The sequence below is a fragment of the Corynebacterium sp. Z-1 genome, from assembly GCF_031844665.1.
GTDB lineage: Bacteria > Actinomycetota > Actinomycetes > Mycobacteriales > Mycobacteriaceae > Corynebacterium > Corynebacterium sanguinis.
On record NZ_CP134621.1, the window covers coordinates 2,384,152 to 2,439,494 of the forward strand.

Consider the following 55,343-nt stretch of genomic DNA (forward strand, 5'->3'; position numbering starts at 1 on the left):
ATCACGTCACTGCTGCTCGCCTACTGGCAGTGGACGCGCTACCAATCCGGCACCGGAACCTTCCAGAACCTGGGCTACGCCCTGCAGTGGCCGTTCTTCGGCGCGTTTTTTGTCTACGCCTACCGCGTGGGCCTGCGCATGGAAAACGAGAAGATTGACGCCGTGAACGAAGGCCGCAGCCTCGACGAGCTGTACCAGGCGGACCTGGCCCGCTACGGCGACGACGAACAAACGGAGATTGACCACACCTTCCTGCCGCCCCGCCCGGAACTCGACGTCGAAGAGTTCAACGCCTTAAACCAGCCCCGCCGCGGGCAGTACACCAACGAAGAAAGCTAGGACATGACGCACACCCCCGATGCCACTCCCAAGGTTCACCCCGAGCGCCAGCGCCGCGTGAAAACCGCGCTGCAGCTGTTCTCCGCCACCGCGTGGATTACCGGTGTGCTCCTGCTCCTGCTGGTGGTGCGCATGGTGATGCAGTACCTGCTCAACTTAGACGTCAGCGCGCTGGACTGGGTCGCGCGCGTGCACGGGCTGGCCTTCATCGCGTTCCTCATGGCCTCGCTCAACCTAGGCACAAAAGCGCGGTGGTCCGCCGCTGAATGGCTGACCACCGCGTTGTCTGGCGTTGTGCCGTTGATGTCGTTCTTCGTGGAGGCGAAGCGCCGCCGTGAGGTGCAGCGCACCTTCCAGCTCACGGGCTAGTTCTTTACTTGGTTTCTACCTGGTCGCTGCACGGGTGAGCACAATCGTGCCGAAGCCCTCTGCCTGGCCATTGTCCGGGTTCAGCGTCAGGGTGTCGCCGTTGAGCTGGGCGTTGTAGTTCAGGTCGCGGCCCGTCTTCGGGTCGACGAACTGGAACTCGTCGCCGTCGCGCTCGCACTCGGCGTCGTTGGTCTCGCCGGTTGCCTCGGTCACGGTCCACTCGCAGTCACCACCGTTGACGGTGATCTGCGCCTGGGTCTCGCCCTTGGTGGCATCCGCCGGGGTGGCCGTGCCCGACCATGCCCCGTCGTAGTCGCTGGAAGAGCCGCAGGCGGCGAGAAGCGCGCCGGAGGCGAGGATGGTAGCTGCTGCAGCAATGCTCTTGTTTTTCATCATTCTCTTACTGTAGCGCTAACCAGGTCCGCGATGTGCGGGGTTAAGGCCCGAAGCGCGCGGGAGCGGTGCGAGCGTGCGTTCTTCTCCGCGGCGCTGAGCTGCGCCGCGGAGCGGCCGTCGGCGTCGTTCGGCTGGAAAATCGGGTCGTAGCCGAAGCCGTTGTCACCCCGGGGCTCGCGCAGCAGCTGGCCCTCCCAGCGCCCCTCGGCGGTGAACTCGTCCCCCGCCGGCCCGACCAGCGCGCAGCAGGACACGAACGCGGCGTCGCGCAGCGCGATGTCCGTCATCTGGGCCAAAAGGAGCGCGTTGTTGGCAGCGTCGTCACCGTGCGTGCCCGACCAGCGCGCAGAGAGCACGCCGGGCATGCCCTTGAGCGCGGTGACGGCTAGGCCGGAATCATCCGCCACGCAGGCCAGCCCCGTCGCGGCCGCTCCCGCGCGGGCCTTGATCAGGGCGTTGTCCTCGAACGTCAGCCCGTCTTCGACGGGCTCCGGGTAGGCGTCGACGTCGCGCATTGAGACCAGCTCCACGCCCGCAATCCCGAGCTCGGCGAGGACTGCCTCGAGCTCCGCGAGCTTCTTCTGGTTTCCGGAGGCGACGAGAACCTTTACCACCCGAGCGCCGCCTTCTGCGCCTCGATGAGCTCACGGCAGCCCTTCTCCGCGACGGTGAGCATCGCGTCGAGCTCCGCGCGCCCGAATAGGCCGTGCTCGCCGGTGCCCTGGATTTCTACGAAGTTTCCGCTGTCGTTCATCACCACGTTCAGGTCCACCTCGGCGCGCGAGTCCTCCTCGTACGGCAAGTCGAGGGCCACGTGGCCGTCGACAAGCCCGGCGGAGACAGCAGCGACCGGCGCGAGCAGCGGCTCGCCGGGGACCAGACCGCGCTCGCTTAGAAACGCTATCGCGTCAGCGAGGGCGACGTACGCACCGGTGATCGAGGCGGTGCGGGTGCCGCCGTCAGCCTGGAGGACATCGCAGTCGAGCTGGATGGTGTTCTCGCCGAGCTGCGCCAGGTCCACCGCGGCGCGCAAGGAGCGACCAACGAGCCGGGAGATCTCGTGCGTGCGGCCCTTGACCTTGCCCTTCATCGACTCGCGTGGCATGCGCTCGTGCGTCGCCGACGGCAGCATCGCGTACTCCGCGGTGAGCCAGCCCTCGCCCGAGTCCTTCTTGAAGCGCGGCACGCCGACCTCCACCGAGGCGGTGCACATCACGCGGGTTGCGCCGAACTCCACGAGCACGCTGCCCGCGGGGTTGGTGGTAAATCCGCGCGTGATGCGCACGGGCCGCATCTCGTCGAACGCGCGGCCATCTAAACGGGTGAAATCAGTCTTCGGGTCAGTCATGACCGCCAGGGTACTAGAGGTCGAACACATCTCCCGCAGCGCCGAGGAGGATCTCGCCGTCGAACTCACCGCGCGCGGCCTCCAATGTGGCCTGCTTGTCGGCCCACGGCTGGATGTGGACCAGGACCAGGGTCTTCACCCCGGCGCGGCGCGCGATCTCCCCCGCCTGGGCGCCCGAGAGGTGCATTCCCCCGGGCTTGCCCTCAGCAGACGGGCCCCAGGCGGCCTCACAGAGGAAGATGTCGGCATCGCGGGCGGCGTCGACAAGCGTGGGCGTCATGCCGGAATCGCCGGAAAACGCCAGGACCTTGCCCGTGGAGCGTTCGGCGACGCGCAGCGCGTGCGACTCGAGCGCGGTGTGCTCCACCGGCACTGGGGTGACGGTGATGTCGTCAATCTCCACCGCTTTGTTCGCTACCCAGGTGGACACGTCGAAGGTGTCGGTGATGTCATCGACCTCGTCAGGGCCGTCGGCTCCCATCCGCCCGATGTGCAGCTTCGTGTACGACGGCCCGAACATCATGTGGCGCTGGCGCGCCGGCGCCGTCGGGTGAAAGCGACGCCAGATCGCCAGCGAAGCGGTGTCCGAGCAGTGATCGGCGTGAAGGTGGCTAAACAACACATGCACGTCGGCCGGGTCGTGGACCTCCTGCAGGGCCGCGAGCGCCCCTGGACCACAATCCATCAAAATGCCGGAGCGGCCCGGCACCGTGATGAGGTAGGAAGATCCTGGGTTGCCCGGCGCGGCGAGACTGCCGGAACACCCGAGAATGGTCAATTTCATGGGAACACCATGCCACGAAACCGCTGCGGAATCTAACCGAACGCGCGGCGCGTCAGTCGCGGCCAACCGCGCGGATCTGCGGCCCGAGGAAACGCTCGGCGAGCCGGTTGAACGTCTCTGGGTCCCCGGTCGACTCGAACACACGCGTCGGCGCGGGCGCATCGGGGCCTTCGGGGGCGAGCAGGTCGCGCTCCGTGAGCACGCGCAGGACATCCTTGGCCGTCTCCTCAGCTGAGGACACCAACGTGACGTTGTCACCCATGGCAAGCTGAATAATGCCCGAGAGCAGCGGATAGTGGGTGCAGCCGAGCACAAGAGTGTCCACCCCGGCTGCCTGCAGAGGTTCGAGGTAGCCCTGCGCCACGCCGAGAATCTGCCGGCCTGAGGTCACGCCGCGCTCGACGAACTCAACGAACGCGGGGCACGCTGCCGCGGTCACCTCGAGTCCGGGTTGCAGGGAGAACAAATCTTGATACGCGCCGGAGTTAATTGTTCCTATGGTTCCGATCACACCAACGCGGTGGTTGCGCGTGGTGGCGATCGCACGGCGCACAGCGGGGCGGATGACCTCGACCACCGGGACGTCGTAACGCTCGCGCGCATCGTGCAAGAACGCCGCCGAGGCCGTGTTGCACGCGATCACCAACATCTTCACGCCCCGCTCGACAAGCTCGTCGGCGATGTTCTGCGCGTGGATACGCACGTCGGCAATCGGCTGCGGGCCGTAGGGGCCGTTAGCGGAGTCGCCGATGTAAATGAGCGACTCGTTGTGCAGCTGGTCCATCATCGCGCGCGCGACTGTCAGCCCGCCGAGCCCGGAGTCGAAAACTCCGATTGGTCGAGTATCAGGCACGGCGCTGCCCCTTGGCCGCGCGGCGCTGCTCGCGCTTAGCCTGCAGCTCGGGCGGGTCATCGGAGGTGATCAACATGCCCGCAACGATTCCACCGATCGCACCGAAGAGGTGGCCCTGCCAGCTCACGCCCTGGCTGCCTGGCACAACGCCCCAGATCAGGCCGGAGTAGAGGAACCCGAGCAGCACACCCAGGGAGATCTGCTGGATCGAGCGGTTGAAAAAGCCGCGCACCACTAGGTACGCGAGCCAACCGTAGACCAGCCCGGAGGCACCGATATGGTTCGTGCCGATCCCACCGGTAAACCACGTACCCAGTCCGCCGATGACGCATGCGATGAGTGTGACCTCCCAAAACACCCGCGAGCCCGAATATCCGATGAGGAAGCAGAAAACCGCGCCCGGGATTGAATTCGAGACAATGTGGCTGAGCCCGGCGTGAAGCAATGGTGAGGTAAAAATGTGCGGCAGAGCCGCCGGGTCAAGTGGATGGATGCCGAAGTAGTTCAGGTTCCCGCCGAAAATCACCGTGTTGACAATGAACACGGTCCAGATCACCGCGAGGTAGCCGAAGGCGTAGGCGAAGCCGGTGGCGCGCTTCTGCTTCGGGCTCTTGGCGTACTGCCGCTGCGAGGGCGCGAGCGGGCCTCCCATGGGCTGGTATCCGGGGGCGCCGAAACCGCCGCTGGGCTGCGAGGCGCTCGGCGGGTTGAAAGGATAGTTCTGAGTCATCGCCCCACAGCTTAGTGCTGCTTAGCCGTCGGTGGTGACAATATCGCACCACGCTGGGATGTCGTAAGCCCCCGTCGCGTGGGCGACCGCGTCGACGATCGCAGCCTGGACCGCGTCCGCGGCGGCGGCAGTCAGAGCAGCGAGCTTATCGACGCCCACCTCCAACGCCCCGACCCCCGCGGGCACGGACACGGCGAACAAGGTGTCCCCGTCCAGCGGGGAGTGCGCGGGGCGCACGGCGCGGGCCAGCCCGTCGTGGCCCGCGATGGCGAGGCGCTGCAGCTGCGCCGGGCGAAGCGGGGCGTTGGTGGCGATCACCCCGATGGTGGTGTTGAGCTTCGGGCCTGGGCGCTCCAGCGCGTTGAAGGTGTCGAGCTCGACGGCGGGCTGCGTGGGGTCGCCGTAGAGCAGCCCCGTGGCGGGGTCGATGACCGAGCCCATGGGGTTGGCCACCACAGCGGCCGCGACGAGCGCGCCCTCTACCTCAATCGACGCGATGCCGAAGCCGCCGCGCAGAACACCCGCCGTCGCCCCGCAGCCGGCGCCGACGCTGCCGGTGGTGGCCGGGGCGGCGTCGTCAAGCGCCGCCGCGACGGCAGCCGCGCCGTCGGCGGCTCGTGGGCGGTGGGCGCTGTCGCCGACGACGAGGTCGAAGATCACGGCAGCGGGGACGATAGGCACCCTCGGGCCGTCCACTCCCTCGCCGAACACCTCGAAGCCGATGCCGCGGGCCTCGAGCTCGCCCATCGCGCCGTCGGCGGCGGCGAGCCCGAAGGCGGAGCCCCCGGCGAGCACGATCGCGTGGACACGCTCGACCGTGTTGTGGGGTGCCAGCAGGTCCGTCTCGCGCGTGCCCGGTCCCCCGCCGCGCACGTCAACGGCTCCGATCATGCCTTGCGGATCCCGCGAGACCAGCGCCGTGACGCCGGTGTCGCCGAGCGAGACGTGGCCGATGCCGACGCCGAGCGCAGTGAATATTTCCGTGTGCAAGTGACCCACGAGCCTAGTGTAAGCGGGCTCACCTCCCCCGGCGCGCCGTTCAGGCCGAACCGAGCTCGTTGACAATCTCCGCGGCGCTCGCCTCGCTGCACTGAGCGAAACCGGTGCCGGCCCACAGGTTGAGGTACTCCGCGTCGCCCGCGTCGTTCGCCTCGCCGCGCAACGGGGAGGTCAGGTAGTGGATCTCCGGGTACATCGCCGGGGCCAGCTCGGTGAAGCGATCGGTAAAGGCGTTGCGGATTGCCCGCGCCGGCCTGCCGGAAAACGCCCTGGTCACGACCGTGTCGCGGACCGTGAGCTCGAGCAGCGCGCGCCGGTGGGTCGCTTTGGTGCCCGCCTCCTCGGCGGTGAGGAAGCGCGTGCCGACGACCACCGCGGTGGCGTGGGCGTCGAGAAGCGTGGCGACGTCCTCGCGCGTGCCGACGCCGCCCGCCGCGAAGATCGGGCGACTCGTTCGCGCCGCGGCGATCTCGGTGAGCTCTTCTGCGCTGAACGCCACGCCGCGCTCCTCGGTGCTCAGCACCGTCGCGCGGTGCCCGCCGGCGCCGCTGCCCTGCACGAGGACGATGTCCGCGCCGAGCTCCACGATGTGGTCGATCTCCTCGGGAGTCGTCGCGTTGAGCACGACGAGTTTGCCCGCACGCGAGACCGCGGCGATGTCGGCGGCGCTGGGGTAGCCGAACGTGAACGAGATCAGCGCGGCGCGCGAGGCGAGCGCCACCTCGAGCTTGGGCGCGTAGTGGTCGTCGGACCAGCGCGGCTGCTCGGGCAGGTCCGCGCTAAACGGGAGATGCTCGGCGAGGTGCTCCCGGTAGTCCCGGTACGCCTCGCGCTCGTCGGCGTGGGGCGCCGACGGGACGAAGAGGTTGATGCCGTAGGGCCGTGATGTTGCCTGCTCGATCTGCTCCACTTGCCGCGCGAGGTCATCGGGTCTCAGATACCCGGCGGCGAGAAACCCCAGTCCCCCGGCCTCCGACACAGCCGCGGCGAGCTGCGGCGTCGAGGGGCCTCCCGCCATTGGGGCGAGCACAATCGGCTTACTCAACATGATCACGTCTTTGCCTCCTTGCTGTGCGCTGAGTCGAGCGGTTAAGCGCTGCTGCGACGGTGATGCACTCCATGGTAGGCACGGCCCGCGACCACGGGCATATGCTTTTTCTCTATGGATGCGAACTCGATTGCCGTACACGACGCGCACCTGAACAACCTGCGACACGTTGACGTGTCGCTCCCACGCAACACGGTTGTCGCGGTAACGGGAGTGTCGGGCTCTGGTAAGTCCTCGCTGGCATTCGGCACGATTCACGCCGAGGCGCAGCGACGCTACCTGGAGTCGGTCGCCCCGTTTGCCCGGCGCCTGATTGCGGGCGCGGTGGACCCGAAGGTGGGAAACATCGAGGGCCTGCCACCGACGGTGGCGCTTGAGCAGTCGAAGACTTCGGGCGGGGCGCGCTCGACCGTCGGCACCTTTTCCACGCTGTCAAACTCGGTGCGCCTGTTGTACTCGCGCTGCGGCGACTACGCGGAAGGGGTGCGCGAGAGAAACGGCGGGAGGTTGGACTCCGACGCGTTTTCGCCGAACACCACGGCCGGGATGTGCCCGAAGTGCCAGGGCACCGGTGTTGTCCACCGCCCGGTGGAGGACACGATGGTCCCGGACCCGTCGAAAAGCATTAACGAGGGCGCGATTGAGGCATGGCCCGGGGCGTGGGCGGGAAAGAACTTCCTCGCCATCCTCGACGCGCTCGACTTCGACCTCGACTCCCCGTGGCGCGAGCTTGAGCAAAAGGACCGCGACTGGATCCTGTTCACCGACGAGCGCCCGGTGGTGACCATCTACCCGGTGCGCGGCGCGGATCAGGTGCAGAAGACCTACAAGGGCACGTGGAAGTCGGTTGCGAACTACCTGACCGACACCCTGCACGAGACGGATTCCGACGCGCTGCGCCGCCGCGTGCTCAGCTACATGGAGCACAGCGTCTGCGACATGTGCAACGGCCGGCGCCTCACCCCCGACGCCCTTTTAGTCACTTACGCTTCTTTGCCCATCGACGCCCTCACCGCGCTGCCGATGGACGAGCTGCTGCGCATCCTCGACGAGCGCTTCGACCCGGAGCCGAAGGAGCGCGAGGACGCCCGCGACGAGGCGGAGCAGCGGCTTTTGGCCCAGCTCGTGCCCACGCTGCGCACGGCGGTGGAGCTCGGCATCGGGCACTTGAGCCTCGACCGGCCCGCGCCAACGTTGTCGGCGGGCGAGTTGCAGCGACTGCGCTTGGCGTCGCAGCTGCGCAGTGGCCTGTTCGGCGTGGCCTACGTGCTTGACGAGCCCTCGGCGGGCCTGCACCCGGAGGAACGCACCGCGGTGTCGGACCTGGTGGAGAAGTTCGTCTCGCTGGGTAACTCCGTTCTGCTCGTGGAGCATGACATGAACCTGGTCGCGGGCGCGGACTGGGTCGTCGACGTCGGACCCTTTGCCGGCGAGGGCGGCGGCGAGGTGCTCTACAGCGGCAGCGTCGACGGCCTACGCGCCTGGGGCGAAAAGCCGGACTGCCCCTCGGCGACCGCGCGTGCGCTGGCCGCGCCCGCCCCGCAGCTCAACGACACCTCGCGCACCCCGACCGGCGAGCTGGTTGTCTCCGACATCCACGCCCGCTCGATCCAGGGCGTCGACTTCCGCCTCGGGCTCGGCACGTTCACCGCAGTGACGGGCGTGTCCGGGTCGGGCAAGTCGACGCTAATCACCCAGGCGCTGCCCACCGCGCTGCAGGAGATCAGCGTGGCCACTAAGGGCAGCGCCGCGGCGCAGGAATCGGCCGAGGACGTCGACGACCCCGCCGCCATCAGGATCAGATCAGTGACCGGCGCCGAAAACGTCGACCGCATGGTGCGTATCACGCAAAAGCCCATTGGACGCACGCCGCGCTCGACGCTGGCCACCTACACCGGACTGTTCGACCGGGTGCGCAAGCTCTTCGCCGGCACCGACGAGGCGAAGCGGCGCGGGTGGGGTGTGACCCAGTTCTCCTACAACATGAAGCCGGGGCGCTGCCCCACCTGCAACGGCGCCGGAACCATCGAGGTGGAGCTGGTGTTTCTGCCCGGCAGCTACACCGCGTGCCCGGATTGCTCCGGCGCGCGCTACAACGACGAAACCCTCGAGGTGACTTGGAACGGCTACACCATCGCGGACGTGCTGGGGCTGACCGTCAACGACGCCTTGGACGTGTTTGCCGAGGAGGCCACCATCCGCCACGCCGTGGAGTCCCTGCGGGCGGTCGGGCTGGGCTACCTGCGCCTCGGGCAGGGCGCGCCCGAGCTCTCCGGCGGCGAGGCGCAGCGCATCAAGTTGGCAACCGAGCTGCAGCGCGCCCGGCAAAGCTCGAAGCAGCACACGCTCTACGTCCTCGACGAGCCAACGACCGGTCTGCACCCCCATGACGTCGATAAGCTTGTCACAGAGCTCAACAGGCTTGTCGACGCCGGCAACACCGTCGTCGTCGCGGAGCACAACCTCAGCGTGATCGCCCAAGCTGACCGCGTCGTGGAGATGGGGCCCGGCGCGGGTGCCAAGGGCGGCGAGATCTGCGCCGACGGCACGCCTGCGGACATCGCCCAGCGCGACGACATCGCGACGGGGCGGGTGCTGGCAGCCCTTTAGGGCCTAGTCCATCATCGCCTGCAGCAGCGAGTCCTGGCAGAACGCCAGCCACTCGAGCAGCATCTCGCGGTCCTGGGCGTTCGCCTCGCCGCCGCGGTCGTCCTCGGAGACGTAGAGGCGCATGTCGTTGAGCGCGGCGAGGAAGGCGTGCGCCTCGGCCTCGTCGATAGTGACCTCGACCCCGCCCGTCGGCCCGAGCGCCGAGTTGATCACCTGCAGATTCATCAGCTTCGCCTTGATGATGTCGTTTTCGTGCAGGCTGCGCAGCAGTCCGTTGTCGCCGTCGAACTCCTCGTCGCCCTCCATCTCAAAGTCGGGCAGAAGGCGTCGCATCCGCGGGTCCGCGGGCGCCTCGGAGTGGCCGGCGGACAGGCCCATCATTTCCGAGAACTCGTCTTTCGGCGCGGACTGGGCGCGCGCGATTAGCGCCTCCGACACGGTTGCCGTGAGATCGCCGATGACCTCGCGCTCCAGCGGGTCGAACCGGGTGGTGAACTTCACGCCCGAGCGCATGAGACCTTTCTTGCGCTTCCAGTGCTCCATGTAAAAGTGCGCTCCCCTCTTTTACCCGGCCTGCTGCATGGTGGCCCACAGCCCGGCGGTGTGTAGCTTCTTCACATCGCCCTCGACTTTGTCCTTCTCGCCCGAGGAGACAACGGCTTTGCCCTCGGTGTGGACCTGCATCATCAGCTCGTTGGCGCGCTTGCGGTCGTAGCCCAGCACGGTTTGGAACACGTAGCTGACGTAGCTCATGAGGTTGACGGGGTCATCCCACACAATGCACATCCACGGCAGGTTCTCGCTGACAACCACGTCCACGTCGAGTTGCTCGTCGAGCTCCGGCGTCGCCATGGGAGAACCCATTGCGTGCAACTGAGACGAACCTGAACACATCATGCGCACAACTTTACCCGCAACCCGGCGCGCACGCGCAGCCGGCGAGTACGCTGTGGACGCATGAACAACCTTCAGGCTCAGTCGCACGAATCGACGGCGTTTCTGACCGACATGTACGAATTGACTATGCTCGATGCCGCGTTCAAGGACGGCACCGCGCACCGCCGGTGCACCTTCGAGGTGTTTGCTCGCAAGCTTTCCGACGGCCGTCGTTACGGCGTCCTCGCCGGCATCGCCCGGGTGCTCGACGCGATCTGCCAGTTCCGGTTCACCCCGGAGCAGCTCGCCTCGGCTGACTTCCTTTCCGAGGAGGCGAAGGAGTACCTGCGCAATTACCGCTTCTCGGGCCAGGTCGACGGCTACCGCGAGGGCGAGATCTACTTCCCGTATTCGCCGCTGCTGACGGTGCGCGGAACGTTTGCCGAGTGCGTGATCCTGGAGACGGTGATCCTGTCGATCCTCAACTCGGATTCCGCCGTAGCCTCCGCCGCCTCGCGCATGGTTACCGCTGCGGAGGGCCGCCCGCTGATTGAGATGGGGTCGCGCCGCACCAACGAGCGCGCCGCCATCTCGGCCGCACGTGCCGCCTACATCGCGGGCTTTTCGTCGACCTCAAACTTGGAAGCCGCGATGCGCTACGGCATCCCCAAGGCCGGCACTGCCGCGCACGCCTGGATGCTGCTGCACGTCGACGACAACGGCGTGCCCGACGAAAAGGCCGCCTTCGCCTCCCAGGTGGAGAGCTTGGGCCCGGAAACCACGCTCTTGGTGGACACCTTCGACATTACGAAGGGTGTGGAGAACGCCCTCGAGGTCGCGGGCACGAAGCTCGGGGCGGTGCGCATCGACTCCGGCGACCTCGGCATCGTTTCCCGCCAGGTGCGCAAGCAGCTTGACGACGCCGGCGCCGTCGATACAAAAATCATCGTCTCCTCCGACCTCGACGAGTTTGTCATCGCCGGTCTGCGCAGCGACCCGGTCGACGGCTTCGGCGTGGGCACCTCGGTGGTCACCGGCTCCGGCGCCCCGACAGCCGGGATGGTGTACAAGCTGGTCGAGGTCGAGGGCCACCCGGTGGCGAAGCGCTCCCGCGGCAAGGTCACCTACGGCGGCACCAAGTCGGCGCTGCGTGCCTACCGCGCCTCCGGCGTCGCCGTCGCCGAGCTCGTCCACCCCGCCGACCAGGAGATCACCCGCAAGAAGGCCCTGACCTACCGCGAGATGGTCATCCCCTTGATCCGCGACGGCCACATTGTGGAGCACCAGAGCGACCTCGAGCAAGCCCGCGACTACCTTGATGCCGCCCGCACGACGCTCCCCTGGGAGGGCCTGGCGCTGTCGCGCGATGAACCCGCGATTCCGACGCACTTTGTCGGGTTCCCGGAGCCCGCGGAATAGTTAGTGTCCGCCCCCGGCTCTAGACTGGTTCCCCGTGAGTGACCAGCCTCTAGCCCAACCGACCACCGATCTTCTCGCCGCAGCCGTCGATGCGCTCGGCGGGGCGGAGCGCCCGGGCCAGGTCGCCATGGCCAAGGCCGTGACTCGGGCGCTGGAAGAGGAGCGCCACCTGGCCGTGCAGGCTGGCACGGGCACCGGAAAGTCGCTGGCCTACCTCGTGCCGGCGATCCGCCACGCCCACGCGACCGGCGGCACCGTTGTGGTGTCCACCGCGACGATCGCGCTGCAGCGCCAGCTGGTCGAGCGCGACTTGCCGCGGCTTGCCGACGCCCTCGAGCCGCTGCTGGAACGCCGCCCCACCTTCGCCATCCAGAAGGGCCGCAACAACTACGTGTGCCGCCACAAGCTGTCGCTGCCTGGCGACGTCCCCGAGGCGCTGATTGAGGAGGACGACATCTCGTGGCTGGGCCGCCACGTCAAGCGCGTCAACGAGTGGGCGCAGGAGACGGAGACGGGCGACCGCGACGATCTTGAGCCCGGCGTTCCCGACCTCGCGTGGCGTCAGGTTTCCGTGACCTCGTCGGAGTGCTTGGGCGCGGCGCGCTGCCCGCACGGCGAGGAATGCTTCGCCGAGCTGGCGCGCGAGCGCACCCGCAACGTGGACCTCGTGGTCACCAACCACGCGCTGCTCGCCATTGACGCGCTGGCCGATACCGATGTGCTGCCGGAACACGACGTGGTCATCATCGACGAGGCCCACGAGCTCGACGGGCGCATCACTTCGGTGGCCACTAATGAGATTTCGGCGAGGGCGTTGACGATGGCGTCGAGACGCGCGGACAAGCTTGGAGCTGAGAAGGGCGAGCTGGAAACGGTCGTCGACGACTTTGCCGCCGCGATGAACGTGGAGACGCCCGGAAGGTGGGAGAACATCTCGGAGGCGGCGCGCGGCGGGTTCGTCGCGGTGCGCGACGCGCTGTGGCACACGCGAGAGGCAATCGCGAAAGGCCCCGAGGGCGAGGCCGACAACGAGCCGGAAACCTTCGCGGAGCGCGAGAACTTGAAGAACCACCTCGGCGATCTTCACGACGCCATCGTGCGCATCCTCGGCGTCTTCGACGAGGACGACCCGACGAAACACACGGACGTGGTGTGGCTGACGCGTTCGGAGCGCGTCGGCGATTCCGTATCGGTCGCGCCGCTGTCCGTGGCCTCGCTGCTGCGCGAGCGCCTTTTCGGGGAGCACACGGTGGTGTTGACCTCGGCAACCCTGACGATTGGCGGCAACTTCAACGCGGTCGCCGCCGCGTGGGGCCTGCCCGACGGGACGTGGGACGGGATGGACGCGGGCACCCCCTTCAACCCGCGTTCTTCCGGGATTCTGTACACGGCCGCGCACCTGCCCGCGCCCGGGCGCGACGGCCTGGCGGCGGAGACGCTCGATGAGGTCGCCGAGCTCATCACCGCGGCCGGCGGACGCACCTTGGGCCTTTTTTCCTCCCGCCGCGCTGCCGAGCAGGCCGCGGAGGCGATGCGCGCGCGGTTGCCCTTCGACATCCTGCTCCAGGGCGAGGACTCGACGGGCGCGTTGGTCAGCGCGTTCGCTGCCAGCGAGAACTCGTGTCTCTTCGGCACCTTGTCGTTGTGGCAGGGCGTGGATGTGCCCGGCTCGTCGCTCTCGCTCGTCATCATCGACCGCATCCCCTTCCCCCGCCCCGACGACCCGCTGCTGCAGGCGCGCGCCAAAGCCGCCAACGCCGCGGGCCGCTCCGGGTTCATGGAGGTCTCCGCCACGCACGCCGCGCTGCTCATGGCCCAGGGCGCGGGGCGGCTTCTGCGCTCGGTGGACGACAAGGGCGTCGTCGCGGTGCTGGACAACCGGCTGACCACCAAGCGCTACGGGTCGTTCCTGCGCAAGAGCCTGCCGGCTTTCTGGGAGACGACCGACCCCGCAACGGTGCGCGCTGCTTTACGACGCCTCGTCGCAGCATCGCACTAAAGCCCCGCGGCGCTGGGGGCTTCGGTTTCGGTCTAGTAGCTATACCTCAACGGGTTTGCCGCCACATCAGCCACACGCGACCTGCGGTTTTCAACAACGCACCTCGCTGAGGTCTAGTAGCTATACCTCAACCACACAACGTCCCCACCAACACCGACCTAGTCCAGCGCAACGCGCCCGACGATGCCCGCAGCCTCGTTGGCGTAATCGATCTCCTCGCGCGGAATCCCAAGAATGTAGAGCACCTCATCCAGGAACGGGTGGTTCACGCTGGCGTCCGCGACCTCCTTCAGCGCCGGCTTGGCGTTGAACGCGATACCCAGCCCCGCCACGCCGAGCATGTCAATGTCGTTCGCACCGTCACCGACCGCGACCGTCTGCGACATCTGCAGCCCCGAGTCCTGCGCGAAGTCCGCGAGCAGCCGTGCCTTGGCTTGCCTATCGACGATCTCCCCAACCACGCGCCCGGTCAGCTTCCCGTCAACGATTTCGAGCGTGTTGGCGCGCACGTAGTCCAGATCGAGCTCCTCGGCGAGACCCTCGAGGACCTGAATGAACCCGCCGGAGACCACTGCCGTGCGGTAACCCATGGAGTTCAGTGTGCGGATAGTGGTCCGCGCCCCCGGGGTCAGCTCAATGTCGGCGGCAACCGAATCGATCACAGAGGCATCCAGCCCCGCGAGCGTCGCCACCCGTTCGCGCAGAGATTCTTCGAAGTCAAGCTCTCCCCGCATGGCCCGCTCGGTCACCTCGGCGACCTCGGCTTCCTTGCCGGCGTGGGCCGCCAGCATCTCAATGACCTCGCCGGTAATCAGGGTGGAGTCGCAGTCGAAACATACCAGGCGCTTCGCGCGGCGGTGAAGACCAGCGTTTTCCATGGCCAGGTCGACGCCTAGCTCGTTGGACAGCTCCGCGAGCGCCTCACGCACCTGCCGCCCGCTACCGGGGCTGTAGTCGGGCAGCGTCACGCGGAACTCGAGGCCCGTCACTGGGTAGTTGGAAATGCCGTTGATGCGGTCGATGTTCGCCCCGAACCCGGCAAGGGTTGCGCCCAGGCGGGAGACCTGCTCGGCCTGGACGGGATTTCCCAGCATGACAATCACGTGGGTCGAGCGGGGCCGGGAGACGGACCTCGCTTCCCCGCCCGTCTCGATGGTGACCCGTTGCCCGAACTCCCACAGACCCGCGCGCAGTTCGCGCTCCAAGTCGGTGAGTTTGAGCGGGTCCATTCCCACGAAGGTGGACAGCATCAGTCGTCCTCGGAAGTCGACCTGGGAGACGTCGAGAAGCTGCACGCCGTGGTTGGCGAGCACCGTGAAGAACGCGGCGGATACACCGGGGCGATCCGGGCCGGAGGTGGTGATCACTGCGTGTTTGAGTCCTTGCTGGAGCTCGACCTCGAAAGTGGGCATACGTAGTCCTTGTAGCGGTATTGGCCAATCGTTGATTCGCTCATGCTACCTGGCGGTAGTGGTGGGCAGACGAGCAAGGCCCCCGCGCGAACGCGGGGGCCTCTACTTACGTGTCAGTCAGAATGCAATGCACTAGTTGCCGTTGACGTGGCTCGTTGCTTCCTGAGCCTCGCCTTCGTTACCAGCGGAGTCGAACTCGTGGTTCGCTCCCTTGTAGGTTGCCGGGCTGTCATCGCTGTGACCGGTGTGGGCCTCGCGGCGCAGGCGGCCAACCATATGCGGGTAGTGCAGCTCGAACGCGGGGCGCTCGGAGCGGATGCGCGGCAGCGCCGTGAAGTTGTGGCGCGGCGGCGGGCAGGAGGTAGCCCACTCGAGAGAGTTGCCGTAGCCCCACGGGTCGTCGACGGTGACGATCTCACCGTAGCGCCAAGACTTGAACACGTTCCAGATGAACGGCAGCATACCGACACCCAGGATGAACGCACCCACCGTGGACACCTGGTTGAGCAGGGTGAAGCCGTCGGTGTCCAGGTAGTCGGCGTAGCGGCGCGGCATGCCCATGTTGCCCAGCCAGTGCTGGACCAGGAACGTCATGTTGAAGCCGATGACGGTGAACCAGAAGTGGATCTTGCCCAGGCGCTCGTCCAGCATGCGACCCGTCATCTTCGGGAACCAGAAGTAAACGCCCGCGGTGGAGGCGAACACGACGGTGCCGAACAGGGTGTAGTGGAAGTGCGCAACCACGAAGTAGGAGTCGTGCAGGTGGAAGTCCAGCGGCGGCGCAGCGAGCATGACGCCGGTCAGGCCACCGAAGAGGAAGGTGAACAGGAAGCCCACTGCCCACAGCATCGGGGTTTCAAACGTGATGTGCCCGTTCCACATCGTGCCCAGCCAGTTGAAGAACTTCACGCCGGTCGGCACGGAGATCAGGAAGGTCATGAAGGAGAAGAACGGCAGCAGGACCGCGCCGGTGGCGAACATGTGGTGTGCCCACACAGCCATGGACAGGCCGGCGATGGCGAGGGTGGCGAAGACCAGGCCGATGTACCCGAAGATCGGCTTGCGGGAGAACACCGGGATGACCTCGGAGATCACGCCGAAGAACGGAAGTGCGAGGATGTACACCTCGGGGTGGCCGAAGAACCAGAAGAGGTGCTGCCACAGGATGGCGCCGCCGTTGGCGGTGTCGAAGATGTGGCCGCCGAGGAGGCGGTCGTACAGCACGCCCATTGCGGCGGCGAGCAGCAGCGGGAAGATCATCAGGGCGATGATCGAGGTCACGAAGACGGTCCAGGTGAACACCGGCATGCGGAACATGGTCATGCCCGGCGCGCGCAGGGTCAAAACGGTGGTGAGCATGTTCACAGCCGAGGCGACGGTGCCGATACCGGTGGCGCCGACGCCGATGATCCACAGGTTCGCGGACACGGACGGCGTGTGGGTGGCGTCGGCAAGCGGCATGTACATGGTCCAGCCGAAGTCGGCCGCGCCGCCCGGGGTGAGGAAGCCGGCGAGCATGGCCAGAACGCCGACCTGGGTGATCCAGAAACCGAACGCGTTCAGGCGGGGGAAGGACACGTCCGGGGCGCCGATCTGCAGCGGCAGAACATAGTTGGCGAAGCCCCACACGATGGGTGTGCCGAAGGCCAGCAGCATCACCGTGCCGTGGAGGGTGAACAGCTGGTTGAACTGCTCGTTGGACAAAAACTGCAGGCCCGGGCTGAAGAGCTCAGCACGGATCAGCAGCGCCATCAGGCCACCGACAAAGAACCACACGAACGACATGATGATGTAGAGAATGCCGAGTTCTTTGTGGTCGGTGGTGGTCAGCAACTTGTAGAACTTCGAGCCCTTGCGGGCGTTGCCCGTGGGTTCAGGCCGAGCGGGCGGGACGTAGGTGTCCACCCTTGGCGCCACTGCGGTCATGCGATCCTCCTGACTGACGGCACCCGCGCACTGTCTGCGCCCGCGTTCTCCGGGCCGGCAGTTGGCGCTGATGCCACAACTGATACCGGGTAATCATAAGCCACTGGTGCATCGTTTTGCCAGCCCTCACAGCTTCAGCGAAGGCGGATGCCCCCATATGGGCTGGCTTTTCGACGCCCACGTGACCACTTCCGCCCTTGCCCCTGCTCCCGGCGGGGTTTTCTGCCTACCCCATCCGAGGTAGTCCGCGCGCAGACGACGGGCAGACGAAAGGGGCCAGCGTCACCGCGTGGCCCCTTCAGCGAAGTAGTCAGGATCAGAAATCCCAGTCGTCGTCCTGGGTGTCTTCGGCCTTGCCGATGACGTAGGAGGAACCGGAGCCGGAGAAGAAGTCGTGGTTCTCGTCGGCGTTGGGCGAAAGCGATGCCAGGATCGCCGGGGAAACCTTCGTCTCGTCCTGCGGGAAAAGTCCCTCGTAACCGAGGTTGTTGAGCGCCTTGTTGGCGTTGTAGCGCAGGAACCGCTTCACGTCCTCGGTCCAGCCCAGCGGGTCGTAGATGTCCTCGGTGTACTGGGTTTCGTTTTCGTAGAGGTCGTAGAGCAGGTTGAAGGTGTAATCCTTCAACTCGTCGCGCTCTGCCTGGCTGAGGTCGGCCTGTCCGCGCTGGTACTTGTAGCCGATGTAGTATCCGTGGACGGCCTCGTCGCGGATGATGAGGCGGATCACGTCAGCGGTGTTGGTCAGCTTGGAGTGAGACGACCAGTACATCGGCAGGTAGAAGCCGGAGTAGAACAGAAATGACTCGAGCAGCGTCGAGGCGACCTTCTTCTTGTGGGGGTTGTCGCCCTCGTAGTAGCTCAGAATGATCTTCGCCTTGCGCTGCAGGCTCTCGTTTTCCTCGGACCAGCGAAACGCGTCGTTGATCGCCGGGGTGTCCGCGAGCGTCATGAAGATGTTGGAGTAACTCTTCGCATGAACGGACTCCATGAAGGCGATGTTGGTGTAGACGGCCTCCTCGTGCATGGTCTTGGCGTCCGGCAGCAACGACACGGCGCCGACGGTGCCCTGAATCGTGTCCAGGAGGGTCAGGCCTGTGAACACGCGCATGGTCGCGGTCTTCTCGTAATCGTTCAGGGTGCGCCACGACGGGATGTCGTTGGACACGGGCACCTTCTCGGGCAGCCAGAAGTTGCCCGTGAGGCGGTCCCAGACTTCAAGGTCCTTGTCGTCCGGAATCGTGTTCCAGTTGATCGCCTTCACAGGTTTGTCGTGGGCGTGCAGGTAGCGCTCGTACTCTTCAGTCACGCACCCCATAGTAGCCACGCAGCGTTGGTCCGGGAGCGCCGCACCTCGGACTAGCCCGGTCGCGGCGGCGGGGTCGGGTGCTAACACCGTGGCACCGACGGGGGATAAAGATACAAGATATGTAAGTAACTACGGTTGACCTGTCCACTTCCCCTAGGTTGGAATCTATGAATCTCGCGCCCGAAACCCCCACCACCCCCGCCGAACCGCTTCTGAACAACATCCTTGACACCCTCGGGACCGAAATCGTCTCCGGCGTCATCCCCGCGGGCAACACGTTTACGCTGAACGATCTGTCCACGCGTTTTAAGATTTCGCGCACAGTCGCGCGCGAGGTGATGCGGGCGCTTGAACAGCTCGGGCTTGTTCTGTCCTCGCGCCGCGTCGGCATTAAGGTGCTGCCCGCCAGCCAGTGGGATGTCTTTGACCAGGCCATCATCGGATGGCGCTGGAAGGCGGACGCGCAGCGCCAGCTGAAGGAACTGAGCGAACTGCGTTTTTCGGTCGAGCCCGTTGCCGCGGTCATCGCGTCGCGCCACGCCGCGAAGGCTGAGGCCGCCGAGCTCATCGAATTGGCGGAGTCCATGGTCGAGCTCGCCAAGGAGGGCAACAGCGAGGAGTTCCTCGCCGCGGACTTAAAGTTCCACACCCTAATTCTCAAGGCCTCGCGCAACGACATGTTCCTCGCCCTGGCCCCGTCTATCCTCCACGCACTGGAGGGCCGCACCCTCTACGGCGCGAAGGAGTCTATCCCCGGGCCGGACGCCGTCGACGCACACTTGGCGCTCGCCGAGGCCATCGCCGCCGGTGACGCAGACGGTGCCGAGCGCGCCGCGAAAGTGGTTATGGCGGACATTGCCCCCTGCCACAGCTGCTAGCAAAGGCAGCGGCTGCACGAGGGCGTCGACAAGCACGCGCTTAAAGCATGCAGGAGACGCAGCCCTCAACCTCGGTGCCTTCCAGCGCCATCTGGCGCAGGCGGATGTAGTAGAGCGACTTAATGCCCTTGCGCCAGGCGTAAATCTGGGCGCGGTTGATGTCGCGGGTCGTGATGGTGTCCTTGAAGAACAGCGTCAGCGACAGGCCCTGGTCAACGTACTTCGTGGCCACGGCGTAGGTGTCGATGATCTTCTCGTAGCCGATCTCGTAGGCGTCCTTGAAGTAGGACAGGTTCTCGTTGTCCATGTGCGGCGCCGGGTAGTAGACGCGGCCGATCTTGCCTTCCTTGCGGATCTCGATCTTCGAGGCGATCGGGTGGATCGACGAGGTGGAGTTATTGATGTACGAGATCGACCCGGTCGGCGGCACCGCCTGCAGGTAGCGGTTGTAGATGCCGTCGCGCGCGACGTCAGCTTTTAGCTGCGCCCACTGCTGCGCGGTGGGCACCGCGACGCTGGAGCGGGCGAAGAGCTCCTTGACCTTGTCCGTCTTCGGCTGGAAATCGGCCGGGTCGTAGCGGTCGAAGAACTCGCCGGTGGCGTACTCGGACTTGTCGAAGTCGGCGAAACGCTCCCCCTTTTCCACGGCGATGGCGTGGGAAGCCTTGATCGCCTCGTACATCACGGCGGCGAAGTAGGCGTTGGTGAAGTCGAGGCCCTCCTCGGAGCCGTACTCAATGTGCTCGCGGCCGAGGTAGCCGTGGAGGTTCATCTGGCCCAGGCCAATGGCGTGCGAGGCGTTGTTGCCGTCGCGCACGGGCGGGACGGACTCGATCGAGGTCTTGTCCGCCACGGCGGTCAACCCGCGGATAGCGGTTTCGACCGTGCGGGAGAAGTTGTCGGAATCCATCGTCTTGGCGATGTTGAGCGAACCGAGGTTGCATGAGATGTCGTGGCCGACCTCGGCGTAGCTCAAGTCCTCGTTCAGCACGGACGGCGAGTTCACCTGCAGGATCTCGGAGCAGAGGTTGGACATGTTGATGCGGCCCGTCTTCACCGGGTTCGCCCGGTTAGCGGTGTCCTCGAACATGATGTACGGGTAGCCGGACTCGAACTGGATCTCCGCGATCGTCTGGAAGAAGTGCCGCGCGTTGATCTTGGTCTTGCGGATCCGCGGGTCCTCGACCATCTCCTCGTACTTTTCCGTGACCGAGATGTCGGCGAAGGGCAGCCCGTAGACGCGCTCGACGTCGTACGGGGAGAACAGGTACATGTCGTCGTTGCGCTTGGCCAGCTCGAAGGTGACATCCGGGATGACGACACCGAGCGAGAGGGTCTTGATGCGGATCTTCTCATCCGCGTTTTCGCGCTTCGTGTCCAAAAAACGCAAGATGTCGGGGTGGTGCGCATTGAGGTACACCGCGCCGGCGCCCTGGCGCGCGCCGAGCTGGTTGGCGTACGAGAAGGAGTCTTCGAGCAGCTTCATCACGGGGATCACTCCCGAGGACTGGTTCTCAATGTGCTTGATCGGCGCGCCCGCCTCGCGGATGTTGGACAACAGAAGCGCCACGCCGCCGCCGCGCTTAGACAGCTGCAGGGAGGAGTTGATGGCGCGGCCGATGGATTCCATGTTGTCCTCGACGCGCAGCAGGAAGCAGGAGACGAGCTCGCCACGCTGGGCCTTGCCGGCGTTGAGGAAGGTCGGGGTGGCGGGCTGGAAGCGGCCGGTCATGATTTCGTCGACAAGCGCGGAGGCGGTCTCCTCGTTGCCGCTGGCGAGGAACAGGGCGGTCATGGCGACGCGGTCCTCGAAGCGCTCGAGGTAGCGGCGCCCGTCGAAGGTTTTCAGCGTGTAGGAGGTGTAGTACTTGTACGCGCCCAGGAAGGACTGGAAGCGGAACTTAAACGCGTAGGCGCGCTTGAAGGTTGCCTTGACGAACTCCCAGTCGTAGGCCTCGAGGACTTCCGGCTCGTAGTACTTGTTCTTTACCAGGTAGTCGATCTTTTCCTCCAGGTCGTGGAAGAAGACGGTGTTCTGGTTGACGTGCTGGATGAAGTACTGGTTGGCGGCCTCGCGGTCCTTCTCGAACTGGATTTCACCGTTCTCGTCGTAGAGGTTGAGCAGCGCGTTGAGCGCGTGGTAGTCGAGCTGTTCAGCCTGCGACACGGGCTCTGCGACGTTCTTGCCGAGGGTGGGGGTAGACACGATTCAAGGCTCCTATGCTGTCTTTTGGTGGTTGTTGCGGCCGTATTTTTTACGGAGACTTTCAAGGCGCTGCGCGGACTCCTGCCGGATTTCATCTGCACGAGCAGCGAGCTTATCGACGTCCGCCCGATCAAGCGGGTCTAGCCCCAGGGCGTGGGCGTTGTCGACGAGTTGCTCACGGACATAGTAAACGTCGTGTTCATCGCCCATTAATTCAAAGCGGTACAGGTGCGGGACGCGGCACTTGCGGGAGATGACTTCACCCGCAAGGCAGAAGTCCGGCCCGAAATTAGAATTGCCCGCGGCGATCACGCCGCGGATTAGTGAGCGATTGTGTTCGTTGTTGAGGAACTTGATCACTTGTTTCGGCACCGGCCGGGTGTTGTCGCTCGTGAGCGACGCCCCGCCGCCGTAGGTGGGGCAGACGAGGACATACGGCTCGTTGACGATGAGCTCATCCTCGGTGCGGTGCAGCGGGATGCGGGCAGCGGGCAGGCCGACCTTTTCCACAAACCGCTGGGTGTTTCCGGTGGCGGAAGAGAAGTAGACGATGAGCATCGTTTTCCTCTGACCCCCTCTCCGTCTCCTGAGTATGTGGTGCCTGCCGGCTGTTTAGGCGGCCTGGGCCAGACGCTGGATGCGCTCCGGGCGGAAACCGGACCAGTGCTCCCCGCCGACCTCGACGACCGGGGCCTGAAGGTAACCCAGCGCCATGACGTAGTCGCGGGCCTCGTTGTCGACGGTGATGTCAACGAGGGTGTATTCGAGTCCGGCCTTGTCGAGGGCCTTGGTGGTGAAGTTGCACTGGACGCAAGCTGGCTTGGTGTAAACGGTGATGGACATAACCTGTGCGCTCTTCCTCGGTGAGATTGAACTTGTCTTCTGGGCGGTCTAGCTCGGCTCCGAACCCCGTCGGAGTAACACTGATAAACACTATACTTTGTGGCCGATTTAGGCAACCGATACTATATATAGTAGTTACACCGGTGGAATTACCAGGATATAAGCGAGTCGCGGCCCACATGTAGGCCTACGTTTGCTCTCGCGACTTACATCAGTGTGCTTTCACGCCCCGAAACAGCAAAGCGCCCCGCTTCCTCTGCGTGAATGAGAGGTGGCGGGGCGCTTTGTTGTAGCGGAGTCTGCGCGACTAGCCCTGGCGGGCCTTGAAGCGCGGGTCGCGCTTGTTGATGACGTAGACCTTGCCGTGGCGACGCACAACCTGGGCGCCCGGCTTGTTCTTCAGCGACCGAAGCGACTTGCGAACCTTCATCGGGCGCTCCTTTCTTCTCTCGGTTTCCTCAAACACGACCCCCGAGCGGGAGTCCCAACACGAAGTACGAGATTACCTCACCCAGGCCGGATAACCAAAAGCGCTACGATGAACGTCATGAACGCGCAGAGCACCACCCTCCAACAGGCAATTATTGAGCAGCTTGGCGTCAAACCCAGCATCGACGCCGCCGCGGAGATTGACGCGCGTGTCGACTTCCTCGCCGACTACCTCATCGCGTCCGGGGCCAACGGTTTCGTCCTCGGGATTTCCGGCGGCCAGGATTCCACGCTTGCGGGCCGGCTTGCGCAGTTGAGCGTCGAGAAGCTTCGGGCGAACGGGACCGAGGCCACGTTTTATGCCGTGCGGCTGCCCCACGGCACCCAGGCGGACGAGGCCGACGCCCAGCGCGCGCTCCAGTTCATCCGGCCGGACGAGCGGGTCACCGTGAACATCAAGCCCGCCACCAGCGCGCTTGCCGACGCCGTCACCGACGCCCTCGGAAGCGAGGAGCTGCGCGACTTTAACAAGGGCAACGTCAAGGCCCGCATGCGCATGATCGCGCAGTACGCGATTGCCGGGGAGCGCGGCCTGCTGGTCATCGGTACCGACCACGCGGCGGAGAACGTCACCGCGTTCTTTACCAAGCACGGCGACGGCGCGGCCGACCTGCTGCCGCTCGCAGGGCTGAACAAGCGCCAGGGTGTCGCGCTGCTTCGCGAGCTCGGTGCGGATAAGCAGTTCTGGGAGAAGATCCCCACCGCGGACCTCGAGGATGACCGCCCGGCGCTTCCCGACGAGGAGGCACTCGGCATCACTTACGCACACATCGACGATTACCTGGAAGGCAAGAGCATTCCTGACGACGCCCGCGAGCGCCTCGAACACCTCTGGCGCGTCGGCCAGCACAAGCGCCACCTTCCGCCGGCGCCGTTTGATACGTGGTGGCGTTAGGTTCTCTGCTTTGTGGGATCTCACGGTCGGGCAGTGGCCGGGGGCAAAACTCCGGGTCAGAAACCCCCGAATCGGCTTCATCGTGACATCTCGCGCGGTGCAATGTCACGGTCAGGCAGCTGCCAGCCGCAGAACCCCAGGTGGGTAACCCCCGTATCGGCTTCACCGTGGCATCTCACGCGGTGCAATGTCACGGTCAGGCAGCCACCAGCCGCAAAACCCCAGGTGGGTAACCCCCGTATCGGCTTCATCGTGACATCTCGCGCGGTGCAATGTCACGGTCAGGCAGCTGCCAACGGCAAACCCCCAGGTCAGCAGTACCCAGACAGGCTTCATCGTGACATCTCACCCGGCGCAATGTCACGGTCGAGCAACCACCAGTCACAAAACCCCAGGTCGGCGACACCCGAAACGGCTTCACCGTGACATCTCACCCACCGCAATGTCACGGTCAGGCAGCCACCAGCCGCAAAACCCCAGGTGGGTAACCCCCGTATCGGCTTCATCGTGACATCTCGCGCGGTGCAATGTCACGGTCAGGCAGCTGCCAACGGCAAACCCCCAGGTCAGCAGTACCCAGACAGGCTTCACCGTGACATCCCACCCACCGCAATGTCACGGTCAAGCAGCCCCGGGAAACAAAACCCCAGGTCGGCAACACGCAGTCCGCCTTCACCGTGACATCTCCCCCGCCCAACAACCAGCGCCAACCCCCACCGCGACATCTAACGGCGAAACCAGCCTGGTGCCCGGCGCGCAAACTCCTCCGGCGCGAGGGATCCCGCCCCGCGAGGCACTGCGCCCAACAGTTTCTCCCCCGTCAGTCGTGGGAGATCTTCGACGTTGCACCTCTGGGCCAGGTCCGGGGCTTCCGGCCACGAACCGATCATCATGCCCAGGCACTCGAGGCCCTCGGCGCGCAAGCATCGCGTCGCAAGCTCGGTCGCCGACAGCGTGCCGAGCTCGGCGGAGGTAACCAGCACGACCGGCGCGTTGAGCTCGCGCGCGACGTCGATGATCGTCACGTCGGTGCCCAACCGCGCGAGGACCCCTCCGGCGCCCTCGAGGAACACCACGTCCAGGTCTTCGTTGCCTGACCACCGCCGCACCGCATCCGCAAGCTCAATGGCGGTGGACTGTTCTTCCCCCGCGCGGTGCGCCGCCGTCTCCGGGGCGAGCGGCTCGAGCAGGCGGCGGTACTCGAACGCCGCCGCAACCCCGGCGAGCCGCGCCGCCACTTGGCAGTCCCCCTCCTCACCCGGTTCAAGTCCGGTCTGGATGGGCTTGGCTATTCCCACGCGACTACCTGCCGCCACCTCGCGGGCCGCTAGCGCCGCGGTGGCGATTGTCTTGCCAATCTCGGTGCCTGTGCCCGAGACCACGATGAACTTCGTCATAGGTGCGAAAACTCCTCTACTACGTCGCGCAGAATGGCCTCGGCACGGGAAACATCGGCATCACTTAAATCGGCGCGGGCCGTCAAACGCAGCCGCGACGTGCCCGCCGGCACGGACGGCGGACGGAAACACCCCACCTCGAGCCCGCGTTCACGCGCGGCGTCGCGGGCGGCCACCGCGCGCTCCGGGTCGCCAAGAATGACCGACACGACCGCACTCTCCGGCTCAATCGCCCCCGTCGCCTCAGCCAATTGCTTAGCGACGCCCAACACCCGCGCAGCTCGATCCGGTTCGCGCTCCACAATGCCCAACGCCGCACGCGCCGCGCCGACCATCGGCGGGGCCAGAGCGGTATCGAAGATAAAAGAGCGTGCCGTGTCCACCAAGTGCGCGCGCACCCGCGGCGAGCCGAACACCACCCCGCCCTGCGCGCCCAGCGCCTTCGACAGCGTCGCGGTGACAACGAGGTCCTCCTGCCCGGCAAGTCCCAGCTCATGGACAAAGCCGCGCCCGCCGGAGCCGCGCACCCCAAGCCCGTGCGCCTCGTCGACAACGAGCACGGCGCCGTGCTCCCGCGCAACGCCGTGCAGCGCAGCTACTGGCGCGAGCGTCCCGTCTGCGGAGTACACGCTGTCGGTGAGCACCACGGCGCGCTGCTCGATACGCGAGCTCAGCGCCTCAGCCACCGCGTCGACATCGCCGCGGGGCGTGACGACGACCCGGGCACGCGATAACCGGCAGGCGTCGACAAGCGAGGCGTGCGAACCCGCATCGGAGACCACCAGCGCGCCTCGCCCGCTCAGCGCCGTGACGAGACCCAGGTTGGCCATGTAGCCGGAGGAAAACACCAGCGCCGAGGGCTGGCCGCAGAACGCAGCGAGCTCGCGCTCGAGCGCCTCATGCTCATCGAGAGTGCCGGTGACCAGGCGCGATCCCGTCGATAAGCTCGCGGCCGTTGGCAAGCTTGAGGCGCACGCCGCTTGCCGACGCCACAACCAACGGAGCCGTCGTCGGCGGGAACGCGCCGTACGGGTGCCAGACGTGGTGTGCGTCAAGGTCTAGAAGGTGTGCTTCGTCCATCACACACCAGAATTTACAACCCGCAACGTCTCCTCAGCCGCGCGGACCAGCGCATCCCCGTAGCTCGGCCCGTGGGTCTGGGCGTGCACCGCCAGCGGGTGCAGCTGGTGGATGGGGATCCTGCGGCGCCACTCGGCTCTTAAGGATCCCGCCTCGCAGTACCCCTCGGCGATCTCCTCGACAAACGGGGCGCCGAAGAGCTCCAGCATCGCGATGTCGGTCAGCGGGTGCCCGCCGTGGGCTGCGGGGTCGATGAACCGCGCGCCGTCTGCGGAAAACAGCAGGTTGCCCGACCACAGGTCGCCGTGGATGCGCGCGAGCGGGGCGTCCTCGTCCTCCTCCAGCAAGGCCTCGCAGGCTCGCTTTACGACGTCGAAGCCCGCGCAATCCAGGTTGCCCTGCTCGACCGCGCGCGAGGCAAACGGCAGCACCCGTTGGTCCACGTAGAACGGCGCCCAGCGCTCGGTCGGGGTGCAGTCCTGGCGCGCGCGGCCGATGAAGTTCGGCCCCTCCCACCCGTCGGGCGCGGCGCCGAACGCGGTGGCGCCCATGGCGTGGATTTTCGCCAGCTCACGGCCCGCTTCGCGCGCAGCGGCGCGCGTGGGTCGGGCGGGCGCGACTTTTTCGATGGTGAGCGTGTTGGAGGCGTCGTCAAGCGAGAAAACCTTGACCACCGCGGCGCTACCCTTGCGCAGCCACCGCAAACCCGCCGCCTCGGCCGCGGCGGAGCCCGGCGCGCTGCCGGATTTCGTGAATGCGTCAGTCACGCTGCCCCGATTCCAGGTCGAGAAGGACGCGCTTCGCGACGAGGCCGCCCCGGTAGCCGCCGAGGGCGCCGTCGCTGCGCAGGACCCGGTGGCACGGCACCACGATGGGCAGTGGGTTGGTGGCGCAGCCGCTGCCCACCGCGCGCACGGCGTTGGGGTTTCCCACACGCTGCGCGAGCTGGGCGTAGGTCTGCGTCTCACCGTAGGCAATCCCCGTCAGGGCGCGCTGGACCTGAGTGCGAAACCCGCTGCTCAAACGCCAATCGAGCGGCAGATCAAACTCCCGGCGCTGGCCCGCGAAGTACTCGGCGAGCTGCTCCTCTGCTTGGCCGAGTCCGCCCTGCTCAGCCTTCTTGCCAGTTCGCTTCTCGACGTCCCGACGCACGCCGCCAAAGTCCTCGCACTCAAAGGCGATGCGCACAACGCCGGCGGGCGACGCGACGAGCAACAGCTCGCCGACGGGGCTGTCGATGGTGGTCCAGGAAAGCGACATGCCCCCGAGTGTAGCGGTGCGCTCGGGGGCAAGATTGTGGAGCTAAGGGGATTCGAACCCCTGACCCCCACACTGCCAGTGTGGTGCGCTACCAGCTGCGCCATAGCCCCATGGTGAAAAACGTATGTGGTTGTATGAAGTGGAGCTAGCAGAAGGCTTGTCGAAACTCGCCCCACCGGTGGGTTACATGAGATCACTGCACCGAACGACCCGCAGTCGCGCGGGGCGGCCTACCCAACGTGAGCCAGAACCGGTAAGTCCGCACCGCAGCATCGGTAGCGAGGCACTCGACTCTCTGGAACGGCGGTATCACGATGGCGAGGCGCTCCGCGCGGTCGCGAACGATGTCGGGCTGAGCCGTCACCGACTGGCGTCACTGCTTCGGGGGCGAGGCATCCGCATCCGCGGAGCGTCTCCTTCTTCCGCAGAGGTTCGAGAGATGGCCCGGCTCTACCGGGCCGGCGAATCACTAAAGCGCATTGGTGACGACTTGGGGTACTCAGCTGGCACGATTCGGAACCACTTGCTCGCGGTCGGCGTGACTCTACGTGGCTCGCAGGCCCGTGATCGATGAAGGAAACAGTGCGTTGGAGGGTGACCCCGAGTGTCGCTCTACTCGGAGGCAGTGATCGGTACACGGGCCACGGCGACGCTGAACCCCATGGTGACGAGTTGACGGCCTTGCTGCATCAGGTTCAGCTTGCTGAAGAACGGGAGCCAGTCGCGTCCCTCGCGAGTCGAGTTCGCGATAACTGCGTACGTGACGCTGTACCGCGATCTATCTACCGTCTCGTCGTCTCTCGGCACGAGCCGGAGCCAGGTCTCGCGTGACTCCGCCGCGACCTCGTCTTCAATCAGCTGGCGGACTTGGGTTCGGAACGCGCCGTCGTTGATGAAGGTGGAGGCGGAGACGCTTCCTTGCGCGAATAGGTGGCTCAATGTTGCGGAGCGGGACTTCCGCTTGACGTGGATCAGGTCACCCTGGTCGGAGAGGACGTCACAGAACTCTATGCCACTGCTAGCACCGCCAGGTCGTTTGATGCGTGCGTCCAATTTCAGCAGGTGCTGTGACGAGGACGCCGCCAGGCGCGTGTTGTAGTCGGCTTCGATTTCACCTGAACGTGCCGGCGGAAGGGCCACGTGCGTGTCTGGTAGGCCAGCAGCAAACGCGTCTACTTCCTCGACGAGCGTGGAGCTGACAGCGAACCAGCGTCCTTCGATGAGGACATGAAGGCGGCTATCGAGCCGCTGTTCGGTCACGATGCATTGATAGAGGTTCCACCGCTTGTCGAAGTTCCCCGAGCGCCCGAACCGGACGGAGACAGTCCTAGTCTTAAGGTTCTTCAGCGTGATTGTGGCGCGGTCGTCCCCAAGTCGGCTCAGATAATCATCGAGGTCCAGGTCTTCGTAGACGTGGCTGCGAGTTCCGGCGATCGTGAATCCGTCGATGTCCTCCCAGTCGATCGTCTCTGGCATGGCGAGGTGTGTCGCCCCAGTTGACCCAGTCCGCAGCTGCGCTACAAGAAGATTGTTGAGTGCTTCGACGGTCGCGTCATCCCGCACGAGTGAGAGCTGGTCGATCCAGCCGAAGTCCGTCTTGTAGTCGTCTGCGTCGAAAGCAGTCAAAAGGTCGTCGCAGATGGCAGGAAGTTCCAACGATGGGGTCGTGACACCCATGACCAGTGAGTCCGCTCCAGCGATTCTCTTGGAGAATGTTTGGTCGCGGGGTTCGCCGGTTACCGCGCGCAGAATGTCTCGGGAGATGTCGACACCAAAGGTCGGCAGCTCAGCACTCTTGCTCACTTGAGTGTTGGTTGACACGACAAGATCCTCGAACGTCTTGGTGTCGAGGCTGCGGATCTGACGAGGATCGATGCGGTTGAGCGCGACGCGTAGACCGAATTGGTACTCGATCTTGGAGAGGTCGAGCAATGATCGTCCATATCCGAAGGTGAGCGCGAAGATCCGGCCGCTCGTCCGGAGGAGCAACAGTCCCGATGTGGAGGCTGAGCGGATGTCACTGAGTTGGTCCGTCAGTAGAGGTTGCACGAACCCAACCCATGCCGGCACGGATGGCTGGGGCTTGACGTAGAAGAAACGGCCGTCGATACCGGTGGATGGGTCGATCTCGACGGCCACACTTGGCTTGTCCGGGTCGAGAGCATCGTCGAAGTCGGCGATGTCCTCTCGTAGGAGGTAGAATGTGAGTCGTCTCGACTTCATGATGCTCCTGTCGGCGGTGACGGGGCTGTCCGCGGAGCCAGATCGCCTATCGGGCTCCGCGGGCAGGCACGGCAATCATCCCTTTGAAGACTGTGGATCGCTGCCAGGGGCGATAGTGTCCTGTGCACGGATGGCCCCCTTCTTGGAACGCACCTGTAGCTCGCCGCCCCGTCGTTGCCGAGGATGGTGCGCGCCCTGCCAATGCCGGCGGCCTGCGTTGGCGTGACCGCACTTGCCCGCGAAGTGCCTGGCTTCCGGACCTCCCAGTCGCCGTCGTCGCGTTGTTGCACCACGCGCTTGTTGGGCTTTCCCATGATGCTCTTCCCCTTCTTCTACATGAACTCGTGCGGGAGTGCCGAGTTCGGGTCATTCGGCCGATTCGGCACGAGAGTCAATTTCGGCTGCGGATCGTCAATGCCTGCCAGGCGTCGCACGTGACGGGGGGTCATCTGAAGGTCGGCTGCGATCTTGGCGAGGCTGGTCCCAGAGCCATCAAGAAGGTCGATCGCTGACTTCAACAACTCCGGACGCTCTCCAGGAAAGTCACCAATAGGCATCGGCCGTCGCGGAAGGCTGTTCAGCGTGATGTAGCCACGGCGAACCGTGGACTCGGATAGGAGATCAAGTTCACGGGATCGAAAGAGCAGCGATGCCACCGAGACACCCCACCGCTGGCTGACCTGTTCGTAGCGGTTGAAGTTGACCCGCCTCGGTAGCTCGTTGGCGATCACGTCGCGCGGGGTTAGGAACTCGGCGGCGAACATGTCTGCTTGACGTTCCAACTGACTGTCGGTCCCATGTCGACCGTGATGTAGCACGATGTGCCCCAGTTCGTGCGCTGCTGAAAAGCGGTGCCGCATCACGTCGTTCGCCTTGTCAGGTGTGAGCACGATCATCGGGCGAGGGAGTGCCGTGGTCGAGAACGCGTCAATGCGGCTCTTCTCGTCCAAGCTTTCGTCCTGCTTCATGGAGAAGAAGACCGTCAGGATTCCGTGCTGTTCCATCTGGTACACAAGATGCCGGATGGGTTCGCTCCCCAAGGACCAGTGTCGCCGAACGGCTTGTGCCGCAGTCACGGGGTCCGGAACATCGGCGGAGTCAACGCTGGCCCACTCCGGAAGGTCGACTTCCGGAAACTCGACGCTCTCTTCGAGGTAGCACGCCAGTTCCCAGGCTTGCTCGACGTAAGCAGTGGCCTGCTGTTGTTGAGCGACGCTGGTAGAGCGGAGACGCCGGAAGGAAGCCTCGGCGATGTCGACCTGGGCGCGAGGTCGCCCAAGGGCGAAGAATCCCGGCGGAACGCGAAGGGCGTCGGCCAGCGCGGCTACAGTTTCGGCCCGAGGGCGAACCTCCCCACGTTCGTATTGTCCGATAGCGGCGGCGGAGACGCCGACTTTGCGGTGGAGCTCTGCCTTGGACATCTTGTTGATGCGTCGAGCTTGGGTAAGTCGGGCGGGGTCGAAAAGTCTCGCAACATCAGCCGCGTCTGTGGACTGACTACGGGGGTCGCCCATCGTTAACTGCCTTCCTTCTCGGCCGGGCGAGGGCGAAGCTTCACGGTAGTGCGGGGGCGATCACCATCCGCGAAGCTGCCAACAGGCGCGAGCACGGCTGCGGGCGCCTCGCCCGCAACAGGCACCTGATAAGTGAGGCGTTCGGGGTCGGTGAACACCAGGTAGCGGCCGTTGAGCTGTGCCGGAGCGAAGTAAATCGTGCCGACACCCTGGGGCGAGCTGCTGTAGTAGGGCACGAACAGTGTTGCGCGCGTGTCACCTTCACTGAGGACGGTGAGCGCGTCGCGGAGTCGGGCGGGCTGCTCGACACCGAAAGCCTCGTCAAGCTCGAACAGTCCGGCGTCGACGTACTTGGTGTTGCTGGTCTGCTCCAAGAGTTCGCGACGCGACTCCGGGAGGTAGTTAAGCCTGATGCGGCGGTGGTTTCGAGGCATCTGCTTGCCCACCCGGAGCGGGAAAATCAGTGCATTGCCGAGGAAAGTCAGCGTGCGGCGACTCCTGGGTATCTGCACCTCGCGGTAGGAGGAGAAGTTGGCGAGAAGAGTGCGGAGTTCCTTCTGCACACCACGGGACATACCGGCGCCGTACACGTCTTGGTCGCCATCAGGGTCGTCGTACTCCGTGTGGGCTCGGGCGGAACGCTCCTGACTCCTCTGGATCGCATGCGGAACCTCCCGGCGGATTGCACATAGTTCCTCTCGTGTGAACTCGCCGCGCCAGTCCTGGCGTTCGCACTGCCCTGTCATGGGACTCCTCTCGATGGCGAGTTCAGACTATCCCAAACTTCAGCCTTGCGCACAGATCCTTCATTCTCGCGCGTGTCGTGGCCATCTGATCGCTCGTAAATGCAGGAGCTTCGTACCTCCCGAGGTCAATTCACTCCACGTTGGTGTCGCCTGGGGCGCCGCCAGTGAGCCCGACTCCGCGTTCTAGGGGTGCAGCTCGACTCCGCGGCCAGAACAGGTCACGTGACATGCAGCCCGGCCGAAGATGCCGATCACATTGTCGGACCTACGGGCTTCCTCTCGACGGCCACTGATCTTGGAGCGGTACTGGAGCTGCGCTGAGGCACCGCCGCCTGCGCTCGTTCCGCAGCGACCCGCGCGCGGGCGCGGTCGATCTTCTGCGCCGTGCCTTCGGGCTGGGCGCCGAGCGGTGTCGGATCGGTGATCTGGTACCGGTCACGGTAAGCAGCTACAACCAGGGCGCGGCGTCGCCACTGCTGCCGCTCCCGCCCAGTCGCGGGTATCGGACCGAGTGCCATAGCCCATGATTCTTGCGTGTGGAGGGCGGTGTCGAGGACCGCTTCTGCTCGGGCTTCGATGAGGTGGCGGCGTTCGGTCAGCGCTTGGCGCATGTCGGGGGTCATGGGGCCGGTGGCTTCGGGAATCAGTCCGGCGATGAGGCGCGGTGCCTGTCGTGTGCGGCCGGAGCCGGCAGGTCGGGTGGTGGCGTTGGCGAGTCGGTGGCGGATGACGGAGGCGATGTCGTCGGCGTCAGCGAACCCGCGCGCCTTGATGAGGCGTGGCAGGAGGGTGTCGACGTTGTGGTGGTTGGCTTCGGCCCGGCGCAGTTCCGCGGTCAGAGCGCCGAAGGCGTCGGAGTCGATGACGGCTTGCGCTTGGTCGGTGGTGAGGCCGCTTCTGGTGATGAGAGCAGCCCAGCGGTCGTGTTGGGCTGCGGCGGCGATGGTTTCGTATTCGGCGGCGAGTTGGGCAATCGAGCCCCACCGGTCCTGTTCGGCAGTGATGGTCTCGTGCGCCGACAGCTCAGCACCACTGTGTTGGAGCACGCCGTAGAGGACCGTGCGGGCGGTGGCGTCGGGATTGTCGCCCGGATGCGACGTGGCGTGGCCGTCGGGTCGGTCGAGGATGACGTAGGCCTGGTTCGATTCCCGTCCGCGGGTCATCGCGACATACAGGTTCTCCCTCGTGGTGGTGGGTTCGACGAGGACGTGGGCGGTGTCGGTGGTGATGCCTTGGGCGCGGTGGGCGGTGACGGCGTGGCCGAGGTCGACGTGCTCGGCCACGTAGTCGGCGGGTAGGACGATGCTGTTGCCGAACCGGGTACCGGGTGGGCGGATCGTGATCGACCCGTCGTCACGCACGGCGGTGATGGTCCAGGTTTGGCCGTTGCGGACCCAGCCATGTCGGTTCCGCAACCGCCGGTCGTTGCGGCGGGTGATGATCGTGTCACCCACGCTCGCTGTGATCCGTCGGACAGGGTGATGTCGGGGCCGGGCTTCAGCGTGCCGTCGAGGATGAGGTCGGCGCGGGCGCGGACGTTGAGGGCGGTGACGTTCTCGCGGGTTTCGGCGATCAGCACCGACGCCAACCCCTGCTGTCGGTCGTGGCGCCAGGCGGTGTAGGCGGCATCGGTCATGGCCTCGGCGTCGCCATCGTGGATGCGGTCATGTGCCAGGTAGGTGTCGATGACTGGGGTGCGGCCGTGCCGCAGTTCCAGGGATGCGGTCTTCTCCCAGGCGTGGGTGAAGCGGTGGACATCGACCAGTTCGGGGGCATCGTGGCGGTCGTGGATCAACAGGCTGAACACACCGCCAGCGTCGACGGACTGGAGCTGTGCGTAGTCACCGACCAGCAGCACCTTCGCCCCCGCATCCTCGGCTGCCTGCGTGATCCGGTCCAAGGAGAGGGTGCCGGCGAGGGAGGCTTCGTCGATGATGACCAGCTGCCCGGGCTGGAAGGTGGCGCCGGTGTGTTGGTGGGTGGTCCACCACTTCGCCGTGTTTTCCGTCTGAATGCCCAGATTGTCGGCCAGTACTTGCGCCGCCACCGCAGACGGTGCCAGCCCCACTACCGACCCAGCACCATGCTCAATTTCCCACGCCCGGCGGAGTGCGTTCATCGCGGTCGTCTTGTCGACGTGTCGGGTTTGACCGGCGTACCTACCAGGCAACGAGGGAGGTCGTCATGGACGGCACAGCAGCAAGCAGTGGCATGGAGCAGGTGGTGGTGTACCTGCGCATCTCCGAGGATCGTACCGGTGCGGAGGCCGGGGTCGAGCGGCAACGCCAGGACTGCCTGGAGCTGTGCGCGCGGCTCGGGATCAGCGACCCGGCGATCTTCATGGACAACGACATCTCGGCCTACTCGGGCAAGAAACGCCCCGGCTACCTCGACCTACTCGAACGCGTGAAGCTGGGGCCGTCGCGGATTGTGGCATGGCATGTGGACCGCCTCTACCGTCGCCCCCGCGAACTGGAAGACCTCATCGACCTCGTGGAGACGCATCCGATCCGGATCGAGACGGTCAAGGGCGGCGCGTTCGACCTGAACACCCACGAAGGCAGGCTCATGGCCCGTCAGCTCGTCGCGATCGCCTCCTACGAATCCGGCCACAAAGCCGACCGCATCCGCCGGGCGAACCAGCAGAAAGCCGAGCGCGGCGACTGGCACGGCGGGGCAAAGTACGGGTACGGCATCGGCGGCGTCCTCATCCCCGAAGAAGCCGCCGTCATCCGCGAGATGGCCGACCGGTTCCTCGCAGGGCAGTCGGTGCGGCAGATCACCAGGTGGCTCAACCGCGACGACGGACCAACACCGCCGTCGAAAGGCAAGAGCCGGTTGAACGTGTGGCACGAGAGCACCGTCGGCTCGATCCTGTGCTCCGCGCGCATCTCGGGGCAGCGCGCCTACGAACCAGCATCCAAGACGACGGCGACGTGGGAACGGCGCGATCGGGCGATCCTGGGGCCGGGGAACTGGGAGGCGATCATCACCCCGGAAGAGACGATGCGTATCCGGGCGGTGTTCAACCATCCCGACCGGCGCGTGGGCCGCTCCTCCAAAAGCCTGCTCGCCGGGCTGATTTCCTGCGCGAAGTGCGGGAACACGCTCGTGTCGTCGGGGTTGCACCGAGGCGAGACGTCTATCGGGAAGCGCCGCTTCTACCGTTGCCTGCCCCTGCCCGGCAGGCCCGAGCGGGGCGGGCTCGTCGTGTCCGCGCACGGCATCGAAACCCTGGTAAGCGAAGCGATGATCGCGCGCCTAGCCGCGACCACGCTGCCGACCGCCGCGCCGGGCGAGGACGCCGGGATCACCGCGGCGATGGAGCAGATCACCGCCGCCCGTCAGCGGATGGAGGACATGGCCCGCGACTACGGAGCCGGGCTGCTCTCCCGCACCGAGCTCCACGCCGCGAAGACCGCCGCCACCGCGGCAATCAACAACGCAGAACTCGTCCTGGGACGTAACGCGAAGTCGTCCGCGTTGAAGGGTATCCCCATCGGCGACGAGCAGGCACTACGAGAGGCGTGGGAAACCGAGTGGTCGATCCCGCAGAAACGAGCAATCATCGCCGCACTTCGACACCCTCATCGTCAAACCCGCACAGCCCGGCAAGACCGGGGCGAGGTTCCGACCCGAACGCGTCGAACTCACCTTCAAAGCCTGAACCAACACGGCACGCGCGAGGTCATCGCTTGGGGCGAGTGAGGACGCGGAGCTTCGCCAGGGCGACCGGATCGGTCACACCGACCGGCACCCCGGAACACTCGCACGCCTCGCGCGTCCACACCACCGGGTCAAACCCCGGCGGCAGACCGCTCGGAACCCGGCTCTGCCGCTCACGAGCCGAGGGTGCCGGGGAAGCCTTGGGGGTGCTGTGTGCTGCTGTGGTTGCCATGTCAGACAGGTACGCAGCATCAACCACAATATCTAGTGCGAATGAAGCGATGCAAACGCTATATGTAGATGTTGTCGCGAGTAGCGCCACCCGGTCGATGCCACCCGGAGGCCGGGCCGCACCACCGAGGAGGTTCACCGTTCAGGCGTCGGGTTGGGGTGGGCGGCGCGTATGGCGTCTGTCAGCGCGTTGTCGTCGCGGAGTGAGTCCGGCGGTTCACCGTTGAGCAGGCGCAGCAGTATGCCGTCGCCGGTCGGGGTGCCGGTGTGCTTCGCCGCGGGATGGCCCAGTACGATCCGCAGCAGCGCAGTCCAGGACCGTGGCGGCAGACCCAGCACGACCGGCACGGTGCGGTCGCGGCGCAGCACCTCCACCGCACGGGACCGCGAAGACAGGTCAGCCAGCCGATAGGCCACATGCTCCACGCAGTCGGCCACGAGCGCGGCATCCCAGCCCTCCAACACGAACAGTCCCACCACCTCCGACAGCACGGCAGCGACCGGCCCGTCATCCTCACCGGACTCTGGATCATCATCGTCGGGAGCGACCGCGAACGCAGGATGGTAGTCGGCCAGGCCCTCTCGGTCCGCGAACCGCACGGCATCATGGAATCCGGCGATCCTGGGCGTGCGGCGGGCCTTGCTCGTCGCCACCAACAGCCCAGCAGCCCGAGCCTCGACGCCGCAGGTGATCTGCACGGCGCGGGTGACCACGGCCCACGGGTTCCCTGCGTTCCGCGTCGAGGGGGCGAGCATGACCTCGAACGCCGCCGACGCGATATGCCACGGGTCGAGGTTGTGTTTCCTGGCCAGCCGTCGATACCGCTCGGCGGTGTAGCGCATCAGATCCGCCGCCTCCCGATCACCCTGCCACGCCCCAGGCCCAGACTCGTGCAGGCGGAGGAGCAGGGCGCGTAGCCCTTCGGGCGTCCCGAATCCTCGGCTGCCCGGCTCCGCAGCGTCGTCGGCGGCGGGCGGGGTGTGTTCGGCCACGGTGGTACCTCCCGTGAAGGAGGTGGCCCACCAGGAGCCAGACCAGGACGCTCACCAACGCGCCCCTATGCCCGCCGCTCGTCAGCATTACTGTTCGACTTATCCCAGTGCCATTTCGAAACTCTCGGCTGACCGTTGAGATGGCGACGGAGGAATTACCTGGGGTGGATACCTTGTGCTCCGGGGGCGCAGCCGTGGCTCAGTTCGCGGCGCTCGGGCGTTGTTCTGTTCATGCCGTTCGTGTGCTTTCTGGTGAGGGAAGTTGCTAGACGGCGGCGAGTCCGATGGTGACGAGGATGAACCCGAGGAGCTGAAGCGATCCTCGGGTGATCTGGAAGACATCCCAACGGCGGCGCATTGCGATGAAGCCTTCGGGTGCGGTGTCCTGTTTGATGCGTCCGGTGCGGAAGTTGATGGGCACGTTGCCGAAGATGGTGACGATGAGCGCGATCCCGAGGGCGACGGCGGCGGAGATCAGCCAGGCCGAGGGCGTCGGGATTGCGACGGTGATCGCGAGGACGGTGGCGGCGGTCATGCCGATGGGCATGATGCGTCCGTAGGTCTTGAGCAGCCCTTTCTCGAAGGTGAGCTGGTCGTCGGGAGCGAGTTTTCGGATCACGGGGTGCACGAGTGCGACAGAGGCGAACTCGGCTGACCCGACGAATCCGGTGACGAGGATGGTGGCAGTCTCCAGCCAGTTCATGATGTTGACCTTTCGGCGGCGTTGTCGCGCTGTAGCGCGATCCACCTGGCGAACGGGGTGGGAGGGGTGCCGAAGTCCTGGAACCACGCGGTGGTGTCGGTCACGTCGCCGTGGCGGTCAATGCTGTCGAGGATGCCCAGGGGTCTGGTCATCTCGCCCTTCAGGAATAGGCGATTGATGGCGCGCATGAACCCGAGCGGCATGACCCGCACCGCGTTCGATGCAACGGGCTTGCCGGATATTGCGCCCGCGTATGCGGCGGTCGCCTCCCGCAATGTCATCGTCTGCTCCCCGGCCACGTCGTAGACCTTGTTCGCGGTTTCGGGCATCTCGAACGCGCGGGAGGCAGCCGCCATGATGTCGTCAGCGGCGACGGGGTGGATCGGGTGCGGTTGGTTGCCGATGAGTACCGGGCGGCCGCCTCGGATGAACTTCGCGAGCGTTTCATTGATGAACCCGACACGGAACACGGTGGATGCCACCGGGCTGGCCATCAAGAGTTGCTCGCCACGGGCCTTGGAGTGTTCCCAGGGATAGTCGGCATAGGCGGGCTGTGCGAACATGCCGGAGATCAGCACCACGCGCCGCACCCCAGCCGCTTCAGCGGCGGCGGCAACGTTCGCAACGCCGTCTTCCTCGATGTGTCGCGCCCGCTCAGGGTCGCTCCCACCGTTGAGGGTCAGCAGCACGCCATCAACGTCGGTGAACGCGGCCACCAACGTGTCGGGGGCCGTGACGTCACCCCGCACGGTCTCGACACCCTTTGGTAGCGATGCCTTCTCTGGCGACCGCACGATCGCGCGCACTGTGTGGCCGTCTGCCAGCAGGCGGGTAAGGGCGTACCCACCGAGGTACCCGGTTGCTCCTATGACAGCGATGCGTGCCATCCCCGCCTCCTCACGGATAGTGCGATTATCTATTTATGGATACTAGTATTATCCATCTGAAAGCGCCAGCGCGATGGGAACGAGGTGCAACGTGGAGATGCGGATGGCGGAGCTGTCACGGCGGTCAGGGCTCAGCGTGCCCACGATCAAGTACTACTTGCGCGAAGGGCTGTTGCAGCCGGGGCGACGGACGAGCGTGAATCAGGCCAGATACGACGATGCCCATCTCGAACGCCTCCGACTGATCCGCGCGCTCGTGAAGGTTGCCGGGCTTCCGCTCGACAAGGTTCGGGAGGTCGTGCAGGCGGTCAGCATTGAGTCTTCCGTCCTCGATGCGATGGGCGTCACCCAAGACGCACTCGTTGGCGACGTTGGAGCCGTCCCAGGCGAGGAGGCTGCGTTACAGCTACTCTCGGAGCTCGTCACCGCGCGCGGTTGGCGATGCCAGGAGGAGTCGCCCGCGCACGCCGCAGCGGTTCAGGCGATAGCTGAGCTGCAGGCCGAAGACCTCACCCTTCTTCTGGATCGTCTCGATGAGTACGCCGACGCCGCGGACGCGGTTGGACGCATCGACGTCCGGGCCGTCGCTGAGGCCGAGAACCTCGAAACGATGATCCGCGGTGTCGTCCTGGGCAGCGTGCTTCGCCGCCCACTCCTGGACTCCCTCGTGCTCCTTGCCCAACAGCACTACGCCAACCAGCTCAACCAGAAGATCGAAACCACCAGGCACGACACTCCCACACGTCAAGCTCGCGCATAGCGCTCATCGCTCGACACGGATCACCTGCCCTGCCATCGCTAGAGCCAGACCCCCTACTTCTCTGGATCCAGCCCCGCTACTTCTCTGGATGCACGCATTTTACGGCGGGGCCGTGGTGCACACCTCCCTCATGAGACCACTCATGAGGGAGGGCCAAGATGAAGGGCGGCGTGATCCTGTTCCGCGGCAGCGGTGCTGCCGCCCGCCGCTATGTCGAGGCCGACCGGTCCCGCGCCGACGAGTACTACCTCGGCGCAGAAGACGCCGTAGCGGAGTACGCCGTGATCGACTCCACCGGCGAGCTCACCTTTGCCCGGTCGCTGTCGGCGGACGAGTACGAGGGGTGGGTGGACTGGATCAACCCGGACACCGGGGAGTCGATGGGCACGCCGCGGAAGCCCGGCGACGTGCGGAAGGGGTCGCCGTTGTTCGCGGAGATGACGATCAATGCCCCCAAGTCCCTGTCGGTCGCCGCCGCCCTCCACCCGGCGGTATCGGAGGCGTTGGATATGGCGCAGCGTGACGCGGCGACAGAGATTCAACGGTTCCTTGGCCAGCACTCGGTCACCCTGGCGGGGCCGCGCGGCGCGCAGGAAGTCCTCCCGGTCGAGCACATGCAGACCGTCGCGATCACGCACAAGACCTCGCGGGCGGGTGATCCGCACCGGCATATCCACTTCCAGATCGGCACCCGGGTGTGGGCGGCCGGGAAGTGGCGGGCACTGACCACCGCGGCCCTGTTCAAGCAGCAAGGAGCGATCCGCGCCCTCGGCACCGCGGTCATCGCCGCGCACCCCGAACTCGCGCAGACGCTCGCGGAGCACGGTCTGACCCTCGACCCGGTATCCGGTGAGGTGACCGAGCTGGAACCGTTCAACGCGGTCATGTCGAAGCGGTCGGCGCAGATCAGACGCAACCTGGACCGCATGGTCGCCGAGTGGCAGGCGGAGCATCCCGGCGAGACTCCTGGCCCGGCACTCACAGCACGGTTGCAGGATGCCGCGTGGGCATATCAGCGTCCCGGTAAGAGGCCTGCCGACCTCAAAGATGAGCAGTGGTGGGTGAACGAACTCACCGAGGCCGGATACGACCCGGCCCGCTTGCATCGGCGGGAGACGCCCGCGCCGGTATCGCTGGATGACCTGTCGGTGCAGGAGGTCGCCAGTCGCGCGCTGGACCGGAGCGCCGCAGGAGCGTCAACGTGGACGCGGCACACCGTGGCCGAGCACGTCACGAGGGTCATCACCGAGGCGGGCGCGCGGGTGACGCCCGCTGAGTTGCGGGAGTTCATCGGTCTGGCGACCGGGCTTGCTGTCTCGGATTGCTTCTCTGTTCTGCCGCCGGGCGCACTCACGCCGGAGCATGTCGCGCATCTGACCAGCCTCAGCGTCGTCGCCGCCGAGACCGCGCTACGCGACCAGATCACCACCGCTGTGCCGGATCGGGAGCCGGAACACCCGGACGTGACCCGCGTGGCGCACGCCACCGGACTCGATGCCGGACAGACCGTTGCGGCAGCGGCGGTGGCTTCTACCGATCCGCTGGTGATCGTGGAGGGTGCGGCGGGCAGCGGGAAGACGACCATGCTGCGCACCGCGATCACCGTCGCCGCCGGACACGGCAGGGCGTCGCGGGTGGTTGCACCGACGTTGCGGGCGGCGCAGGTCGCGCACGACGAACTCGGCGTACCCGCGACATCGATTGCGGCGCTGGTGCACGCGCACGGGTGGCGGTGGAACCGTGACGGCGTGTGGACACGCCTGAACCCCGGCGACACCGATCCCACAACCGGCGGCACCTATACCGGGCCACCCGAAGACGCGCGACTGGATCGCGGCACACGGGTGATTGTGGACGAGGCCGGGATGCTCGACCAAGACACTGCCCACGCCCTCCTCACCATCACCCAAGAAGAAGGCGCCACCGTCGCGCTCATCGGTGACCGCGCCCAACTCCCCGCGGTCGGCCGGGGCGGTGTGCTCGACATGGCCGAACAGATCAGGGGCCGCACCTACGACATGACCGAACTCCATCGGTTCACCGACCCCGACTACGCGGCCCTCACCCTCGCCATGCGCGACCGGGAGAACCCCGGTGACGTGTTCGACCGACTCGCCACCCTGGGCCTCGTCATCCTGCACGCCGTCGAGGACGCGGCCCGCGAGCATATCACCGCCCACGCCCGTGACGGGGAGGCAATCACCGTCGCCACCAACGAAGAAGCCGCTGCGGTGAACGAGCGCATCCGCGCCGGGAGTGTCGAGCGTGGCGAGGTAGACGACACCACGACGGCGACCGGCAGCGACGGCTTGAGCATCGGTGCCGGTGACCTCATCCAGACCCGCCGCAACGACAGCACCCTGGGTGTGGCGAACCGGCAACAGTGGACCGTGCAGCACGTCACCGACGAGGGCACGGTGTATGCACACGAGGTCGGCAGCGACCGCAAGCACCTGCGCACCGTCGCGCTTCCACCCGAGTACGTGGCCGAGCACGCGCACCTGTCCTACGCCGCGACCGCGTACGGCGTCCAAGGCGCAACCGTTGACGGCTCCCACACGCTGCTCAGTAACGCGCCGAGCGCGGCGGGCGTGTACGTCGGCATGACCCGAGGCCGCGACACCAACCGGCTCCACATCGTCGCCGAGAACATGGACGACGCCAAGATTCGGTTCATTGAGGCGATGGAACGCGACCGGGCAGACCGGGGCCTCGACCACGCCACCACCCAAGCCGTCGAAGCAGTGCGCGGTCTCGTCAGTGACGGCCCGGCCAAGCTTGTCACCGCTGAACTCGTCCGCCTTGACCAGGAAGCCGAGCGCGCCCGGAGACAGGCGGAGCGGTGGGAGCAGATCGCCGCACGCCTCGACGCCCAACGCACCGCTCATCGAGCGGGGGACGATAAGAGCACTGCCGTGCTCCGCAAGGCCGAAGACGAGGCCGCACGAGTGCGCGCCGAGGTCGCTGGACCGCTCACCGCTCAAGCCGCACACGACGGTGCGACCTATCTCAGTGCTGTCGAGGGTGAAGACACCGCACGCGCCCGACTCGCCACCGTGGGCAGGTTTGGCCGACGCAAAGCCCGCGCCGAGCACCGCACCGCAACCGAACACACTCAGACGTTGCGCGGACAGGTCACCACCGAATGGGGCACCACGCCGAGCGGCTCTGACCGTCTCCCGGAATGGGCAGCCCGAGTCGCCGCTAAGCGCGCCGAGACCGATCCGCGCGTGACCGACGCCGCCCAAACCCTCGAGGCCGCCACCGCCGACCGGAAAGCGACACTCGGGCGGCACGAGCAGGAGCGGCTGGCGTTGCTGGTCAGCGAGTACGGGGCGGAGCGAGCACGTCGTGACCATCTCGGCATGCGGATAGCGACCCCCCACCGCGACGCCCGCGACGCCCGAGCGCGAGCCGCCACGACCCGTGCTGAAGCCGACGAACTGCGCGGTCTCCCCATCACCGACGCCGCCCGACGCATCGAAGCCAAGCGTGCCGATCAGGAGCACGCTCGACAACGAGCAGCGGAACGGGCGCGGCAGGTCCATGACCCGTTTGCGCTTGATCCTTACCGCCACGACCCCCGTCGCGAGGGGCCGGCACGCGGGCTGTAGCCGTGTTCGTGCACCTATCCTGATTATGTGGAGACAGCAGTGCGGGGATGCGGACCGGTACTGGCGGCAGGCCGACGGCACTCAGTTGCGCTGCGACAGGATGGCACCGTGGTCGCCGTTGGTGATGGCAGAGCTGGTGAATGCGATGTCGACCGCTGGGAAGACGTGATCGCGGTAGCAGCGGGCAACGTCCATACCGCCACGAACACGGGCAAATCGCACACCATCGGTCTTCGCTCAGACGGCACAGTGCTGGCGACTGGATGGAACGACGACCAGCAGTGCGAAGTCGGAGGATGGCGAGACATCGCAGCGGTAGCGGCGGGTTGGCGACGCACCCTCGGTGTCGCCTCGGATGGCACGGTGCTGGCTACCGGACGCATCAGCGAGGGCGCGTGCGATGTGCGATCCTGGCGAGACATCGTGGCAGTCTCGTGCGGCGACTGGCATTCGGTCGGCCTATGTGAGGACGGTTCAGCCGTAGCGGTCGGTAACAACCGACGAGGGCAATGCGCTGTTGGGCACTGGCGGAACCTCACGGCGATTGCGGCAGGTTACCTCCACACGGTCGGGTTGAGACACGACGGGCGAGTACTCACTACTGCGGCACCGGCCACAGGAGCGGGCAACGTCAGCCGGTGGGAGGAGGTCGTCGCGGTGGCCGCCGGGAGTCGCCACACAGTGGGCGTGATCGCTTCCGGCCGGGTTCTGGCCGTTGGGGATAACAGCCACGGGCAGTGCGATGTCGAGGGCTGGGACAACATCATCGCAGTCGCAGCAGGCTCCGCCCATACCCTCGGCCTGTGCGCTGATGGTGCCCTCGTCAGCGCAGGAAACAGCGCCGACGGCAGGCGAGACGTCACGTCGTGGATAGGCCTGCACTGCCCTGAAAGAGACTAGAAACCACAGGAACACGACGACCAAGACCGGACCCCTGCGCCTATGCCGCTACACTGGTGGTGGGACAATAGTGTGCACGAGCGGGAGGAATGTCATGGCAGCTTCCATCGATCTGGAATACCCGTTCACTGGCCGCTGGATCGTCCAGAACAGCCCCGCCAACCGAGTACCCAGCCATGGCACGGCGCTGCTGGCCACGTCCTACGCCATCGACTTCGTTCCCGCCGATGGCGCCGGGCGCTCCGCACCCATCACGTTCAGTTCGTTCATACGACCCGAACCGGCAGAGAAGTTCTCGGGCTTTGGCCGCATGCTCCTGACGCCTGTCGAAGGGATCGTCGTCTCCGCGCACGACACCGAACCCGACCACCCTGCATATCGCGGACTACCGTCTATCGGCTATGCCCTCACCCAGCAACGCCGAGCCCGAGCAGGGTGGATCGCACTTGCCGGTAACCACGTACTCATCGAGTCCGATGGTGTCGTGGTCGCCCTCTGCCATCTCCAGCAAGGCAGCCTGAAAGTCCGGACGGGACAGCGCGTGCAGATAGGCACCGGGCTCGCGCGCTGCGGGAACTCCGGCAACAGCACCGAGCCGCACGTCCACATCCAAGCGATCACCACCCCCGATATCGAGCGCGCCGCAGCCGTGCCCCTCACGTTCAGGGGCACCCTCCCGCGCAACGGAGCGGTCATCGACATCAGCGATTAGTGGTGTCAAACACAACATGTGGTATTGCCGGCCCCGGCCGGCCCCGCCAACACATCCACGACCCGGCCCGACACCGCGACCGAGGCCAAGGCTGCTGCCTGGTCTGGACCGAGCATCCGACCCTCGGCATCAGGCTTGCTCGTGATGGTCTCGACGGTGGCGAGATCGATGCTCGGGCCGGTGGTGGTGCGGGCCCGTTGCAGGAGGCGGTCTTCGGCGGCGAGGAGGGTGTCGGAGGAGAACACGGTCGAGTGCTTCGGACGGAACACGCTGGTGCCGTCCAGGCGGCGGAACTCCACCGGACTGGTCGCGAGCTCGGGTGGGGTCAGGCGCAGGGACGCCTGTTCGGCAGCGTCGGCGACCATGGCGGTGATGGCTTCGCGGTCCTCGACGGTGGCGAACCGCCACCCCATCGTTTGGCGGGCGGCTTCGGCCATCAGGTTCCAGCGCCGCCACGTCGAACGCTTCTCACCGACTAGCTCGACCACCGACCGCCCCACCTGCCCGATCAGATCCAACGGCACATCATCAGCCCGCAACAACAACTGCCGCTCCCCGGCAGTGACGCTCCGCGCCCACACGGTGGCATCCATACCGAGCTGCTGGCTGGCGCGGGTGCGCCACTCGGCTGTTAGATCAGCAAGCGAGCGGACCTGCTTCTCCGGCCGCGTCGCGAGCGTGGCCTGGGCGCGCAACCGGATCACGGTGGCATCCGATGGCTGCCGTCCGTGGGTGGCCACGTACTCGGCTACCAGCCGGTCCTTCTCCACCTCGATCTGCCGCGCCCGCGTGGAAAACTCCGCCACCAGTTCCTCGGGGACATCGGTGATCGCCCACGACGGGTTCCGGTCCCGTCCCATCTCCCGCGGCTCCCACCTCACGCCGAAGGTGCGTGTCATGTGGTCGGCGAACACGGCCTCGTGCAGCTCGGACAACGCGACAACCGCGGCATGCATCGGCCGCCCATCCAGACTCCGCTACTTCCCATCCAAGACCGTTTGGGCCTTGTTGCTGATCACCACATGCGTATGCAAGTGCGAGTCCCCGGCACGGGAATCGAAGTGATCAAACGCGGTCGCGATGAGCCCGGTGACGTCGACCTGTGCAACCGCGCCATCCTCAGCGGTTGCGCCCGTGCGGGTGGCTGCAACCTCGCGCTCCATGAACGCAACCACCGCCGCAACCGCCTCATGATGGGCTTGCGCAATCAACGCCTGCGTCCCCGCGTCCGCAACCGCCCACAACACCGACGCCGACTTCGGCACACTGAACGTGAAATCAAACCCCGCCACCGCACGCCGCGACCCCGCGCAGCCTCCTCCGCCTCGATCTGCGCCACCATCCGGCCCCGCTCCCCAGGGCCGAGCGACGGGTCCAGCTGCGCGGCACGATCCGCCGTCGAGCTGTACACCGGATACGCCCGCCCCAGCGGGTCACCAGTGATCGGGTCCCGCCCCATCCCCACTAGCAACTGGAGCTGCGCTTCCGACACCTGGGCGCCAGGTGTGAGTTCGCCATTACCCAGAGCGGTGACGCCGGAGCCGAGCCAGTGTCCGGGTGGGGTGCCGGCCTCGGCGTAGTAGCGGGTCAGCGGCGTCGACAGCGACCGGTCACCGTCACCAGCCGCCACGGTGGCAGCAGGTACTTGTAACCATCGCCGGCCGACATCACCCGCATCGACACCGTCACCCAAACCACCCCTCACCTGCTCGTCACACAGGTGAGCCAGCGCCCTCCCAACCTCGATCTGCAAGACGCGTGGCAGATCTGTCGAGGTCTCTCATGGAACGAATCTCGATGATGCCGGGGCTCTGCGGCCGTGGGTTAGCTCGGGATTCGTACTGGCCAGCATTGATACGGATCTCCGCGTCTTTGAGCAGAGACGGGATATTGAGTTGCTGACCGGCAGCGGGGTCACCTACGCTGGTGGGCATGTTGTTCTACGGCACTGCTTCGCTGCGTCTGCGCAGCCGCTAACAGCGGCGGGCACCCTCCACAGGTTGTTGCTCCCGCACCCGATGATCACGGCCGGGCGGCTCTTTCAGCGTGCCCGGCTCCGGAACAACCACGGAGCAAACAGTGCCTACCTATCGAGGTGGCCGTCATGAGCACGGCCAGAACTTCCTGACTGACCCATCCACCATTGCCACGATCACACGGCTCGTGGCTGCCACCGAGGGCCCGATCATCGAGATCGGCCCCGGTGACGGAGCACTCACCACCCCGCTGGCCCAGCTCGGGCGGCCGGTGACAGCCGTCGAGATCGACACCAGGCTCGCCCAACGCTTGACCCAACGACTCCCGTCGCACGTGGAGGTCGTCGCCGACGACTTCCTGACCTACCGGCTTCCAACATCTGCGCATGTGCTCGTCGGCAACCTGCCGTTTCACCAGACCACGGCCATACTGCGCCGCATCCTGCACTCCCCGGCATGGACCGATGCAATCGTGCTCGTGCAATGGGAAGTCGCGCGGCGCAGAGCGGGTGTCGGCGGTGCCACGATGATGACGGCGCAATGGGCGCCTTGGTTCGAGTTCACGCTGCACAGTCGTGTTCCCGCTCGCGCGTTCACCCCGCGTCCGGGAGTCGACGGCGGAATCCTCACCATCCACCGTCGCGAACATCCGCTGCTGTCCCCGACACGGCGGCGCCAGTTCCATGCCCTGGTCCACCGCGTCTACACCGGCCCCGGCCGCGGGCTTGCACAGATCCTCGCGCGCACCACCTCACTCGGGTCACCACAGACCACACAGGCGTGGCTGACACGCCACGGCATGACCGCTGCAGGACTCCCGAAGGACCTGCCCGTCGAGGCATGGGTGGACTTGTTCAAGACCACCGGTTCTTCACCGACTGCACACCGTGCGCAGACGCAGCAGGTGAAGTCGAGGAGACGCCGTCGATGACCATCGCAGCGCGGCACCAGGCCTGCCGCTACACGTCAACAGCTAGGAGTGCCACGGAGCACCGTTCCGGTGAAACATCCACAGAACTGGCAGCGCGGCTGCTCGCAGAAGCACCTCAACGGGATTGGAGACTCCGTGACCTTGCCGCGCTAGTTCACCTCTCGGTGTCACAGCTGGGCAGAGCGTTCACACAACGATTCGGGATGCCGCCCATGCGGTACCTGGCTCACATTCGGGCCCATCGGCTGGCTCACCTTTTGGTCGAGACTGATCTTCCAATCGGCGTCGCCATGACAAAAGTCGGGTGGCGCAGCCGTGGACATGCCGCACGGCAGTTCACCGACGTCGTCGGGATCAGCCCGTCCGAATATCGGCGCACTGCGATTAGGCGCACTCTCACGGAGACCAGCCCGTGGCCATCAGCAACGCAGGGCAGCCCCGAATCAAAAGGCCCCCTCACGACAGGAGTGCCGTGAGGCCGTCGGAGAGAATCTCGCGTGGGCTGATGTGGTGCGTCGCGTGGAGCCGCGCATAGGTAGGAGCTTGGTCAGGGTCAATGGCGACGCGCTTCTCGTCAGACGCCATGGGTGCGGTCAGCGAGGCGCCAATCACCAGGTTGGACAATCGGTAGGCAGTTCCCAGCGGATCCGGGGTACCCGCTTGTTCGAGCAGGACGCACATCCGCTCGGAAAGGGCCAGGTAGGCCGGGCCCCTGGGAGCGCGCATACCGATGACCTGACCGGCCCACCGGTGGGTCGTGAGGTGCGCGAAGAAGGCGTGCATCAGGGCAGGCAGGTCGGCGTTGCGGATCGACTCGGACATCACGGGATCGTCTGCAAGCGCCGTGTCGAGGGCGAGGTCGAACAGATCGTCGACGGATTCGAAGCGGGAGTACAGGCTGGCTGGAGCGACACCCACCTGTTGCGCCACAGATCGCAGGGTGAGGGCCCTCAACCCGCCTTCGTCCAGCAGCCTCACCGATGCCCTCGCAACCTCCCCGATGTCCACTGCACGGAGGCGTCGCACAGGTTTGCGATGTTCCCAGTAGCCCACCCCACCAGCCTAACCAAACATGCTTCAGTTAGCTATCCTTTCTACGTTAGGTTTAGCGCATGCTGGATGCCACCACCCTCCCGATCACCTTTGAGAACACTCGCCTACGCCCCCTCTCTGAGCTGGACGCAGACGCGTATGCGGCCGGCACCAAGGATGAAGCTGTGCGGTGCTTCGGCCACCTGCCCGACTCCGACTACACCCCCGAGTCCGTGCGACGGATGATCCGTGACGAGGTTGCTGAGGGTCTGTCGTCCGGCACGCTGGCAGTCCTCGCACTTGCCGACGCCGAGACGGACCGGTTTGTGGGCTCCTTGGTGCTCTTCGACGTCAGCTCCGAGGCTGCCGAGATAGGGTTCTGGATTCATCCGGATGCGCGGGGAGCAGGGCACGCTCGTCGGGGCCTGGAGTTGGCATCGCGCTTCGCACGCAACAGTGGACTGCGAACCTTGACAGCACGCACGCTCCTGGAGAACAAGGCCTCCCAGCGGTGCTTGACGAACGCAGGGTTCCATGAGGTCGAGCGAGCCATCGGGACCACGCCCGCAGGACAGCGCGAGGAACTATTCCATTACCGGCGCGATCTCAAGCCCACCGCCCAGTGGCCGTTGGCGACGGAGCGGCTTCGGCTCCGTCCGCATAGCGCCGACGATGCCGAATGGCTTCACGAGCTGTACTCGCGACCCGACGTTGCCCGCTACCTGCTGGACGAGCCATGGACCGCGGAAGTCACCCACGACAAGCTCACCGAACGCCTAGCGAAGACTGACATCGATGGCGAGACTGGCGCGCTTGCGCTGGTCATCGAGCATGACGGCGTCCCGATCGGAGACGTCGCGTTGTGGCTCACCGATCACGAGCACCGTCAAGGCGAGATCGGGTGGGTTCTCGACCCGGCGCACGGTGGGCAAGGTTTCGCCAGCGAAGCCGTCCGAGCAGTACTCGCCCTCGGGTTTGACCACTACCGGCTCCACCGCATCACCGCGCAGATGGATGCCCGCAACAGCGCCTCGGCAGCACTGGCTCGTCGTGTCGGGCTCCGGCTCGAAGCACATCACGTCCAGGACTGGTTCAGCAAGGGCGAATGGACCGACACCCTCATCTTCGCGCGACTTGCCTCCGAGCACATGCGCCAATGATCGGGAGTCTGACTTTCATGCTCCCTGTAGGCGGCTCCCAAATCTACCGCGCTCTGACGACGTATCGGCATATTGAAAGGCTGAGATGACTCAAGATCCCCTGCGCCGGCCTCGCAGCGCACACGGTGGTTCGTGCTCACCGCCGTCTCTCTCGGTTTGCTGCTTGCAACGGTCGACACTTCGATTCTCTACGTGGTCGTGCCTCTTCTGACGGACGAGTTGTCGGCGAGCGTAAGTGAGTCACTGTGGATCATCAACATGTACCCCCTCGTCATGACTGGCCTACTGCTGGGCACCGGGACGCTCGGGGATAGGTTCGGACACAAGCTGGTGTTCCAGATTGGCATCAGCGCGTTCGGGATAGCTTCCCCACTCGCAGCCTTCTCTCCAAACGCGTGGGTGCTGATCGTCGCGCGGGCACTACTCGCGGTGGGTGCAGCACTGATGCTGCCCGCGACACTCGCGATCATCCGGTTCACGTTCGAGGACGAGGATGAGCGCAACGTCGCCATAGCTGTTTGGTCGAGTGTCTCGATCGGTGGCATTGCCTTCGGCCCGCTCGTTGGAGGCCTGCTCCTGGAGTGGTTCTGGTGGGGCTCGGTCTTCCTCATCAACGTCCCCTTTGCCCTCGTGACCTTCTTGTTGGCGGCCATGTACGCGCCAGCGGCTCGCGCATCGGCAAGAACGTCCTGGGACTTGCTGTCTTCTGTGCTGGCTCTCGTTGGGTTGACTGGCCTAGTCGCAGCGATCAAGCAGGGTGCCGTATCGGCCCCCTCCGGTGCGTTTATTACAGGGGCACTTGCGACGAGTTTCGTCTGCTTCTGGTGGTTCGCACGGCGCCAGCGGAGACTCCCAACACCGCTCCTGGATTTCTCGGTCTTCCGCAGCCGATCGGTCGTTGCCGGTGTCTTGGCAGCAGGGCTGGCCACATTCGTCTTTGCCGGAGTTGGGGCGGTGACTTCTCAGCACTTCCAGCTGGTTCGTGGATTCTCACCCTTGCAGAGCGGACTCCTGTTGGTCGCGATCGCGGCGGGCGCGACGGTGACCTCCCTCCTTGCGGGTTCAGTGCTTTCCCGAGTCGGCCGCGTCGCCTGCTCGGCGCTGGCTGTGTTGTTGCGGGCGGGGGTTATGCACTGGCAACCCTGGTTCTGGAGGCGAACTTGTGGATGTTCGCGGTCAGCCTGTTCCTCGCGGGCACAGGAATTGGAGTCCTGATCACAGTGGCTTCCTCCACGATCATTTCCAACGTGTCTGGCGCTCCGTACGGCGGGTGCCGATCCTGCCACCCGACCGCATCCGCACCCTCCCCTTCGGCACCGGCGTCACCCTGCTCCGCTCCGCGCCGCCGATCATCACCGACCTGACCGCCTGGCCCACCCGTCCCGACGCCGAGGCCCTCAAGCGGGGTCGCGCCCGGCTCGAACAGCTCCTGCAGAACCCCCGTGCATGACCGGGGTCGCGGGGTGCACCTGACCGGTACCAGCATCCCACACCACCGGCGGGCTGCAGTCCACGAGTTGAGAGGTACCGCGTCATGTCCATCCGCACCCAGGAATCCCTGTCCGGGTTCATCGCATCCGATCCACAGCTGACCTACACCGAACGCGGCGATGCCCGCTTCTACGCCCGCTACGGCCAAGAGAACTTCCTACGCGAAGAAGACGGCACCTTCACCAAACTGGAACCCTCCTTCGGCAACCTCGTCTTCTACCGCGCCACCGCCGAACGCGCCTTCGAACGCTTCACCAAAGGCGACCAGTTCGTCGCCGAAGGCTACGCCCACGACTACACCTACGAACGCGACGGACAACGCATCGCCGGCGAAGAGTTCGTCACCAAGAAGATCGGCCACGACACCGCCCGCACCCGCTACGACGTAGACCGCACACCCCGCCAAGCACTCGAACGCCAGGCGGCTGGGCAGGCCTTTGAACCACCCCAGCACCACCAGGCCACGCCCGCTGCCGACAGCCTCAGCATGTGACCCGGGGGAGACATGAGCACTCACGGCCTCGAGCCCGACGACCAGTACGAGGACCCCGGCATCCTCGACGACCACCCCCACACCCCCGACACCAGCGCGCTGCCAGAACCACCGCACCCGATCAACTGGAACCTGCTATCGGCGCAGGATCTGGAAGCCGAGCTGCTGGAGCTGAACCGGTGGGTCGACTGGCTCCGCCACACCTACGGCCTACCCGCCGCGGTCATCCCGCCCTACTGGCACCGCCACCCCGAACTTCTGTGGGAACTGTCCGCCCTGCACCTGCACTGGCTATGCGCCTACGACCCCGAACAAAACGGCTCCGCACCCCTGGGATGGCACCGCGACTTCGCCGACGCCCGCCACCGCCTCCGTGACTGGGTCACCGCCTCCGGCACCCGCCTGGACCGCGACCGACCCACCCGACAGACCACATGGCCCGGCGAAGAACCCCAACCCGCCCACGACGAGTCCGTCATCACCGACCGAGACGCCGACTTCGCCCAATACGTCATCGACCAGGTCAACGAACGACAGGCTGCCGAAGACGCCTTCTACGCCAGCCTGGATGACCGGATCGACCCGGCTACCGATGAGGTTCGCGACGATGTTCTGGGTCCTGAGGGTGGATGAGGATGGTGCGCAGGTATCACCGCACCACCGCCCGGGTCGAAGCGGATCGGCCCCTGCGCGTGCGCTATGAGCCGCGCGAGGAGATCGATGTCGCGAAGGTTGCCGAGGTGTTGATCCGGATCGCGCTGCGCACCGCCGGCGACCAGCCCGTCGGGCAGTCCGGCGCCCATCTTCGTCGCCTGTTCGCAGCCGAACGCTAAACTGGGTCCACATCAAGTTTCGGCGCTGTTGGCACCTACTCTTGCTAAGCCCCGTTCGCGGGGTGTTCTTTTCGACTCTGACGTGACCGCCTCCGGCGCCCCACCCGCCCCCAGACATGTGGGGGCTTGTGAAAGGCGGTCACCATGACACTCGATCAACTCTCCGGCCTCGACATCTCAGTCCTTCGACGCCTCGCCCGCACCACACCACGCCCAGACACCACTGCGTCCGGAAGTGAAGGGAAGGTGGCGGCGATCAGCTACCTGCGGGTCTCGACCAAGGATCAGGCCACCCGCAACGGGCTGGAAGAGGGCCTGTGGATCCCGGCCCAGCGCGAAGCCGCGCAGCGCAAGGCCGAACAGCTCGGTGCGGTCATCATCAAGGAGTTCATCGAGCCCGGCGAGTCAGCCAAGACCGCCCAACGACGCGCGCTCCAAGAGATGCTCGACTACGCCACCACGCATCCGGTGCGGTACTGCATCATCAACAAGGTCGACCGCCTCGCCCGCAACCGGCTCGATGACGCCAAGATCCACGCCGCGCTGCGGGATGCGAACATCAGCCTGGTCTCGGTCACCGAGAACATCGACGAGACCCCCTCAGGGATGCTCATGCACGGCATCCTGGCCTCCATGGCCGAGTTCTACTCGCTGAACCTGGCCCAGGAAGTCCTCAAAGGCATGATCCAGAAGGCCGCGATCGGCGGCACCCCCACCAAAGCGCCTCTGGGCTACCTCAACGTCCGCACCACCGACGCCCGAGGACGCGAGTCCCGCGAGATCGTGATCGACCCCGAACGCGCCGACCTCGTCCGTTTCGCCTTCACCGCCTACGCCACCGGGGACTGGTCCCTGTCGCGCCTGGCCAAAGAACTCACAGCCCGCGGCCTGACCACCCGACCCACCCCCTCCCAGCCGGCCAAACCAGTCACCACCACCGGGCTGCACAAGATCCTGACCAACCCCTACTACCAGGGCACCGTCACCTTCCGCGGCGTCACCTACGACGGCACCCACCAGCCCCTCGTCGACGCGGAGACGTGGCTGCGCGTCCAGACCAACCTGGACGCCAACAACGCCCGTGGCGAACGGCCACAGAAGTACGACCACTACCTCAAAGGCACCCTGTCCTGCGCCTGCGGAGCCAAGCTCATGATCGAACGCCCCCGCGACAAGTCCGGGGACCGCTACGAGTACTTCACCTGCTCCGGACGACGCCGCAAGACCACCAACTGCACCCGCTCAGCGATCCTCGCCGAACGCGCCGAAGCCGAGATCGAACGCACCTACCAGCGCAACTCCCTGACCCAGACCCAGGCTGAGCACGTCCGGAAGGTCCTCAACGACGTGTTCGACCAGCTCGAAGGATCCAGCGAGGACGAACGCAAGCTCCTGACCGCCCAGCGCGACAAGCTCGAGGCCGAACGCCTCAAACTCGACCAAGCTCACTACGCCGACGCGATCCCCCTCGACCTCCTCACGAGCGAGCAAGACCGCATCCGCGCCAGCCTCGACCAGATCACCACCCGGCTCGACAACCTCACCGACACCTACGCCGAGGCCCGAACAGGCTTGGACCAGCTCACTGAACTCCTGGTCGACCTCAACGACCTCTACAACAAGTGCGAACCAGCCGAACGACGCATCCTCAACCGCGCCCTGTTCACCCGCATCACCATCGACGACGAAGAGAACGCCACCTACACTCCCGAGCAGACCACAGCCAGCGTCCTCGCCCACACCAGCATCGATGCCCCGGCCCACGTCACCGCAGAAACAAAACTGCCCCGCCATCAGGCGGGGCAAGTTTCGATTTTCTCATCTTACGTGGAGCTAAGGGGATTCGAACCCCTGACCCCCACACTGCCAGTGTGGTGCGCTACCAGCTGCGCCATAGCCCCAAGTTGCACTTGTGACCCGCGGGCGTTACCTGCGGACAACTCCGCTCAATATACACCCGGGCGCGAAGTGCAACCAAATCCCCTGTAATCGGGTTACGCGGTGGCCGCGTCGACCCAGTTGGTGATCTCCTGGCCCTCGACGAGGTCCTTGTCGTCGCGCATGACGCGCGGCGTGTAGGCGGTGCCGGTCTTTTCGTTCTGGTAGTTCAGGTTGGCCTCGCCCATCGCGGTGGCCTGCTCCTCGAACGCGCCGTCGCGGATGGCCTGGACGGCTTCGTCAGAGGCGCCAAACTCCTTGGCGCGGTCGGCGAAATCGTCCTTGTCCAGCTTGTTGAACACGCTCTGCTGGTTCTCAAAAAGCATTGCGCGCAGGTTCCACAGCGCCTCGGCCTCACCGTTGGCGGCCAAGGCGAGCTCAGCGGCCAAGGCGTGGGTGGAGTGGCCCGGGCTGTACTGCCCGCCCTGGGAGTCGAGAATGGTCATCGGGCGGACGTTAACCTCGAGTTCGCCGGCCTGGATCTTCTCCAGGGCATCGCCGTCGGTCGCCGTTGCCAAGTCGGCGCAGTAGGAGCAGGAGAAGTCCTCGAACAGGTCGACCGTCTTGGCACCCTCGCCACCCTCTGCAGCGGAGAGAGTGAAGTAGGGGTCACCCTCGACATAGCTGACCTGGAGGTTTTCCACGGGGACCATTTGCTCGGCGATCGCCTGGCTGCGCTGGGAGCGCCCGTTGAAGACGATCAACCCAATTACCAGGGCGGCAATGGCGACGACGGCGACGAGCGCCCAGATGAAGGCTGAGCCGCCCTTGTCGTTGGGGTTTTTAACTTTACGCGTGGTCATGGTTAATACACCTTCGCTTTGATGACTCGTACACAAACTTCCCCTAGAGTTTAGGGGTAAATCGCCCATTTCTTAAACGGGCGGTAGATCATGAACAACGTGATGGCGATGTAGAACACGTCTCGGCCCATCGTCGCCAAGATGTTCGTGCCCGTTTCGGTCGGATCGGGGTTAAAGCACCCGCAGTCGATAACCAGGCCCCGCGACCATGCCGAGCCCAGCCCGATGATGAACAGCACCAACACTCCGATGGATACCCATCCCGCCGGGCGCAG

55 protein-coding genes, 2 tRNA genes and 3 pseudogenes (2 of these 60 only partly in view) are annotated in these 55,343 nt (G+C 65.7%); 22 read left to right on the forward strand and 38 right to left on the reverse strand.

What is annotated here, in order from left to right; genetic code table 11:
- Both RIU96_RS11610 and RIU96_RS11615 read left to right on the forward strand, forming a co-directional pair.
- Positions 1-339: the 3' portion of a hypothetical protein gene (locus RIU96_RS11610; protein ID WP_136652884.1), read on the forward strand. The gene continues 105 nt to the left of window position 1, outside the view; 339 of the gene's 444 nt are visible here — the last part of the coding sequence; its start codon lies beyond the left edge, outside the window; the stop codon is at positions 337-339.
- A 3-nt stretch (positions 340-342) separates the two neighbouring features.
- Positions 343-708, forward strand: coding sequence for a DUF3817 domain-containing protein (locus RIU96_RS11615; protein WP_136652885.1), 366 nt, complete (start codon positions 343-345; stop codon positions 706-708).
- Positions 709-723: 15 nt separating this feature from the next.
- On the opposite strand, the gene RIU96_RS11620 is transcribed toward RIU96_RS11615, so the two are convergent.
- The 8 genes from RIU96_RS11620 to RIU96_RS11655 are packed head-to-tail and all read right to left on the reverse strand — an operon-like array spanning position 724 to position 7,034.
- Complete coding sequence (locus tag RIU96_RS11620; RefSeq protein ID WP_144318608.1) at positions 724-1,101, reverse strand: hypothetical protein; 378 nt, start codon at positions 1,099-1,101, stop codon at positions 724-726.
- Entirely contained in the window at positions 1,101-1,718 is a 618-nt protein-coding gene (gene rdgB, locus RIU96_RS11625) for an RdgB/HAM1 family non-canonical purine NTP pyrophosphatase (protein ID WP_144317908.1), read from the reverse strand. Before rdgB ends, RIU96_RS11620 begins: the two co-directional genes overlap by 1 nt.
- Positions 1,712-2,452 (reverse strand): ribonuclease PH, encoded by a 741-nt coding sequence (gene rph, locus RIU96_RS11630; RefSeq protein WP_144773538.1) that lies wholly within the window; start codon positions 2,450-2,452, stop codon positions 1,712-1,714. The genes rdgB and rph overlap by 7 nt, the downstream gene beginning before the upstream one ends.
- A gap of 13 nt (positions 2,453-2,465) precedes the next feature.
- Positions 2,466-3,236 (reverse strand): MBL fold metallo-hydrolase, encoded by a 771-nt coding sequence (locus tag RIU96_RS11635; RefSeq protein WP_136652888.1) that lies wholly within the window; start codon positions 3,234-3,236, stop codon positions 2,466-2,468.
- Between the two features lie 52 nt (positions 3,237-3,288).
- Positions 3,289-4,089: a glutamate racemase gene (gene murI, locus RIU96_RS11640; RefSeq protein ID WP_144317906.1), complete on the reverse strand. Its 801-nt coding sequence runs from the start codon at positions 4,087-4,089 to the stop codon at positions 3,289-3,291.
- Positions 4,082-4,819 carry a rhomboid family intramembrane serine protease gene (locus tag RIU96_RS11645; RefSeq protein ID WP_144317905.1) on the reverse strand — a complete coding sequence of 246 codons (738 nt, stop codon included), beginning with the start codon at positions 4,817-4,819 and terminating at the stop codon, positions 4,082-4,084. Before RIU96_RS11645 ends, murI begins: the two co-directional genes overlap by 8 nt.
- Positions 4,820-4,840: 21 nt before the next feature.
- The gene (locus RIU96_RS11650; protein ID WP_144317904.1) at positions 4,841-5,818 is read right to left on the reverse strand and encodes a P1 family peptidase; all 978 of its coding nucleotides are present in this window, start codon (positions 5,816-5,818) and stop codon (positions 4,841-4,843) included.
- A 40-nt stretch (positions 5,819-5,858) separates the two neighbouring features.
- A complete protein-coding gene (locus RIU96_RS11655) occupies positions 5,859-7,034 on the reverse strand; it encodes an NAD(P)H-dependent flavin oxidoreductase (RefSeq protein WP_311196710.1) in 1,176 nt (391 codons plus the stop codon).
- Here RIU96_RS11655 and RIU96_RS11660 point away from each other — a divergent pair.
- Positions 6,981-9,476: an excinuclease ABC subunit UvrA gene (locus RIU96_RS11660; RefSeq protein ID WP_136652892.1), complete on the forward strand. Its 2,496-nt coding sequence runs from the start codon at positions 6,981-6,983 to the stop codon at positions 9,474-9,476. The genes RIU96_RS11655 and RIU96_RS11660 overlap by 54 nt on opposite strands.
- Before the next feature lie 3 nt (positions 9,477-9,479).
- On the opposite strand, the gene RIU96_RS11665 is transcribed toward RIU96_RS11660, so the two are convergent.
- On the reverse strand, positions 9,480-10,019 hold the full coding sequence (locus RIU96_RS11665; RefSeq protein WP_136652893.1) for a DUF2017 domain-containing protein: 540 nt from the start codon (positions 10,017-10,019) through the stop codon (positions 9,480-9,482).
- 21 nt (positions 10,020-10,040) lie between these two features.
- Positions 10,041-10,340, reverse strand: a complete 300-nt coding sequence (gene clpS, locus RIU96_RS11670) for an ATP-dependent Clp protease adapter ClpS (RefSeq protein ID WP_258562653.1) — start codon at positions 10,338-10,340, stop codon at positions 10,041-10,043.
- A gap of 93 nt (positions 10,341-10,433) precedes the next feature.
- Here clpS and RIU96_RS11675 point away from each other — a divergent pair, with 93 nt between their 5' ends.
- A complete protein-coding gene (locus tag RIU96_RS11675; protein ID WP_136652895.1) occupies positions 10,434-11,771 on the forward strand; it encodes a nicotinate phosphoribosyltransferase in 1,338 nt (445 codons plus the stop codon).
- 34 nt (positions 11,772-11,805) lie between these two features.
- Positions 11,806-13,770, forward strand: a complete 1,965-nt coding sequence (locus RIU96_RS11680; protein ID WP_144741026.1) for an ATP-dependent DNA helicase — start codon at positions 11,806-11,808, stop codon at positions 13,768-13,770.
- A gap of 158 nt (positions 13,771-13,928) precedes the next feature.
- Here RIU96_RS11680 and serB read toward each other — a convergent pair whose 3' ends face one another.
- The 3 genes from serB to nrdF form a co-directional block, all read right to left on the reverse strand.
- The gene (gene serB / locus RIU96_RS11685; protein ID WP_136652896.1) at positions 13,929-15,182 is read right to left on the reverse strand and encodes a phosphoserine phosphatase SerB; all 1,254 of its coding nucleotides are present in this window, start codon (positions 15,180-15,182) and stop codon (positions 13,929-13,931) included.
- A 132-nt stretch (positions 15,183-15,314) separates the two neighbouring features.
- Positions 15,315-17,108, reverse strand: coding sequence for an aa3-type cytochrome oxidase subunit I (ctaD, locus tag RIU96_RS11690; protein WP_259896790.1), 1,794 nt, complete (start codon positions 17,106-17,108; stop codon positions 15,315-15,317).
- Between the two features lie 316 nt (positions 17,109-17,424).
- A complete protein-coding gene (gene nrdF / locus RIU96_RS11695; protein WP_006839684.1) occupies positions 17,425-18,423 on the reverse strand; it encodes a class 1b ribonucleoside-diphosphate reductase subunit beta in 999 nt (332 codons plus the stop codon).
- 158 nt (positions 18,424-18,581) lie between these two features.
- Here nrdF and RIU96_RS11700 point away from each other — a divergent pair, with 158 nt between their 5' ends.
- Positions 18,582-19,292: a FadR/GntR family transcriptional regulator gene (locus tag RIU96_RS11700; protein ID WP_259896789.1), complete on the forward strand. Its 711-nt coding sequence runs from the start codon at positions 18,582-18,584 to the stop codon at positions 19,290-19,292.
- Positions 19,293-19,332: 40 nt separating this feature from the next.
- On the opposite strand, the gene nrdE is transcribed toward RIU96_RS11700, so the two are convergent.
- The 4 genes from nrdE to ykgO form a co-directional block, all read right to left on the reverse strand.
- The gene (nrdE, locus tag RIU96_RS11705) at positions 19,333-21,498 is read right to left on the reverse strand and encodes a class 1b ribonucleoside-diphosphate reductase subunit alpha (RefSeq protein WP_311205006.1); all 2,166 of its coding nucleotides are present in this window, start codon (positions 21,496-21,498) and stop codon (positions 19,333-19,335) included.
- Positions 21,499-21,510: 12 nt separating this feature from the next.
- A complete protein-coding gene (nrdI, locus tag RIU96_RS11710) occupies positions 21,511-22,056 on the reverse strand; it encodes a class Ib ribonucleoside-diphosphate reductase assembly flavoprotein NrdI (protein WP_259896780.1) in 546 nt (181 codons plus the stop codon).
- 54 nt (positions 22,057-22,110) lie between these two features.
- Positions 22,111-22,341, reverse strand: a complete 231-nt coding sequence (gene nrdH / locus RIU96_RS11715; protein ID WP_006839680.1) for a glutaredoxin-like protein NrdH — start codon at positions 22,339-22,341, stop codon at positions 22,111-22,113.
- A 307-nt stretch (positions 22,342-22,648) separates the two neighbouring features.
- Entirely contained in the window at positions 22,649-22,771 is a 123-nt protein-coding gene (gene ykgO, locus RIU96_RS11720; RefSeq protein WP_006839679.1) for a type B 50S ribosomal protein L36, read from the reverse strand.
- A gap of 117 nt (positions 22,772-22,888) precedes the next feature.
- On the opposite strand from ykgO, the gene nadE reads away from it, so the two are divergent.
- Positions 22,889-23,725: an NAD(+) synthase gene (gene nadE, locus RIU96_RS11725; RefSeq protein WP_186309891.1), complete on the forward strand. Its 837-nt coding sequence runs from the start codon at positions 22,889-22,891 to the stop codon at positions 23,723-23,725.
- Between the two features lie 725 nt (positions 23,726-24,450).
- Here nadE and bioD read toward each other — a convergent pair.
- The 6 genes and pseudogenes from bioD to RIU96_RS11755 form a co-directional block, all read right to left on the reverse strand.
- Complete coding sequence (gene bioD, locus RIU96_RS11730; protein ID WP_144317896.1) at positions 24,451-25,122, reverse strand: dethiobiotin synthase; 672 nt, start codon at positions 25,120-25,122, stop codon at positions 24,451-24,453.
- Positions 25,119-26,084, reverse strand: a complete 966-nt coding sequence (locus tag RIU96_RS11735) for an 8-amino-7-oxononanoate synthase (protein WP_311205007.1) — start codon at positions 26,082-26,084, stop codon at positions 25,119-25,121. Before RIU96_RS11735 ends, bioD begins: the two co-directional genes overlap by 4 nt.
- Positions 26,035-26,202 (reverse strand): annotated as a pseudogene (locus RIU96_RS11740) (adenosylmethionine--8-amino-7-oxononanoate aminotransferase BioA); the annotation flags it as partial. The pseudogene RIU96_RS11740 and the gene RIU96_RS11735, both read right to left, overlap by 50 nt.
- Positions 26,202-26,969: a fructosamine kinase family protein gene (locus RIU96_RS11745; protein WP_311205008.1), complete on the reverse strand. Its 768-nt coding sequence runs from the start codon at positions 26,967-26,969 to the stop codon at positions 26,202-26,204. The pseudogene RIU96_RS11740 and the gene RIU96_RS11745, both read right to left, overlap by 1 nt.
- Entirely contained in the window at positions 26,962-27,462 is a 501-nt protein-coding gene (locus RIU96_RS11750; protein WP_136651685.1) for a methylated-DNA--[protein]-cysteine S-methyltransferase, read from the reverse strand. Before RIU96_RS11750 ends, RIU96_RS11745 begins: the two co-directional genes overlap by 8 nt.
- A 37-nt stretch (positions 27,463-27,499) precedes the next feature.
- A tRNA-Ala gene (locus RIU96_RS11755) sits at positions 27,500-27,572 on the reverse strand.
- Between the two features lie 77 nt (positions 27,573-27,649).
- Between RIU96_RS11755 and RIU96_RS12015 the strand changes: the two genes are divergently transcribed.
- Complete coding sequence (locus tag RIU96_RS12015) at positions 27,650-28,036, forward strand: helix-turn-helix domain-containing protein (protein WP_144689923.1); 387 nt, start codon at positions 27,650-27,652, stop codon at positions 28,034-28,036.
- Positions 28,037-28,074: 38 nt separating this feature from the next.
- On the opposite strand, the gene RIU96_RS11760 is transcribed toward RIU96_RS12015, so the two are convergent.
- The 5 genes from RIU96_RS11760 to RIU96_RS11775 form a co-directional block, all read right to left on the reverse strand.
- A complete protein-coding gene (locus RIU96_RS11760) occupies positions 28,075-29,685 on the reverse strand; it encodes a DUF6119 family protein (protein WP_136651686.1) in 1,611 nt (536 codons plus the stop codon).
- A complete protein-coding gene (locus RIU96_RS12020) occupies positions 29,682-29,999 on the reverse strand; it encodes a DUF2188 domain-containing protein (RefSeq protein ID WP_353955724.1) in 318 nt (105 codons plus the stop codon). The genes RIU96_RS11760 and RIU96_RS12020 overlap by 4 nt, the downstream gene beginning before the upstream one ends.
- 18 nt (positions 30,000-30,017) lie before the next feature.
- Complete coding sequence (locus RIU96_RS11765) at positions 30,018-31,199, reverse strand: XRE family transcriptional regulator (RefSeq protein ID WP_136651687.1); 1,182 nt, start codon at positions 31,197-31,199, stop codon at positions 30,018-30,020.
- A gap of 2 nt (positions 31,200-31,201) precedes the next feature.
- The gene (locus RIU96_RS11770; RefSeq protein WP_136651688.1) at positions 31,202-31,945 is read right to left on the reverse strand and encodes a hypothetical protein; all 744 of its coding nucleotides are present in this window, start codon (positions 31,943-31,945) and stop codon (positions 31,202-31,204) included.
- Positions 31,946-33,104: 1,159 nt separating this feature from the next.
- The gene (locus RIU96_RS11775; RefSeq protein ID WP_220184543.1) at positions 33,105-34,064 is read right to left on the reverse strand and encodes an AAA family ATPase; all 960 of its coding nucleotides are present in this window, start codon (positions 34,062-34,064) and stop codon (positions 33,105-33,107) included.
- A 65-nt stretch (positions 34,065-34,129) separates the two neighbouring features.
- Here RIU96_RS11775 and RIU96_RS11780 point away from each other — a divergent pair, with 65 nt between their 5' ends.
- Complete coding sequence (locus RIU96_RS11780; protein ID WP_181729331.1) at positions 34,130-35,653, forward strand: recombinase family protein; 1,524 nt, start codon at positions 34,130-34,132, stop codon at positions 35,651-35,653.
- A 324-nt stretch (positions 35,654-35,977) separates the two neighbouring features.
- On the opposite strand, the gene RIU96_RS11785 is transcribed toward RIU96_RS11780, so the two are convergent.
- The 3 genes from RIU96_RS11785 to RIU96_RS11795 form a co-directional block, all read right to left on the reverse strand.
- Positions 35,978-36,835 carry an exopolyphosphatase gene (locus RIU96_RS11785; RefSeq protein WP_136651689.1) on the reverse strand — a complete coding sequence of 286 codons (858 nt, stop codon included), beginning with the start codon at positions 36,833-36,835 and terminating at the stop codon, positions 35,978-35,980.
- A gap of 265 nt (positions 36,836-37,100) precedes the next feature.
- Complete coding sequence (locus RIU96_RS11790) at positions 37,101-37,538, reverse strand: anthrone oxygenase family protein (RefSeq protein ID WP_068483897.1); 438 nt, start codon at positions 37,536-37,538, stop codon at positions 37,101-37,103.
- A complete protein-coding gene (locus RIU96_RS11795) occupies positions 37,535-38,425 on the reverse strand; it encodes an SDR family oxidoreductase (RefSeq protein ID WP_136651690.1) in 891 nt (296 codons plus the stop codon). The genes RIU96_RS11790 and RIU96_RS11795 overlap by 4 nt, the downstream gene beginning before the upstream one ends.
- Before the next feature lie 73 nt (positions 38,426-38,498).
- Here RIU96_RS11795 and RIU96_RS11800 point away from each other — a divergent pair, with 73 nt between their 5' ends.
- The 4 genes from RIU96_RS11800 (at position 38,499) to RIU96_RS11815 (ending at position 44,411) form a co-directional block, all read left to right on the forward strand.
- Complete coding sequence (locus RIU96_RS11800) at positions 38,499-39,185, forward strand: MerR family transcriptional regulator (RefSeq protein WP_259884284.1); 687 nt, start codon at positions 38,499-38,501, stop codon at positions 39,183-39,185.
- A 158-nt stretch (positions 39,186-39,343) separates the two neighbouring features.
- Positions 39,344-42,799 (forward strand): MobF family relaxase, encoded by a 3,456-nt coding sequence (mobF, locus tag RIU96_RS11805; RefSeq protein ID WP_136651691.1) that lies wholly within the window; start codon positions 39,344-39,346, stop codon positions 42,797-42,799.
- 39 nt (positions 42,800-42,838) lie between these two features.
- A complete protein-coding gene (locus RIU96_RS11810) occupies positions 42,839-43,699 on the forward strand; it encodes an RCC1 domain-containing protein (RefSeq protein WP_181729333.1) in 861 nt (286 codons plus the stop codon).
- A 94-nt stretch (positions 43,700-43,793) separates the two neighbouring features.
- Positions 43,794-44,411: a M23 family metallopeptidase gene (locus RIU96_RS11815; RefSeq protein ID WP_119932700.1), complete on the forward strand. Its 618-nt coding sequence runs from the start codon at positions 43,794-43,796 to the stop codon at positions 44,409-44,411.
- Between the two features lie 5 nt (positions 44,412-44,416).
- Here RIU96_RS11815 and mobF (RIU96_RS11820) read toward each other — a convergent pair.
- Together mobF (RIU96_RS11820) and RIU96_RS12025 are read right to left on the reverse strand one after the other, a co-directional pair.
- Positions 44,417-45,712 (reverse strand): annotated as a pseudogene (mobF, locus tag RIU96_RS11820) (MobF family relaxase); the annotation flags it as partial.
- The gene (locus RIU96_RS12025) at positions 45,619-46,116 is read right to left on the reverse strand and encodes a relaxase domain-containing protein (protein ID WP_353955725.1); all 498 of its coding nucleotides are present in this window, start codon (positions 46,114-46,116) and stop codon (positions 45,619-45,621) included. The gene RIU96_RS12025 and the pseudogene mobF (RIU96_RS11820), both read right to left, overlap by 94 nt.
- Positions 46,117-46,490: 374 nt before the next feature.
- On the opposite strand from RIU96_RS12025, the gene erm reads away from it, so the two are divergent.
- Positions 46,491-47,318, forward strand: coding sequence for a 23S ribosomal RNA methyltransferase Erm (erm, locus tag RIU96_RS11825; RefSeq protein WP_136651696.1), 828 nt, complete (start codon positions 46,491-46,493; stop codon positions 47,316-47,318).
- Complete coding sequence (locus tag RIU96_RS12030) at positions 47,315-47,794, forward strand: helix-turn-helix transcriptional regulator (RefSeq protein ID WP_220184540.1); 480 nt, start codon at positions 47,315-47,317, stop codon at positions 47,792-47,794. Before erm ends, RIU96_RS12030 begins: the two co-directional genes overlap by 4 nt.
- Here the strand turns inward: RIU96_RS12030 and RIU96_RS11830 are convergent.
- Positions 47,775-48,371 carry a TetR/AcrR family transcriptional regulator gene (locus RIU96_RS11830; RefSeq protein WP_311196711.1) on the reverse strand — a complete coding sequence of 199 codons (597 nt, stop codon included), beginning with the start codon at positions 48,369-48,371 and terminating at the stop codon, positions 47,775-47,777. The two genes, RIU96_RS12030 and RIU96_RS11830, sit on opposite strands and share 20 nt — an antisense overlap.
- A gap of 59 nt (positions 48,372-48,430) precedes the next feature.
- Here RIU96_RS11830 and RIU96_RS11835 point away from each other — a divergent pair, with 59 nt between their 5' ends.
- The 7 genes and pseudogenes from RIU96_RS11835 to RIU96_RS12035 all read left to right on the forward strand — a co-directional run.
- On the forward strand, positions 48,431-49,510 hold the full coding sequence (locus RIU96_RS11835) for a GNAT family N-acetyltransferase (protein ID WP_136651699.1): 1,080 nt from the start codon (positions 48,431-48,433) through the stop codon (positions 49,508-49,510).
- Between the two features lie 132 nt (positions 49,511-49,642).
- Complete coding sequence (locus tag RIU96_RS11840) at positions 49,643-50,725, forward strand: MFS transporter (RefSeq protein WP_136651700.1); 1,083 nt, start codon at positions 49,643-49,645, stop codon at positions 50,723-50,725.
- Positions 50,726-50,780: 55 nt separating this feature from the next.
- Entirely contained in the window at positions 50,781-50,960 is a 180-nt protein-coding gene (locus RIU96_RS11845) for a hypothetical protein (protein ID WP_220184539.1), read from the forward strand.
- An 84-nt stretch (positions 50,961-51,044) separates the two neighbouring features.
- A complete protein-coding gene (locus RIU96_RS11850; protein WP_311205009.1) occupies positions 51,045-51,494 on the forward strand; it encodes a single-stranded DNA-binding protein in 450 nt (149 codons plus the stop codon).
- A 12-nt stretch (positions 51,495-51,506) separates the two neighbouring features.
- A complete protein-coding gene (locus tag RIU96_RS11855) occupies positions 51,507-52,127 on the forward strand; it encodes a hypothetical protein (protein ID WP_136651702.1) in 621 nt (206 codons plus the stop codon).
- Between the two features lie 2 nt (positions 52,128-52,129).
- On the forward strand, positions 52,130-52,327 hold the full coding sequence (locus RIU96_RS11860; protein ID WP_136651703.1) for a hypothetical protein: 198 nt from the start codon (positions 52,130-52,132) through the stop codon (positions 52,325-52,327).
- Between the two features lie 144 nt (positions 52,328-52,471).
- Positions 52,472-53,554 (forward strand): annotated as a pseudogene (locus RIU96_RS12035) (recombinase family protein); the annotation flags it as partial.
- Between the two features lie 15 nt (positions 53,555-53,569).
- Here RIU96_RS12035 and RIU96_RS11870 read toward each other — a convergent pair.
- The 4 genes from RIU96_RS11870 to RIU96_RS11885 all read right to left on the reverse strand — a co-directional run.
- Positions 53,570-54,067 (reverse strand): hypothetical protein, encoded by a 498-nt coding sequence (locus tag RIU96_RS11870; protein WP_222422356.1) that lies wholly within the window; start codon positions 54,065-54,067, stop codon positions 53,570-53,572.
- Between the two features lie 88 nt (positions 54,068-54,155).
- Positions 54,156-54,228, reverse strand: a tRNA-Ala gene (locus RIU96_RS11875).
- 93 nt (positions 54,229-54,321) lie between these two features.
- A complete protein-coding gene (locus RIU96_RS11880) occupies positions 54,322-55,068 on the reverse strand; it encodes a DsbA family protein (protein WP_144742228.1) in 747 nt (248 codons plus the stop codon).
- A 50-nt stretch (positions 55,069-55,118) separates the two neighbouring features.
- Positions 55,119-55,343, reverse strand: the 3' portion of a protein-coding gene (locus RIU96_RS11885) for a MauE/DoxX family redox-associated membrane protein (RefSeq protein WP_144742232.1). 210 nt of this gene lie beyond the right edge of the window; only the last 225 of its 435 coding nucleotides appear in the window; its start codon lies beyond the right edge, outside the window; its stop codon occupies positions 55,119-55,121.

What these genes read in the sequence shown, in the direction of transcription:
- RIU96_RS11615 (WP_136652885.1), top strand. Translation starts at nt 343, where the DNA reads ATGACGCACACCCCCGATGCCACTCCCAAGGTTCACCCCGAGCGCCAG.
- RIU96_RS11620 (WP_144318608.1), bottom strand. Translation starts at nt 1,101, where the DNA reads ATGAAAAACAAGAGCATTGCTGCAGCAGCTACCATCCTCGCCTCCGGC.
- rph (WP_144773538.1), bottom strand. Translation starts at nt 2,452, where the DNA reads ATGACTGACCCGAAGACTGATTTCACCCGTTTAGATGGCCGCGCGTTC.
- RIU96_RS11635 (WP_136652888.1), bottom strand. Translation starts at nt 3,236, where the DNA reads ATGAAATTGACCATTCTCGGGTGTTCCGGCAGTCTCGCCGCGCCGGGC.
- RIU96_RS11645 (WP_144317905.1), bottom strand. Translation starts at nt 4,819, where the DNA reads ATGACTCAGAACTATCCTTTCAACCCGCCGAGCGCCTCGCAGCCCAGC.
- RIU96_RS11660 (WP_136652892.1), top strand. Translation starts at nt 6,981, where the DNA reads ATGGATGCGAACTCGATTGCCGTACACGACGCGCACCTGAACAACCTG.
- RIU96_RS11665 (WP_136652893.1), bottom strand. Translation starts at nt 10,019, where the DNA reads ATGGAGCACTGGAAGCGCAAGAAAGGTCTCATGCGCTCGGGCGTGAAG.
- clpS (WP_258562653.1), bottom strand. Translation starts at nt 10,340, where the DNA reads ATGGGTTCTCCCATGGCGACGCCGGAGCTCGACGAGCAACTCGACGTG.
- RIU96_RS11675 (WP_136652895.1), top strand. Translation starts at nt 10,434, where the DNA reads ATGAACAACCTTCAGGCTCAGTCGCACGAATCGACGGCGTTTCTGACC.
- serB (WP_136652896.1), bottom strand. Translation starts at nt 15,182, where the DNA reads ATGCCCACTTTCGAGGTCGAGCTCCAGCAAGGACTCAAACACGCAGTG.
- ctaD (WP_259896790.1), bottom strand. Translation starts at nt 17,108, where the DNA reads ATGACCGCAGTGGCGCCAAGGGTGGACACCTACGTCCCGCCCGCTCGG.
- nrdF (WP_006839684.1), bottom strand. Translation starts at nt 18,423, where the DNA reads ATGGGGTGCGTGACTGAAGAGTACGAGCGCTACCTGCACGCCCACGAC.
- RIU96_RS11700 (WP_259896789.1), top strand. Translation starts at nt 18,582, where the DNA reads ATGAATCTCGCGCCCGAAACCCCCACCACCCCCGCCGAACCGCTTCTG.
- nrdI (WP_259896780.1), bottom strand. Translation starts at nt 22,056, where the DNA reads ATGCTCATCGTCTACTTCTCTTCCGCCACCGGAAACACCCAGCGGTTT.
- nrdH (WP_006839680.1), bottom strand. Translation starts at nt 22,341, where the DNA reads ATGTCCATCACCGTTTACACCAAGCCAGCTTGCGTCCAGTGCAACTTC.
- ykgO (WP_006839679.1), bottom strand. Translation starts at nt 22,771, where the DNA reads ATGAAGGTTCGCAAGTCGCTTCGGTCGCTGAAGAACAAGCCGGGCGCC.
- nadE (WP_186309891.1), top strand. Translation starts at nt 22,889, where the DNA reads ATGAACGCGCAGAGCACCACCCTCCAACAGGCAATTATTGAGCAGCTT.
- bioD (WP_144317896.1), bottom strand. Translation starts at nt 25,122, where the DNA reads ATGACGAAGTTCATCGTGGTCTCGGGCACAGGCACCGAGATTGGCAAG.
- RIU96_RS11750 (WP_136651685.1), bottom strand. Translation starts at nt 27,462, where the DNA reads ATGTCGCTTTCCTGGACCACCATCGACAGCCCCGTCGGCGAGCTGTTG.
- RIU96_RS12015 (WP_144689923.1), top strand. Translation starts at nt 27,650, where the DNA reads ATGAGATCACTGCACCGAACGACCCGCAGTCGCGCGGGGCGGCCTACC.
- RIU96_RS11760 (WP_136651686.1), bottom strand. Translation starts at nt 29,685, where the DNA reads ATGAAGTCGAGACGACTCACATTCTACCTCCTACGAGAGGACATCGCC.
- RIU96_RS12020 (WP_353955724.1), bottom strand. Translation starts at nt 29,999, where the DNA reads ATGGGAAAGCCCAACAAGCGCGTGGTGCAACAACGCGACGACGGCGAC.
- RIU96_RS11765 (WP_136651687.1), bottom strand. Translation starts at nt 31,199, where the DNA reads ATGGGCGACCCCCGTAGTCAGTCCACAGACGCGGCTGATGTTGCGAGA.
- RIU96_RS11770 (WP_136651688.1), bottom strand. Translation starts at nt 31,945, where the DNA reads ATGACAGGGCAGTGCGAACGCCAGGACTGGCGCGGCGAGTTCACACGA.
- RIU96_RS11775 (WP_220184543.1), bottom strand. Translation starts at nt 34,064, where the DNA reads ATGAACGCACTCCGCCGGGCGTGGGAAATTGAGCATGGTGCTGGGTCG.
- RIU96_RS11780 (WP_181729331.1), top strand. Translation starts at nt 34,130, where the DNA reads ATGGACGGCACAGCAGCAAGCAGTGGCATGGAGCAGGTGGTGGTGTAC.
- RIU96_RS11790 (WP_068483897.1), bottom strand. Translation starts at nt 37,538, where the DNA reads ATGAACTGGCTGGAGACTGCCACCATCCTCGTCACCGGATTCGTCGGG.
- RIU96_RS11795 (WP_136651690.1), bottom strand. Translation starts at nt 38,425, where the DNA reads ATGGCACGCATCGCTGTCATAGGAGCAACCGGGTACCTCGGTGGGTAC.
- RIU96_RS11800 (WP_259884284.1), top strand. Translation starts at nt 38,499, where the DNA reads ATGGGAACGAGGTGCAACGTGGAGATGCGGATGGCGGAGCTGTCACGG.
- mobF (WP_136651691.1), top strand. Translation starts at nt 39,344, where the DNA reads ATGAAGGGCGGCGTGATCCTGTTCCGCGGCAGCGGTGCTGCCGCCCGC.
- RIU96_RS11815 (WP_119932700.1), top strand. Translation starts at nt 43,794, where the DNA reads ATGGCAGCTTCCATCGATCTGGAATACCCGTTCACTGGCCGCTGGATC.
- RIU96_RS12030 (WP_220184540.1), top strand. Translation starts at nt 47,315, where the DNA reads ATGACCATCGCAGCGCGGCACCAGGCCTGCCGCTACACGTCAACAGCT.
- RIU96_RS11835 (WP_136651699.1), top strand. Translation starts at nt 48,431, where the DNA reads ATGCTGGATGCCACCACCCTCCCGATCACCTTTGAGAACACTCGCCTA.
- RIU96_RS11850 (WP_311205009.1), top strand. Translation starts at nt 51,045, where the DNA reads ATGTCCATCCGCACCCAGGAATCCCTGTCCGGGTTCATCGCATCCGAT.
- RIU96_RS11855 (WP_136651702.1), top strand. Translation starts at nt 51,507, where the DNA reads ATGAGCACTCACGGCCTCGAGCCCGACGACCAGTACGAGGACCCCGGC.
- RIU96_RS11860 (WP_136651703.1), top strand. Translation starts at nt 52,130, where the DNA reads ATGGTGCGCAGGTATCACCGCACCACCGCCCGGGTCGAAGCGGATCGG.
- RIU96_RS11880 (WP_144742228.1), bottom strand. Translation starts at nt 55,068, where the DNA reads ATGACCACGCGTAAAGTTAAAAACCCCAACGACAAGGGCGGCTCAGCC.